Raw genomic sequence first — 56541 nt, forward strand, 5'->3', positions numbered from 1 at the left:
GTCGACGAGCTGCTCGCGTCCCGGGCCGATGTCGAGGTGATTCACGTCGGGGGGGCGGTCGACCGGCAGAACCGTTCCAGTGTGGGTGTTCTGGCCACCGCGATCCTCGAGCGGATCGCCCTCGACGTGGCCTTCATCTCCAGCAGCTCGTGGGACCTGGGGCGCGGCGTCACCACGCCCTACCCGGACAAGGTCGCCGTCAAGCAGGCCGCCATGTCCAGCGCGACCGAATCGGTACTTGTGGCAGGGAGTTCCAAGTACGGGCGGTTCGGTATGTACCGGGTCTGTGAGCTGCCGCAGCTGTCGCTGGTGGTCACGGACTCCGGTCTGGACCCGGCCGATGCCCAGGCCGTTCGCGAGGCGGGGGTGAACCTGGTGCAGGCCTGAAGGTTCGGGGCACCGGACGGCGCCCCGGACCTTCAGGGATGATCAGGCGAGGTACAGCACCCCCTGGCCCTCATGCCCCAGGTAGGCCTGCCAGCCGGAGGAGATGGCTCCCTGGTCGGCGAAGTAGGTGCCGGTGTTGGTGCGCACGGTGAGTTCGCCGCTGGTCTTGAGCACGAACATGTCGTCCAGGCCGTCGCCGTCCCAGTCGGCGAAGTACAGCCGGCCCTGACCGGCGTCACCGAGGTAGTTCTCCCAGCCCGAGGACTTGATGCCCTGGTCGGAGAAGTGCTCCCCGGTGTTGGTGCGGATGTCGAGGTCGCCGTTCTGCTTGAGCACGAACATGTCGTCGCGCCCGTCACCGTTCCAGTCGGCGAACGAGATCCGGCCCTGGCCCTCGTGACCGAGGTAGGCCTCCCAGCCGGAGGAGACGGCTCCCTGGTCGGCGAAGTAGGTGCCGGTGTTGGTGCGCACGGTGAGTTCGCCGCTGGTCTTCAGGACGAACATGTCGTCGAGGCCGTCGCCGTTCCAGTCGGCGAAGTAGAGCCGGCCCTGGCCCTCGTGGCCCAGGTAGGACTGCCAGCCGGAGGACTTGATGCCCTGGTCGGAGAAGTGCTCCCCGGTGTTGGTGCGGATGTCCAGGTCACCGGTCGGTTTGAGGACGAACATGTCCTTGCGGCCGTCGCCGTCCCAGTCGGCGAACGAGATCCGGCCCATGTCCTCGTGCCCCAGGTAGTTCTCCCAGCCGGAGGAGTAGGTGCCCTGGTCGGCGAAGTAGGAACCGTTGTTGACCCGGGCGTTCAGGTCGCCGTTGGTCTTGAGCACCATCAGGTCGGTCTTCGCGTCGCCGGAGAAGCTGGCCCGCTGCGGTCCGCAGCCGTTCTTACTCTCCAGGTTGCGCCACTCCTTGCCGACGCCCGGGCCGTAGGTCTTACCGTTCCAGGTGATCGCGACCCGCTCGGCGTTCTCGGTGCCCCAGGTGAAGACGCCGTCGTCGTTGGCGTCGTAGCCCTGCTCGAAGTGCAGGTGCGGCACACCGTTCGAGGTCGGGCCGGTGTGCCCGATCCGCCCGATCGTCTCGCCCTGTTTCACCGTGTCGCCGATCGAGACGGACCGCGACTGCATGTGGATATAGGTGGTGAAGTTTCTTCCACCGTGGTCAATCTGGACCATGTTGCCAGCATTGTCGTGGAACTTGGACTGCACCACCGTGCCGTCGGCCGGGGCGACGATCCGGGAGCCCTCGGTGTCGTCCTGAGGCTCGGCGACGATGTCGACCGCGGGGGCATGGGTGTCGTCGTAGGTGTTGACCCGCCACTTGGTGCCGCAGGGGAATGGCATCTGGTAGTCGGGTGTCGCCGCCTGGGCCGGTACGGAGGTGGCGACCAGGGCGCCGGCGGCGATCAGGCCCGCGGTCAGCGTGGTGACGCCGGTGCGGATCCGGGAACGTCTCGTGGACAAAGGATTTCCTTTCAAAGGGGGAGAAGACGATCAGGACAGGTAGAGGACGCCTTGGCCCTCGTGGCCCAGATAGGCCTGCCAGCCGGAGGAAATGGTGCCCTGGTCGGCGAAATACGTTCCGGTGTTGGTGCGCACGGTCAGTTCACCGCTGGTCTTCAGCACGAACATGTCGTCCAGGCCGTCCCCGTCCCAGTCGGCGAAGTAGAGCCGGCCCTGCCCGGCGTCGCCCAGGTAGGACTGCCAGCCGGAGGATTTGATGCCCTGGTCGGAGAAGTGCTCGCCGGTGTTGGTGCGGATGTCGAGATCGCCGGTGGGTTTGAGGACGAACATGTCGTCGAGTCCGTCTCCGTTCCAGTCGGCGAACGAGATCCGGCCCATGCCCTCGTGGCCCAGGTAGTTCTCCCAGCCGGAGGATTTGATGCCCTGGTCGGAGAAGTGAGTGCCGGTGTTGGTGCGGATGTCCAGGTCGCCGGTGGGTTTGAGGACGAACATGTCGTCGAGTCCGTCTCCGTTCCAGTCGGCGAACGAGATCCGGCCCATGCCCTCGTGGCCCAGGTAGTTCTCCCAGCCCGACGAGATGGTGCCCTGGTCGGCGAAGTAGGTGCCGTTGTTGGTGCGGACGGTGAGTTCGCCGTTGGTCTTCAGCACGAACATGTCCTTGCGGCCGTCGCCGTTCCAGTCGGCGAAGTAGAGCCGCCCCTGGCCCTCGTGGCCCAGGTAGGCCTGCCAGCCGGAGGAATAGGTGCCCTGGTCGGCGAAGTAGGAGCCGTTGTTGACCCGGGCGTTCAGCTCTCCGTTGGTCTTGAGTACCAGCAGGTCGGTCTTCGCGTCGCCGGAGAACGAGGCCGCGGGCCGGTCCTGGGCGGCGTCCCAGACCGCGTCGACGATGCGCCCGGCGTCGGCCGCCTGGGCCTGATAGCGGTCCGGGTAGGCCGAAACCTGCACCGCCTGGCAGACTTCCCCGACCGGGGCGCTCTGCCAGGAGTTGTTCGGGTACTTGTCCTCCATCTTGTTCAGGAACGCGGTGGTCGCCCAGGTGGCGTTCGTGCGGTTCGCCACGCTGCCCCACGACGCCCGCTGCTGGAACAGGCCCAGGCTGTCGTGGTCGGTCTCCTCGGTGTAGTTGTGCAGCGTCGACTCGACGATCGCCGTGGTCACGGCGATCACTCCGGCCTGTCGGGAAAGACCTCGATCACGAACGGTTTTCACGATCATTCGGGCGCAGGACGCCTGGTAGGCGGTGATTCCGCCGGACAGGCCGCCGGTCAGCCGGCCGTCCAGCGAGTTCGCCGCCGTGGTGTCGGCAGACTTCGTCCCGTCCGGGTCGCAGGCGGTGGTGGAGATCGCGGCGATGCCCGCAGGGGTGTCGACCGGTCCCACCACGGGGACGTCGGCAGCCAGCGCGGAGCCGGCCGGGCCGGCCACGAGAAGGCAGGCAGCCAGGGCGAAAGTCATGGTGCGGTGAGCGGGCAAACGGGTGCCCACGGTTCTCGACAAAGTGGTCTCCAGGACTGGATGAACGGGAAAAAGGATGTGGTGCAACCAGTCACAGCCGCCCCCACGGCTTCGAGTGACTCGGTGCGAACCCCCGCCGAAGTTCTATCCCGGCATGGCTCAAAAAACAACCATTGCGGTGGTTGTCCTTTTTCGGCACTATGTGAAGCGAGGTCGAGCCGGGGGGCGACGACCCAATCAGCCTTTGGGGGGCTCGTTCACTTGCTAGAAGTCTGTGCAGATCCGGTTGCGTCCGGCCGACTTCGCGGCGTAGAGCTGTGCGTCGGCGCGGGCGAGCAGGGAGGAGGGGGTGTCCTCGAGAACGGCCGTGGCCATTCCTCCGCTCAGCGTGATGATGCGGCCCGGGGTGATCGGTGTCCACCCGTAGTTCTCGACGGACGCCCGCAGCGACTCGGTGATCCGCAGGGCCTCGTCGCGGTGGTCGGTACTGAGGATGAGCAGGAGTTCCTCACCACCCAGCCGGGCCGCGAAGGAACCCGTGACCGCAACCGGGGCGACCGCGTCCTCCAGCAGCCGGGCCACCGTGCGCAGCACCTCGTCACCGACCTCGTGCGAGAACGTGTCGTTGACGGACTTGAAGTGATCGAGGTCGAGCAGGGCCACGCTGAGCACGCCGGACGTGACCATCTGGTTGCGCAGCAGCCCGCTCAGGCGTTCCTCGACGTAGAGCCGGTTGCGCAGGCCGGTGAGCGGGTCGCGGCGGGCCTCCTCGCGGTAGCGCGCCGCCTCCTCGCGGGCCGTGACCGTCTCGAAAATGGTCTGGCGGGCGCGGGCCTGGGCCTCCCGCTGCTGGGAAAGCAGTTCCTGGTCGGCCTCGTAGAACTCCTTGTGAGTCTCGAACGCCGCCCGATAGTCGCCCAGCGCGGCCTGCACCTCGGCCTCCTCCTTGAGGATACGGGCCTTGGTACGGCCGTAGGCCTCCGAGCTGACCAGGTCACGGGCCCGGCCCAGGGTCTTCGCGGCGAGCTCGGCCTCGCCCAGACCTCGCTGGGCCACAGCCAGGGTGAGCAGGTACTCGGGCAGCGCGTCGCCGGCCTTCACCTCCAGCTGCTCGGCCGCGTCGACGGCCTGCTGCGCCGTCTCGGCGGCCGGGCCCGGTTCGTCGCGCAGCAGGTGGATGCGCGCCACCGTGTCCAGGGCGTCGGCGTTCAGCGGGCGCCCGTAGTGCCGGCCCAGAGACATCAGAAGCCGGGCCTGTTCCAGAGCGGTGTCTCCGTCCCCGGACTCCAGCGTGCTGTAGGCCCGGTTGTTCACCACCAGCATGTGCATGCGCCCGTCGCCGGTGGCCAGTTCCTCGGCCCGGGCGTACCAGATCATCGAGTCCTCGTGGTCGCCGAGCTCGTCCAGCAGGTCGGCGACCTTGATGAGCACCCGGGTGCGCAACCGGCGCGAGACCCCGTCGGTGAACGCGCCGACCGCGTCCATCACGTGCTCCAGCGCCGTCGGCCGGTCGCCGAGGTCGGTGTAGATGCGGGCCGTCAGCCAGCACGCCCGCACGGTGTGCTCCGCGCCCAGCGGTGCGTGCGCGTCGCGGGTCTGGTTGACGATCGCCGCGGCGGCGGCCGGCTCCCCGTCCCGCTGGTAGGCCTCGGCCTGCCAGAGCAGCGCGCTCACGGTGGCGTCGTGATCACCGAGTTCCTCGGCCCGTTCCTGGAGGCCGCGGGCCCGGTCCAGGGCGCGGGCCGGGTCCAGCCCGACGGCGTCGTCCAGGGCCGCGAGCTCCTCGGCCAGCCGGGCGCGTTCCTCACCGAGGCTGAGCCCGGCAGCAGGGGGTACGGGCCGGCCGTCACGGGGCTGGTTCACCTCGATCACACCCCGCGCCTTTCTGACGGTCCGTTCATCGGGACATCGGTCCCTGGAATGCCGTTCTTGACCGGTCCGGTCCGTTCTCGACCCCACCGGCGGCGGCGGGCCCGAGGGTTGTCACCCGGCCGGGAGCAGCGCACGAGGGATTGTCCAGACTGTCCCGCACCTTCGGGCAGCATCGGCACGGCACCGGGCCATTATGGCCACTGCCACCCCGAATGCACGGTGCGTGAGGTTTTCCGCGTGTCCGCCGGTCACCCCGGACCGGACCGGTTCAGGCCGGATTCAGGTCTCGGTGGTCGCGATGTGGCCGCGCTGCTGCTGCCAGGTGCCGGCGGCCACCCCGGCGATCATCGCCACCGCCAGGCCCAGAGCGGTCAGGGTCGGGCTCAGCGGCAGCAGGCTGATCCCGATCACGACGGGGAGCGTCGCGACCGGCCACGGCCAGGCCGCGCTCCAGCGCCCGGCCGAGCCGGCCATCACCAGGGCGACACCGGCGACGAACAGCCCCACCCCCACGCAGAGCGCCGCCCGGCCGCCGGGGGAGAGGTCCCCGACCGGGTGCAGCACGTACTCCTCCACACCGACACCGACACTGGCCAGGCCGAGGAACAGCGGCAGATGGCCGTAGACGTACCGGTCGTGGGTGGCGGAGGCCCGGTTGTCGTTCTTCTGCAGGATGCGGTGCTTGCTCGCCGCCCCGCCCAGGTCGAAGTAGGTCCACCACAGGGCCGCGGTGATCACGAAACCGATTGCGGCGGTGGTGAACGAGGCCAGGCGCCAGTCGGTGTCGTGCAGGCCGACCACCACGGAGGCGATGGACTCACCGAGCACGAGCATGGCGAACAGGCCGAACCGGTCGGGCAGGTGCTGCTCGTGCAGCGGGATGCGGTTGCCGAAACGGGTCGCCAGCAGCGGGGCGGTGGCCTCGATCAGCAGGCCGGCGGCCCACAGGGCGTAGCGGGCGGGGCCGGGGACGGCCAGCGACACCGACCACAGCACGGCGCTGACGGCGGTCGCTCCGAGGTAGAGGTCCAGGGTGCGGCGGGCGTCCGGGACGTGGTGGTGGGCCCGGGCGTAGAGCGCCATCAGCAGGACCTGCGAGCCGAGATAGCCCGCCGCGAAGTAGACCGAGCCCGAGGTGGTGGCGCTCGAGGAGGCTGCGGCCATCACCGCGACCGCGAACGTCTGGCCCAGTTTCGCCAGCCGGTAGGGCACGTCGTTGGTGTCGAAGCGGTTGGAGTAGAGCGTGGTCGTGACCCACGACCACCAGACCACGGTGAACAGCCCGGCGAAGACCCCGGCCCCGTGCCAGCTCAGGTCGTGCGCGAAGGCACTGGTGAGCTCGGCGACGACCAGCACGTAGGCGAGGTCGAAGAACAGCTCCAGGCGGGACGCGGACCGGTCCTCACCGGTGCGCAGCCGGGGCGGCTGGATCAGCGCATCGGCCTGACGGGCACCACCTTGCCCGTCATTGTCCTGCTGGTCTGGGTCCTGCTGATTGCTCTGTTCCTGGTTGTGCTCCGGCTCCGCCGGCATGTCCGACCTTCCCTGGTGCGCCGTCGTCCCCGCCCCCGGACGGGGCCCTGGGAACCTGGCCCATCCTCGGGCCGCGCCACCGGGGCCGCCTTTCGACACGAATCAGGCGGTCGCGCCGCGGGCACCTCGCCGGACCATCAGCGCGGCCGGCTCCCGGGCCCGCCGGGCCTCGCGGCGTGCCGGGGCGGGTGAGCCGGGCGTACAGGTGCACCGGCACGCCGGGGCGGTCGGGACGGCGCGCCGGCGGGGTCGAGCTGCCGGAGGTGAAGACGCGCACGAACACGAAGACCACGAACCCCAGGAACAGCGCCGCCACCAGGGGCAGCAGTACCGTCATCACGATCAGTGGGGTGGACATGTGCTCTCGAGGCGCCGGGTTCCGCGGATGTTGCTCCCGGCGCCCGGATTCACCCGGGCAGGTGCCAGACCTGGTTCAGGTTGCTGCCGCTGCAGTCCCACATGATCAGTGGGTCACCGGCCGCCGGCTCGTTGGTCGTCGTGGTCAGGCAGCGCCCCGACCACGGGTTGCGCACCTCGTCGCCGACCGCCTCGAAGATCTGGGCCCGGGTGCCGTTGCACTCCCACAGCTGCACCGTGAGACCGTTCTGCACCTCGTTGGCGCCCAGGTCGAGACACCGGTTGCCGGTCTTCAGCCCGCGCTCGGCGGTGTAGTCCCACTGCTGCAGCTCGGACCCGTCGCACGGCTGGATCGTGGGCAGGTCACCGTTGGCCAGGCTGCCGGGCGCGGCCAGGCAGTTGCCGTTGGGCCCGGTCAGCGTCCGCACCGGCTGGTCGGTCTCGGCCGGGGCTTCGGAGGCCGGTGTTTCGGAGGTGGCGGGCGTGACGTCGGCCGGGCCGGCCGAGCTGGCCGGGCTGCCCGAGGCCTTGTCGTCCGCGTCGGCGCCGACCCCACTCACGAGCCAGGTCCCGATCAGCGCGACGCCCAGGACGACCGCCAGGAGCCCGGCGCCGACCAGCAGCGGACGGCGGCTGCGGGCGGACGGGGTGGCCGGGGCGGAGTAGGCCCGGGTGGCCCCGAGCGCCGGGGGCACCGTCGCCGGCGAGGTCCCCGGCGCGGGAGTCGCTCCCCTCCCCTTGAGTATCTGCTGGTAGAGCTGGTTCTCGATCAGTCCCGTCTCCGGCCGGCACCGCAGCACGATCTCCTCGGCCCCGGGACGCGCCGAGGGGTCGGGGTTGCTGCAGTCGCGGATCAGGGCGGCCAGGTCGTCGGGCACCCCGGTGACGTCGACCTCGCCGCTCATGCTGCGCCGGCTGACGGCGAAACCGCTGCCCACGCCGTACGGGGCCCGGCCCGTGGCCGCCTTCGCGATCGTCGCAGCCAGCGCGAAAACATCCGCCGCCGGGCCGATCTCGTGGCCGAGCAGGGCCTCGGGAGCGGTGTACCCGGGGGTGCCGACCGTCATCCCGGTCTGGGTGAGCCCTTCCTGGTCCTCACCCCGGGCGATCCCGAAGTCGATCAGCCGCGGACCGGTCACCGAGAGAATGATGTTCTGCGGCTTCAGGTCGCGGTGGCAGATGCCGTGCGCGTGGATGTCGACCAGAGCCTCGGCGAGCGCCGCGAACAGGCCCCGGGTGACGTCGGCGTCGAGTTGGCCCTGGTCGCGGATGGCCGCGGCCAGCGTCGGGCCGGGCACGTACTCCGTGGCCATCCAGTAGGGCGTGGTGGTCACGTTGTGGTCGATCAGCGCGGCGACGAAGGCGTTACGCACCGTCCGGAGGATCTCCACCTCCCGCCGGAACCGGTTCAGGACGTCCGGGTTCTCCTCGAACTGAGTGTTGATCACCTTCACCGCCACCGGCCGGCCACCCGGTGTGCTCCCGAGGTAGACGCGCCCCATGCCTCCCTGGCCCAGCCGCCCGGTGATGCGGTACCGGCCGATCGACGACGGATCGGAGGCTTCCAACGGCTGCACGAACGGGCCCCTGACGGTAGTGGATGACGAGCGGATGGCGGCGTAAAAGCCCGCACATCATGCCATGCCCGGTGAAAACGTCCGGTCCGTCGCTGTTCGACTACGATGAGTGTGTGCCCGGCCCCCTGCACTTCGACGCCCACGCCGCGCTCTACGACCGCGGTCGGCCGCCCTACCCCGACCAATTGTGGACGTGTCTGGGCTCCCACGGCTGGCTCTCGCCCGGCGGGCGGGTGGTCGAGCTGGGAGCGGGGAGCGGTCTGGCCACCCGCCGGTTGCTCGCCGCCGGCGCGCGGGTCACGGCTGTCGAACCCGGCCCCGCGCTCGCGGGACTGCTGCGCGAGCGGTGCCCTGATGCGTCCATCATTCTGGGCACTGCCGAGGAGACGGGACTGGACGAGAGCGCTTTCGATCTGGCCGTCATCGCCACCGCGGTGCACTGGCTCGATCTCGGGCTGGTTCTGCCGAAACTGCACGCCGCACTGACTCCCGGCGGGCATCTGGCGGTGTGGCGCAACGCCTTCGGTGATCCCTCGGTGTCGCTGACGCCGTTCCGCGAGCGGGTCGCCCAGGTCGTGGACCGCCGGCCGCCGGGCCCGCCGCGCTCCGGTCCGGGGGAGCTGGCGACCGCGGCCTGGGCCGATGCTCTGGAGGCGGGTGGGTACTTCGAGCGGGTCCTGGTCGAGGAGTTCGCCTGGGCGATCACGCTCGACCGCTCCCAGGTGCGCGACCTGTTCACGACCTTCAGCGACTGGAGTGCGGCCGAGGCGGACGAGGTGGCCCGGTCCGTGGACGATCTCGGCGGGCGGGTGGTGGAGCACTACCGCACGCCACTGGTCGTGCTCCGGCGGACGGGGCACGTCCCGTCCGCCGGGAATACGTTTTAGGCCAGGGCCTTTCGCAGGATCGGGGTCGGCCGGTCGGCGATCAGCCGGTGGCCCAGGTCGTATCCCGCTGTTCGGCCGGGGTTTCGTGGCCGAGTGGGTGGGTCGTGCCGGGGGCGAACGGTGGACGATGTCTCGTCCACCGTTCGCAGCGGTCGGAGCGGTGGTCGGAGCAGTGGTCAGAGCTGGGAAGCGGCTGCCCGGTCGAGCAGCCACAGCGTGCGCTCGGTGCCCCGCACCGCACCGGCGGGCAGGTCCGCACCGCGCAGGGCCTGGGACACGGCCTCGGCCTTGCCCTCGCCACCGGCGAGCAGCCAGACCTGACGGGCCGCACCGATGGCACCCAGCGTCAGTGAGATCCGCTCCGGCGGGGGCTTCGGCGACTCGCGCACGGCGATCGCCGTGCCCTCCGTCACCGCGTAGCCGGGGTGACCCGGGAACAGTGAGGCCACGTGGCCGTCCGGGCCGACGCCGAGCATGAGCACGTCGAAGGCCGGCACGGTGCCGTCGGAGGAGGCCGTGGCCAGCTCCGAGGTGTAGGCGGCGGCCGCTGCGTCCAGGTCGAGACCACCATCGCTGGCGGCCATCACGTGCACCCGCTTCGGCTCCAGCGGCAGCGCGTCCAGCAGGTACCCGCGGGCCTGCACCTCGTTGCGCTCGGCGTCGCCGGCGGGCAGGAACCGCTCGTCGCCCCACCAGAGGTCGACACGGCTCCAGTCCACGGTGTCGCGGGCCGGTGAGCTCGCGACGGCCTTGAGCAGCGCGCCGCCGTTCGAGCCGCCGGTGAGCACGACGTGCGCCACACCCCGGGCGTTCTGGGCGTCGCTGATCGCGGTGATCAGCCGGGCCGCCGTGGCGATGGCCAGCTGCTCGCCGTCGGCGAAGACGAAACGCTCGCTCATACGGTGGCCCCTTGCGTGAGACGGGGCATGCCCTTGGTCAGGACGTCGCTGAACAGCTCGTCCTCTTCGAGCCGGCGCAGTTCCTCGATCAGGCAGTCCACGTCGGTACGGCGGTGCAGCGCCACCCGGCGCACGGGCTGGCCGGGCTGGGTCATGGTGGCAACCGTGCCGTCCTCCCGCACGATCGAGATGTCACCGGACGCGCGGGTCAGCGTGACGCCGACCATGCCGGTGCCGGCGTCGGTGTGCTCGATCGTGACCGGGCACTCCAGCGCGTAGGCCAGCCAGGCGGCCATCAGCTCGACGCTCGGCTTGTCCTTCGCACCCCGCACGACCGCGGAGGTGACCTCCTCGTACGGCGGCTGGTCGAGCGCCGCCGCGAGCAGCGCCCGCCAGCGGGTGAGGCGGCTCCAGGACAGGTCGGTGGTGCCCGGGGCGGTGACCGAGGCCAGCTGGGTCAGGGCCGCGAGCGGGTCGGCCGCCCTGGAGGAGTCGACGATGCGGCGGGTGGCCATGGTGCCGATGCGCTCGTTCACCGGGTCGGCCGGGGGCTCACCGGCCCACCAGACCACGACCGGCGCGTCCGGCAGCAGCAGCGGGGTGACCAGGGCCGAGCCGTGGTTGGCGAGCTCACCGAACAGGCGCAGCACCACGACCTCGGCGGCCCCGGCGTCACCGCCGACCCGGATCTGCGCGTCTAGCCGGGAGTCGCCGTCGGTGGAACCGCGCACGATCACCAGGACCCGGGAGGGGTGCTCCCGGCTGGCGTCGTTCGCGGTGCCGATGGCGTCGTCGGAGCCGGACTCGTCGGTGACCAGGATCAGCGTGAGCACGCGACCCTGGGCGACCGCGCCGCTCTCGCTGCGGGCCTCGACCAGCCGCTTGCTGATCTCGTTGGTGGTGGTGTTCGGCAGGTCGACGATCACGGGACCCTCCAGCTGCGTCCGTCGCGGGAAAGCATGTCGTGGGCCGAGGCCGGGCCCCACTGACCGGGGTAGTAGGCCTCGGGCTGCTTGCCGGCGCTCTCCCAGTGCTTGGTGAAGGGGTCGAGGATCTTCCAGGAGAGCTCGACCTCCTCGTGCCGGGGGAACAGCGGCGGGTCGCCGAGCAGGACGTCGAGGATGAGCCGCTCGTAGGCCTCGGGGGAGGACTCGGTGAACGACTCGCCGTAGCTCATGTCCATGCTGACGTCGCGCACCTCCATCGCCGTACCGGGCACCTTGGACCCGAAACGGATGGTGACGCCCTCGTCGGGCTGCACGCGGATCACGATGGCATTCTGGCCCAGCTCACCGGTCGCGGTGTTGTCGAACGGCAGGAACGGGGCCCGCTTGAACACCACGGCGATCTCGGTGACGCGGCGGCCCAGGCGCTTGCCGGCCCGCAGGTAGAACGGCACCCCGGCCCAGCGGCGGGTGTCGATGTCCAGGCGCAGCGCGGCGAAGGTCTCGGTGATCGAGTCGGGCGCGATGCCGTCTTCCTCGAGGAAGCCGTTGACCGCCTCGTTGCCCTGGTAGCCCTTCGAGTACTGCCCGCGGGCGGCCGCCGAGTCCAGGTCGATGGGCACGCGCACCGCGGACAGCACCTTCTCCTTCTCCGCGCGCAGATCCTTGGCGTCGAAGGAGATGGGCTCCTCCATCGCGGTCAGCGCGAGCAGCTGGAGCAGGTGGTTCTGGATCACGTCACGGGCCGCGCCGATGCCGTCGTAGTAACCGGCCCGGCCGCCGATCCCGATGTCCTCCGCCATCGTGATCTGCACGTGGTCCACGTAGTGGGCGTTCCAGATCGGCTCCCACAGCTGGTTCGCGAAGCGCAGCGCCAGCAGGTTCTGGACCGTCTCCTTGCCCAGGTAGTGGTCGATGCGGAACACCGAGTCGGGCGGGAACACCGACTCCACGACCTCGTTCAGCTCGCGGGCGCTCTCGAGGTCGTGCCCGAAGGGCTTCTCGATCACCACACGGCGCCAGGAGTCGCCGTCCTGCCGGGACAGGCCGGAGCGGGCCAGCTGCTTGGTCACCACCGGGAAGGCGCCCGGCGGGATGGACAGGTAGAAACCGTAGTTGCCACCGATGCCGCGCGTCGTGTCCAGCTCGGCCAGGACCTCGGCGAGCCGGTCGAACGCGGCGTCGTCGTCGAAGTTGCCCTGCACGAAGCGCAGGCCTTCCGCCAGCTGTTCCCACACCTCGGCGCGGAACGGCGTGCGGGCGTAGCGGCTCACCGACGACCGGACCTGCTCGGCGAAGTCGGCGTCGGACCAGTCCCGGCGGCCGTAGCCGACCAGGGAGAAGCCCGGCGGCAGCAGACCGCGGTTGAACAGGTCGTAGATGGCCGGCATCAGCTTCTTGCGGGCCAGGTCGCCGGTGACCCCGAACATCACCAGGCCGCTGGGCCCCGCGATCCTGGGGAGCCTGCGGTCACGGTCGTCGCGCAGCGGATTCTCGCTGGCACTCACCCGGGTCGGGCTCACCGTTGTTCCTTTCAGAGCTGACAGATCGAAAATGGTGGACGCCGGTCACGTCGGCGTACGCACGTACTGGGGGCCAAGTCCAAGCAGGCGCCCGGCATTCCCGTCACCTACACGCGAAGGGTGGTTCTGCTGGTCCGGGGACCAGCAGAACCACCCTTCGCCGGGCACTGGTGACTACCTGCTGAGCACCTGGATCAGCTGGGCCAGCCCGGCCTTACGGTCGGTCAGGTGCAGGCGCAGCACCGGACGGTCGTGCTCGGCGAGCACGGTGGCGTCACCGGCGGCCTGGGCCGAGATGAGCTGACCGAAGGTGAACGGCCGGTCCGGGATCTCCAGGTCGTCCGCGGAGTCCGCGGTGATCTGGAGGTAGACCCCGACCGGGGCGCCACCCTTGTGGAACTGCCCGGTGGAGTGCAGGAACCGCGGTCCCCACCCGAAGGTGACGGGGCGGCTCGTGTGCTTCGCCAGGGCGTCGCGCACCTGCGCCAGCTCGCTCTCGGCGAGCCGGTCGAGGTAGGCCATGACGGCCAGGTAGCCGCGGCCCGGCAGCTGCGCGAGCAGTGCGTCCACGGCCGCCTCGACGGTGGTGGCACCCTGGAGAAGGCCGGGAGTGGCCCGGATCTCGATGCCACCGTCGACGGCCTCGGCCGCCTCCGGCTCGGGACGGGCGTCGAGCATGCCGCGCGCGGCGGCCTTGGCGCTCTCCACGTCGGGCTGGTCGAACGGGTTGATCCCGATCAGGCGCCCGGCCACCACGGTGGCGTACTCCCAGAGCAGCATCTGCGCTCCGAGAGGTCCGTTCACCGTGACGGCGGCAGCGGCGGAGGAGTCGGAGGGCGCCGTGGTGGCGTCCGAACCGACCGGTGCCAGCCGCACCACGACCGTGTCGTCACCGGGGGTGGTGACGTCGGCCGCCGTGGGGGAGGCGACGACCGGTAGCAGGCCGGTGCCTTCCTTGCCCGTGGACTCGGCGATCAGCTGCTCGACCCAGTCGCCGAAACCGCTGATGCCCGAGCCGTAGTCGGCGAAGACGGTCTTGTCGCGGAAGCCGCCCGAGGGAGCCGGCGAGCCACCGATGACGGCGCCCAGCACCAGACCCGGGTTGGCCTCGATGTCCTCGGCCAGCTGGTCGCTGACCCCGGCCGCCTCGTCGAGCAGCCGGCCGATGTCCGCCCCGGCCAGACCGGACGGCACCAGGCCGAACGCGGTCAGCGCCGAGTAACGGCCGCCGATGGTCGGGTCGGCCTGGAAGATCGCCCGGTAACCGGCCTCCTGGGATGCCTTCTCCAGCGGCGAGCCCGGGTCGGTGACCACGACGATGCGGCTCTTGGCGTCGATGCCGGCCTTGGTGAAGGCCTCTTCGAAGATCCGGCGCTGGCTGTCGGTCTCGAGCGTGCCCCCGGACTTGCTGGAGACCACGATCACCGTGCGCTCCAGCTCGACCAGGGCGGCGCGGACCTGACCGGGATCGGTCGAGTCGAGCACCACCAGGTCGACGCCCGCGGTCTGGGTGATGACCTCGGGAGCCAGCGACGAACCGCCCATGCCGCACAGCACGACCCGGTCGACACCCTCGGCGAGCAGCTCGGCCCGCAGGGTCTCGATCGGCTCGACCAGCGGCCGGGAGGTATCGGCCAGGCCGACCCAGCCCAGCCGGACGGAGGCCTCGGAGACCGCGGCCTCGCCCCACAGGGTGGGGTCCTTGGCCAGGATCCGGGAGGCCACCTTGTCGGCGACCAGGGTGGCGAGGTGCTTCTCGACCGCCTTCAGCGCGTCCGGTCCGGCCGGGGTGACGGTGACGTCAGCGGCCACGTCGTCGGCGGGCCAGACGTCCGACGGGCTGCCCTCGCTCACTCGGACACCCGGGCCTTGGCCCGCTCGAGCTCGTCGGTGACGGAACCGAGCAGCTCGCCCCAGCTCTTCTCGAACTTGTCCAGGCCCTCGACCTCGAGCAGGTTCACCACGTCGTTGTAGTCGACGCCGGCGTTCGCCAGGGCGTCCATCGTGGCGGTGGCGGCGGCGTAGGAGCCGGTCACCGTGTCACCGGTGATGACGCCGTGGTCGAAGGTCGCCTCGAGCGTGGCGCCCGGCATGGTGTTGACCGTGTCCTTGGCGACCAGCTCGGTCACGTACAGGGTGTCGGGCAGCTTGGGGTCCTTCACGCCGGTGGAGGCCCACAGCGGACGCTGCACGTTGGCACCGGCCGCGGCCAGCTCGCTCCAGCGGGCGGTCGCGACGGACTCCTCGAACGCCTGGTAGGCGAGCTGGGCGTTGGCCAGGCCGGCCTTGCTCTTCAGGGCCAGGGCCTCGTCCGTGCCGACCGCGGTCAGGCGCTTGTCGATCTCGGTGTCCACGCGGGACACGAAGAAGGAGGCGACGGAACGGATGGTGGAGAGGTCGATGCCCTTGGCCTTGGCCTGCTCCAGGCCGGCCAGGTAGGCGTCGATGACGGCGCGGTAGCGCTCGAGGCTGAAGATCAGCGTGACGTTGACGCTGATGCCCTCGCCGATCACGGCGGTGATCGCGGGCAGGCCCTCGACGCTCGCCGGGATCTTGATCATGGCGTTGGCGCGGTCGACGGTCGCCCAGAGCTTCTTGGCGCTGTCGATCGTGCCGTCGGTGTCACGGGCCAGACGCGGGTCGACCTCGATGGACACCCGGCCGTCCTGGCCCTTGCTGCTGTCGAACAGCGGCTTGAAGACGTCGCAGGCGCTGCGCACGTCGTCGGTCGTGATCTCGAAGACCGCGAGGTCGACGTCCGCGTTGTTCTTGGCCAGGGTGTCGACCTGGTCCTGGTAACGGTCACCCTTGGAGAGGGCGTTCGCGAAGATCGTGGGGTTGGTGGTGACCCCGACGACGCCGCGCTCGTCGATCAGCTTCTGCAGGTCGCCGCTCTCCAGCAGCTCACGGGAGAGGTCGTCGAGCCAGACCGAGACGCCGTGGGCGGCAAGGTCTTTCGTAGCGTTGGACAAGATGTGCCTCCTGTTGCGGTCGCCGTGCGGCGTCCGCACGGCTCATCGTCGAAACCGGCCCGGCCGCCTGGGACTGCGTCGGCACAGGCGGCGGGCCGGGTGGTACTGGTCGTGCTGGTCTTTCGAGGATCAGGCCTCGGTGCCGCGCAGGCTGTCCTTGGCGGCGTTCACCACGGCCTCGGAAGTGATGCCGTACTCCTGGTAGATCCGCTTGTAGTCGGCGGAGGCGCCGTAGGTCTCGACGGAGATGCTGCGGCCGGCGTCGCCGACGAAGTCGCGCCAGCCGAGGGCCAGACCGGCCTCGACCGAGACACGGGCCTTCACTGTGTGGGGCAGGACGCTCGCCTTGTAGTTGGCGTCCTGCTCGTTGAACCACTCGACGCACGGCATCGATACCACGCGGGTCGGGATTCCCTCGGCCTGCAGGGTCGCCCGGGCCTCGACGGCGAGCTGGAGCTCGGAACCGGTACCGATGAGGACGACCTTCGGGTCGCCGCCGTCGGCCTCGGCCAGGATGTACCCACCGCGCGCCACGCCCTCGGGGCCGTTGAAGCCGGGGGCGTCACGGTCGAAGGTGGGGAGGTTCTGGCGGGACAGGATCAGGCCGACCGGGCCGGAGTTGCGCTCCAGCAACGTACGCCACGCCCACGCCGTCTCGTTGGCGTCACCGGGACGCACGATCGAGAGGTTCGGGATCGCGCGCAGGGCGGCCAGGTGCTCGACCGGCTGGTGGGTCGGGCCGTCCTCGCCCAGACCGATGGAGTCGTGGGTCCAGACGTAGGTGACCGGGATGTTCATCAGCGACGTGAGCCGGACGGCGCCCCGCATGTAGTCGCTGAACTGCAGGAAGGTACCGCCGTAGGGGCGGGTGTTCCCGTGCAGGCGGATACCGGCCAGGATCGAGCCCATGGCGTGCTCGCGGATGCCGAAGTGCAGCGTGCGGCCGTACGGGTTACCGGTCCAGGTCTCCGTCGAACGGTGCGACGGGATGAAGGACGGCTCGCCCTTCATCGTGGTGTTGTTGGACTCGGCCAGGTCGGCCGAGCCGCCCCATAGCTCGGGCAGCACCGGGGCCAGGGCGTCGAGGACGGCGCCGGAGGCCTTGCGCGTCGAGACGTCCTTGCCGGCCGGGAAGGACGGCAGCGCGCTCTCCCAGCCATCGGGCAGACGCCCGGCGGCCAGACGCTCGTGCAGCGAGGCCTGCTCGGGGTTCGCGGCTTCCCACTTCTTGAAGCCCTCGAGCCACTGCGTCTTCAGGGCCGCACCACGGTCGACCGCGCCGCGGACATGCTTGAACACCTCGGGCTCGACGATGAAGTCCTGGTCGGTCGGGAAACCGAGCAGCTCCTTCGTGGCCTTGATCTCGTCCAGGCCGAGCGCGGAACCGTGCGAGCCGCCGGTGCCCTGCTTGGTCGGGGCCGGCCACGCGATGATCGTGCGCAGCAGGATGATCGACGGCTTCGAGGTCTCGGCCTTGGCCGCCTCGAGCGCGTCGTGGAGGGCCTGGGCGTCTTCGACGTACTCGCCGGTGACGGTCCAGTCCACCTTCTGCACGTGCCAGTGGTACGCCTCGTACCGCTTGGCGACGTCCTCGGTGAAGGCGATGTCGGTGTCGTCCTCGATGGAGATGTGGTTCTGGTCGTAGATCACGACCAGGTTGCCCAGCTCCTGGTGACCGGCGATCGACGAGGCCTCGGCGGTGACGCCTTCCTGCAGGTCACCGTCGGACGCGATCACGAAGATGTTGTGGTCGAACGGGCTGGTGCCCGGGGCGGCCTCGGGGTCGAACAGGCCACGCTCGCGACGGGCGGCCATCGCCATGCCCACGGCGGAGGCGAGGCCCTGGCCCAGCGGGCCGGTGGTGATCTCGACGCCGGCCGTGTGGCCGTACTCCGGGTGGCCCGGGGTCAGCGAGCCCCAGGTGCGCAGCGCCTTCAGGTCTTCCAGCTCGAGGCCGTAGCCGGCCAGGAAGAGCTGGACGTACTGCGTGATGCTGGAGTGCCCGGCGGAGAGCACGAACCGGTCCCGGCCGACCCAGTTCGGGTCCTGCGGGTCGTGCTTCATGACCTTCTGATAGAGCATGTAGGCCGCGGGGGCGAGGCTCATGGCCGTGCCGGGGTGCCCGTTGCCGACCTTCTGCACCGCGTCCGCGGCGAGCAGGCGCACGGTGTCCACCGCGCGCTTGTCCAGGTCGGTCCATTCGAACCTGTCGTTGGCGCTTGTTGCCGCGGTGTCTGTCACGACGATCCAGATCCTTCCCTTGCATGGTCTTCTCAAATCGAGCCTAGACCCGGCAGGTATACCCAGCCGTTCCAGACGCGGGTGAACTCTTGCAGGTGAGCTGGCACCGTTGGTGTCCGGACAGATTTTACGTCAGCCCGACGACAACGAGGTCACGAGGGGTGGGTGTGACATCCGCCCGCTGACCGTTTCGGAACGCAGGCGCCCGTCCTGAACTGCGCAGACACCGCGATCGCGGATCGCCCCGGCGCATCACTAGGGTTACCCGGACGTTCTGCCGAGCTTCTGAAAGGGTTACGGGGTGCCGCGTCGGAAGAGCCGAGGGCCCCGCGTAGAGTGACGACCGTCCGAATCTGAACATCGAGGGAATTGTGACTGCAGTCGAACCTCGCCCGGCACCGGCCTCGGGGCTGACGGCGCCGCCAACGCATGTCCCGACCGTGCCCGCGCTGAGGGCCGCCTTCCCGGAACTGACGGGTGAGAGCGAGCTCTTCCTCGTCCGCGCCAGACGCAGCCTCACGATGCGCCGCACGGTGCTCGCCTACGTCGCGCTGACCAAGCCCCGCATCATCGAACTGCTGCTCGTCACCACCGTGCCGGCGATGATGCTCGCCGAGCGGGGCGTGCCGTCGCTGTGGCTGGTCCTCGCCACCCTGTTCGGGGGGTCCCTGGCCGCGGGCAGTGCCAACGCGCTGAACATGTACATCGACCGCGACATCGACGCGGAGATGAAGCGCACCGGCAACCGCCCGCTGGTGACCGGTGAGGTGAGCCCCCGCGGCGCCCTCACCTTCGGGCTGGCCCTGGGCGCGATCTCCGTCGTGGTGCTGGCCGTGCTGGTCAACGTGCTCTCGGCGCTGCTCGGCCTGGCGGCCATCCTGCTGTACGTCGTGGGTTACACGATGATCCTGAAACGCCGCACCCCGCAGAACATCGTGTGGGGCGGCGTGGCGGGCTGCCTGCCCACGCTGATCGGCTGGTCGGCCGTCACGAACAGCCTCGACTGGGCCCCGTTCGTACTGTTCGGCATCGTCTTCCTGTGGACCCCGCCGCACTACTGGCCGCTGTCCATCAAGTACCGCGAGGACTACGCCAAGGCCGGCGTGCCGATGCTGCCCGTGGTCGCCGACCCGGTCGTGGTCGGCCGGCAGATCGTCATCTACTCGTGGGCCATGGTGCTCTGGTCGTTCCTGCTGATCCCGGCCGCCGACACCGGCTGGCTCTACACGATCGGCGCGGTCCTGTCCGGTGGGTACTTCCTGCTGGAGGCGCACCGGCTGTACGGCCGGGCCAAGCGGCAGGAGGCCGAGCTCAAGCCGATGCGGCTGTTCCACGGCTCGATCACCTACCTGACCGTGGTCTTCCTGGCGGTCGCGCTCGACCCGCTGCTGCACTTCTGAGCCATGTCTCACGGCGGGGCCGGATCACTTCTCGGTGTTCCGGCCCCGCCGCCTTTTGTCCCCGGCCTGGCATCCTGGCGCCTATGCGAATCGGACTTCAGGTGCCCAAATTCACCTGGGACGGTGGCCGCGCGGAGATCGGGAAGACGTTCGGGCGGATCGCCCGCGACGCCGATCAGGCGGGGCTGTCGAGTCTCTGGGTGATGGACCACTTCTTCCAGATCTTCGGCGCCCCGGAAGGGGAGATGCTCGAGGCCTACACCGCGCTGGGCTACGCGGCCGCCCTGACCGAGCGGATCACGCTCGGCACGCTGGTGACGGGCGTGACGTACCGGCACCCGGGCCTGCTGATCAAGACCGTCACCACGCTCGACGTGCTCTCCGGGGGCCGGGCCTGCCTCGGGATCGGCGCGGCCTGGAACGAGGAGGAACACCGGGGTCTCGGGGTGCCCTATCCCCCGACGGCCGAGCGGTTCGAGCGGCTGGAGGAGACGCTGCAGATCGCGCACCGGATGTGGGACGGCGACGAGAGCCCCTTCGAGGGCAAGTACTACCGGCTGGAACGGCCCCTGAACCACCCGCCGGCCGTGAACCGGCCGAAGATCCTCATCGGTGGTGGCGGCGAGAAGAAGACCCTGCGCCTGCTCGCCCGGTACGGCGACGCCGGCAACCTGTTCGACGGTCCGGACCCGGCCGTGATCCCGCACAAGCTCGCCGTGCTGCGGGGGCACTGCGAAGCGGTCGGCCGGGACTACGCGCAGATCCACAAGACCGTGCTGAGCAACCTGTTCCTCACCCGGGACGGCGCGGCCGAGGGCAGCCAGACCCCGGAGCAGGCTGTCGAGCGGCTGGCGAGACTGGGCGAGCTCGGGGTGGACGAGGTCATCGTCAACAGCCGGGTGGTGTCGAGGCCCGGGGTGTTCGACCTCTTCGCCGAGGTGGCGGACGGTCTGGCCGGGGTCGTGCCCGCGGGGCGCTGAGGTTCCTGCCGCTGCGTGCACACATCGCCGGTCGCCGCTGGGCCGTTCGGTTCAACTGCCCGCGGCCGTGGCAGATCCCGTGACGCTGTGTACTTGATTCGGGTCGGGCCCGGCCGACCTGGTGGGCATGAAGGAGACGACGGGCGTCCTGGCGGCCCGGCCCCTACCGCTCGTCCTCCCTCTTCTGGGGCTTCTCACGCTGGTCGTCATGGCCGGTCACCCGGATCTGCAGCCGTGGTTGCTGCTGACCGGGACGTGGGTCGCCGTGGGTACGACGCTCGGTGGAATCGCCTGGTACCGGCCCGCCGAGTGGATCGCCTGGGGCCTGGTCGCGGGAATGCTGGCGTTGTGGGGCGGTGCGGGTCTGGCCGACCTGTTCTTCGGAAGCGGTATGGCGTTCAGTGCGGTGCTGGTGTCGGCGGGACAGGTCTGTGCGGTGGGCGTCGTGGTCCGGCTGTTCTGGATCCGGCGCCGCGGTGAGGGTGCGGGTACGGCGGGAATTGAGGACGCGGGTACTGGCGGTGCGGTTGTCAGCGGTGTAGGTAACAGCGGTGTCGGTAACAGTGGTGCGGGTATTAGCGGTGCGGTGAACAGCGGTGCGGTGAACAGCGGTGCGGCGAACAGCGGTGCGAGTGCGGGTGTCATTGATGTTGCTGGCGGGAAGACACGGTGCATCTCCTTCCCAGGCGCCGTCGAGGAGTTCGGCAGGCGCGGTGACCGGTTGTCCCGGTACGCCGACCTGCTGCTCCTCGTCGGCGTCTTCGGCGTGGTGGTCGCCCAGACGGTGGCGACCGTGCAGGCCCTGCCCCACGGGGTCTCGGTCACGGCCGCGGTCGTCCCGGTCGTGGACGTGGTGCTCGGCGGTCTGCTGGTGCGGTTCCTGATCTCCCGGGACCGGGTGCCACGCAGCATCTTCCTGGGCGTGGCGGCCGCCTTCCTGACTCTCGTCAACGATCTGGTGGTCGTGGTCGGGACGGGTGAGCGGGCCCCGGCGCATGCGCTGTTCGGCCGGGTGGCGGCCGCGGTCGCCGTCGGGTTGTTCGTCTGGGCCCCGCTGGAACCCTCGATGCGGGCGGCCTTCTCGCCCGCGTCCCTACTTCGTCGTCGTTCCGAGTCGTCGCGCCTGATCGCGCTGATGCCGCTCGCGGTCGTTCCGGTGCTGCTCTACCTGGTGGACGGGGACGACGCCGGCCGGCTGCCCGGCCTGGTCTACGTGCTGACCGGGGTGCTGGTGGCCCTCGTGGCGCTGGTGCGGGGGGCCGCCGCGGTGCTCGACAACGAGCGCCTGATCGAGCGGGACTGGTACACCGGCCTTCTCAACCGCCGCGGGATGGTGCGGGCCTTCCTGGAGCTGAATCCGTCACCGCAGCGGCCCTGGCTGGTGGCCCTCCTCGACATCGACGACTTCAAGCAGGTCAACGACACGTTCGGGCACTACGCGGGTGACGACCTGCTGGTCCAGATCGCCCGCCGGCTGCGCGGTCAGCTCGGGCCCGGCGCGGTCATCGCCCGGCCCGGCGGTGACGAGTTCCTGCTCATGCTCCCGCCCGGCCACCTGCCCGTCGACGCGATCCGCGAGCGGGTGTTCACGGCCCCGTTCACGGTCGCCGGTCACGAGATGCCGGTGCGGGCCAGCTTCGGCGTCACCGAGGTCAGCGTTCCGGGGCGCGACGAGGCCGAGGTGCTGACCGAGGCGGACATCGCCCTCTACTCGGCCAAGGCCGCGGGCCGGAACACCGTGGTGGTGTACGACCCGAAGCAGCGCGAGCAGGTGCTCGGCCGTCAGGCCATGCTCACGGATCTGCGCCGCACGATGGACGGAGACACCACGGCCGGCGTCTTCGAGGTCTACTACCAGCCGCTGGTCGAACTCGGTACCGGCCTGATCACCGGCTGCGAGGCGCTGATGCGCTGGCGGCACGCCGAGCGCGGCCTGGTGCGCCCCGACGACTTCTTCGGTCTGGCCGAGACCTCCGGCCTGGCCGGTGAACTCGACCGCTGGGTGCTGCAGGAGGCGCTCGGCCAGGTCGCCGCCTGGGAGGCCGAGGGCATCGGCTCGATCTACGTCAGCGTGAACCTGGGGCGCACCAGCATGCTCGATCCCCGCCTGGCCGACGCCACGCTGGAGTCACTGGCGTGTGCCGGGGTGCGGGCCTCGCAGCTGCACCTGGAGATCACCGAGCACGACGAACTCCCGCCCGAGGCGGGTGCTCTGGCCCTGGCCCTGCTCACCGAGGCGGGGGTGCGCGTGAGCCTGGACGACTTCGGTATCGGCTACACCTCGCTGGCCTACCTTCACCGCTATCCGGTGCGCCAGCTCAAGCTCGACCGCTCGATCACCTGCAACCTGCAGACCGCGCAGACCTCACCCCTGCTCGAGGGGATCGTGGCCCTGGCCCGCTCGCTCAAGGTCGACGTGGTGGCCGAGGGCATCGAGACCGAGCCCCAGCGCGAGCGCCTGGCCGATCTGGGCATCGCCTACGGCCAGGGCTACCACCTGTGCCGCCCCCAGCCGGCGGCCCTGATGACAACCCTGCTGCGAGAAGCCGGCCCGGCAAAACTGCTCAGAACCCCCGCCCCCATCTTGTCGTGATCATGCAAAACCTCCCCGAAGTTCTAGAACTGTCGCTCTGAGAGTTCTAGAACTCCGGGGAGGTTTTGCATGATCACGGAAGGTTGGGGGGCACCCAGGGCTCAGTGCTCATCCCTACCGCTCAGAGCCACGTCGTTCCCAGCCAGGCTGTCACCACCGCCATCGCCAGCAGCACCAGATTCAGCCCGATCACGCCGGTCTCGCCGCGGGAGAGGTGGGTGACCGTGCCGCCGATCTGGATCAGGGCCAGGCCGATCGCGGCCGCCACCGCGAGGACCGGGGCGATGCCGGTGAGCGGCGGCAGGATCAGGCCGAGGGCACCGAGCACCTCGAGCACGCCGATCGTGCGCACCAGGGGCATGGGCACCGTGTCGACCCAGCCCATCATCGGCATCAGCTGTTCCTGGCTCTGGGTCACCTTCTTCCCTCCGGCGTAGAGGTAGAAGACGGCCAGCAGGCCCGCCAGGATCCAGTAGGCGATGTTCATGACAGCTCCTTGAGCATGACAGTTACCGATCGGAAGTGACAGCATCATGAGGGAGTCAGGGAAGCGTTACAAAAGGCACACGCGTGTGCCTGAGACCCTCGGGAGTGGTCATGTCGGAGTACGGACGCACCTGTCGGATCCGGGGTGACGGCGGGCGCACGCTGCGCGCGGTCCTGGATCGGATCGCCAACAAATGGACCCTTCTCGTGGTCGCGACCATCGACCACGGCCGGCTGCGGTTCACCGACCTGCACCAGCAGATTCCCGGTATCTCGCAGCGCATGCTCACCCTGACTCTGCGCAACCTGGAGCGTGACGGCCTGGTCTCGCGCACGGTGTACGCCGAGGTGCCGCCCCGGGTGGAGTACGAGCTCACCGCGACCGGGCGGAGCCTGATCACTCCCGCCCTGGCCCTGGCCGAATGGGCCGTCGACCACGTCCCGCACATCGAGAAGAGCCGCACCGCCTACGAAGACCGGTGACATGATGGGGGTGTGTCACGAACGCCCGCCTCCGACGTGGAGATCACCGCCGACACGGTGCGGCGGTTGCTGCGCGAGCAGCATACCGACATGGCGCACGAGCCAGTCACCGTGCTCGCGAACGGCTGGGACAACGTCATCGCCCGGGTCGGCGACGATCTCCTGGCCCGCCTTCCCCGTCGTGAGCAGGCCGCGAAACTGGTTCTCGCCGAACAGGCCTGGCTTCCCCAACTGGCCCCGCGCCTGCCGCTCGCGGTTCCCGTGCCGGTGCGCACCGGCGTCCCCACGTCCTTCTACCCCTACTCCTGGAGTCTCACCCCGTGGCTGCCGGGCCGCCCGGTGGTGTCGGGCGACGGCACGAGCGCCGAGATCGACCCGGGGGGAACGGCGCTCGCGCTGGGAGCGTTTCTCGGGGCCCTGCATCACCCCGCGCCGCCGCACGCGCCCACGCACCGGACCCGGGGCGTCCCTCTGCTCGATCGCCGGGAGCTCGACGACCACAACGCGTCCCTCCTGAGCGACACCGGGCATCTGATCGAAGCGCTGGAAGCCGGCCGGTCGGCGAAACCCTGGCCGCACGAGCCGGTCTGGCTGCACGGCGATCTACATCCGGCCAATGTCCTGGTACGGGAGGGGCGGATCGGAGCGGTCATCGACTTCGGAGACGTCACCGCGGGCGATCCGGCCACCGACCTGGCCGTGGCCTGGATGCTCGTCCCGGCGCCGGCCCGGGACGTGTTCTGGGACCAGTACGCGCGGGCTGTGCCCTTTCTCGACGAGACCCGGGTGATCCGGGCCCGGGCCTGGGCCGCCGCGTTCGCCCTGGTCTTCCTCGCGAACTCCGCGGACAACCCGCAGATGGCGGCGATCGGGCGGGCGACCTCCGGTGCGCTGAGGTCAGAATGAGGGACGACGTGGGCCTTTGGGGCCCCAGGCCCCCTGGGTGAGGGGGCGGTGTTACGGTCGCGACATGCGTCTTCCCACGGCAGCGGTCACGGCAGGTTCTCTGATCGGGGGCTGGCAGGTCGCCCGCCGCACCGGGGTCCGGCCCCTGGGTGGTGTGGTGCTCGCGGCCGGAGGGGCGCTGGCCGGCCGGGAATGGGCCCGCACGACCGGGCCGGTGACCACCGGTGCACTGGTGGCCACCTACGTCGGGGCCTTCGGCCTCAGCCACCCCCTGGCCAAGAAGATCGGAGCCTGGCCCTCGGTGCTCACGGTCTCGGCCCTCACCGCCGCGGCCTCGTACGTGGTGTCCGACCGCCGCCGGGCGCGCTGAAACGCTCACCCGGACATGACCGAGCCCCTCGTCGTCGACGGCACCGGGATGCTCTGCGTGCGCCTGCTGATCAAGCTGCGCGGTGTGGTGGCGCAGGCGGATCCGGGCACGGTCGTGCACGTGCTCACCACCGATCCGGCCGCGCCCATCGACCTGCCGTCGTGGTGTCATCTCACCGGTCATGAATACCTGGGGCAGGTCGGGGAACGGCCCGAACATGCGGTGCACGCGGTGAGGGTGACCGCCGGTGCGCGACGCACCCGCCCCGATCGTCCCTGGCATCTGGAACCGGAATCCGGGCCGTCCGATCGACGCGAATGACGGTGACATTCGACGGAACGGGGGCATCGCGAATGCCGGACCCGGATAAAACGTCCGTCTGCGTAGTCGCCTGGTCCGTCCGGGTGAATGGTGCCCTCGGCAATTAGTCGACGACCACCCCGAATTACTCCTTGCCAGAATCTCGCCCTATGCTCTGCTCATGGCGCAGAGAACAATTGTGGAATTCACCGACGACCTCAACGGAAAGCCCGCGGCCGAGACGGTCACGTTCTCGCTCGACGGCAAGACCTATGAGATCGACGTGACCGACAAGAACGCCGCGAAATTGCGCCAGGCTTTCGAGCCCTGGACCGAGAGCGCGCGTCGTCTCACCAAGTCCGGCCGCACCATCCGTAAGGTCGCCACCGACGTCGACACCGCTGCTGTGCGCGCCTGGGCCGCCAGTAACGGCATCGAGGTCTCCGCCCGTGGCCGTATCTCCTCGACCGTGCTCGAGCAGTACCGCGCCGCCGGGAACTGATCGAAACCCGATTGACCGCGGGCCGGTCGTTCCCCCTAGGTTGACCGGCATGCATCCCGCAGTGGAAAAACTCTTCTCCTGTGCCGGGCGCACGGCGCTGATCACGGGCTCCAGCTCTGGAATCGGGCTGAGCATGGCCGAGGCGATCGGCCGGGCCGGTGCACAGGTGATTCTCGTGGCGCGTCGTGAGGCGCAACTACGGGAGAACTCTGAACGACTGCGGGAAGACGGCGTGGAGGCCGGCTGGATCACGGCCGACCTCTCCGACCGTGACGACGTGGCGCGCGTGGCCGAGCAGGCGGTGACCCGGTTCGGTCCCGTCGACATTCTGGTGCATGCGGCCGGGCTGAACCTGCGGCCCCCGATGGACGAGCTCACCACGGCCGACTACGACCGCACGATGGCCGTCAACGTCGACGCCGCCTTTCTGCTCGGCCAGGCCCTCGGCCCGTCGATGGCCGAACGCGGCTGGGGCCGCATCATCAACATCGCCTCGCAGCAGTCCGTGCGGGCGTTCGGCAACAGCGGCGCCTACGGCATCTCCAAGGCCGCGGTCACCGGCCTCACCCGTTCCCAGTCCGAGGCCTGGTCGTCGCGGGGCGTGTGCTGCAACGCCGTCGGCCCCGGATTCGTGCGAACCCCGCTGACCGAGCCCACTTTCGCCATCCCCGGTCGGTCCGAGGCGCTCGCCGCCCGCACCCAGATGCTGCGTAACGGTGAACTTCCCGACTTCGCGGGCGTCGCGGTCTGGCTGGCCTCGAACGCCTCCGCCTACGTGACCGGGCAGACCGTCTTCGTGGACGGCGGCTTCTCGGTGGCCTGAACCGTCCCGACCCGAATTCCAGCACAGGACGCCGGTGGTGACCACCGGCGTCCTATGCTGTCTGCTGTCGCACAGGTTTTGCACAGCTCCCGAGTGATCCACCCGACACACCCGTCCGGCCGCTGGCGCTCGCGCCCGTCTTCTTACTATCTTTCAGGTAGTAGCTATCCGCCAGCAAGTAGGGAGGCCCGTCGTGGCCAAGGTCGTTGTTTTCGGAGTCACGGGATACGCCGGTAGCCGGATCGGGGCCGAGCTCGTGTCCCGCGGTCACGAGGTGGTCGGCGTCGCCCGGCACGCGAAGGGCGTGGACGGCCGGATCCAGGTGCTCACCGGCTCGATCCACGACGCCGCGTTCGTCGCGGACGCGGTGAAGGGTGCCCAGCAGATCGTCGTGGCGCTGCGGGCGGAGCCGGGCGAGGAGGGCGAGCCGAAGCTGATCGACGCGCTGCCGCTGCTCACCCAGCTCTCGATCGAGAACGGTGCCCGTCTGAGCTTCGTCGGTGGGGCCGGTTCGCTGAAGGTCGCCGAGGGTGGCCCGGCCCTGGTCGAGTCCGCGGATTTCCCGGACGCGTACAAGGGCGAGGCGCTCAGCCACCAGGCAATTCTCGGGGCGCTGCGGGAGAGCGACGCCGGCCTGGACTGGTTCTACGTCAGCCCGGCCCCGGCCTTCGGTTCCTGGAACCCGGGTGAGCGCACGGGCAGTTTCCGGGTCGGTGGCGACGTGCTGCTGCCCGGCGCCGAAACCGTTTCGGGCGACGACTACGCCATCGCCTATGTTGATGAGATCGAGGCGGGCGTGCACCGGCGCGAGCGCATCGGTGTGGCTTACTGAGCTTTCTTGTGTCGGAGAGGATGTCGTGAACCAGGATCGGCCGTTCGACCCGTACAGCCCGGACTGCCCCAGCCGGGGGCTCGTCGACCGGATCGGCGACCGCTGGACGATCCTGATCATCGGCGTCCTCTCCGCCGGCCCGGCGCGCTACCGCGACCTGGCCGACCAGGTCGGGGGAATCTCGCCGAAGATGCTGTCGCAGACGCTGAAGGCCCTGGAACGCGACGGGCTGATCGTGCGGCAGGCCTTCGCCGAGGTGCCGCCCCGGGTGGTCTACGAGCTCACCGCGGCCGGGCGCACGCTGGAGCCGCTGCTGCTCGGGCTGGAGGAGTGGGCCAAGCAGCACATGCCCGGGGTGCTGGAGTCCCGGGCCCACTACGACGGAGTGCGGAAGGCCGGCTGACGGCTGATCTTCTCCCGGCCGGCCACGTGAACCCGCTCACGTACGAGATGGGTGCGCTACGTGGTCGGCCGCATTCGTCCCGGCCGGGCATTACCGGGCTGACCTCGGGAGCTGTGCCCGGCGCGGAGGTGGATCGGTGGATCCGGCCCGCTCGACCCGCTGAGCTCAAACGGGCTCGAACGTGGCGCGGATCACGGCCTCCCGGTTGCCAAATCGCCCAATATCCGGAGGATGGGACCAGGAGGACCTGACGTTGTGTCGTCAGCCTTTACTGGAGGTTCATCGTGAATGCCCTGAGCCCAATGCTTTCCCGCGACGATCTCTTCGAGAGCGAGTTCGAGGACGAAGAAGTCGCCGAAGAGTCCGAACCGGTCGTCGCGGTCACCCGCGACGCGCAGACCGGGTACGTGTCCGTCGTGCTCAATGAACGCGCACGTCAGGCACTTTCCGCCGTGATGAAATGCATCGACGACGACTGCCTCTCCGAGAACTACGACTACTCCTGGGATGCCGAACGGGTGCTCGAAAGCCTGCGTGCGGCGCTGTAGTACGGCATTGATCAGTATCGGCCCGGGCTCCGCGAGACAACGCGGCCCCGGGCCTTTTTCATACTCTGCAAGCTCTTGCACACTTCCTGCACGAAGACGTCAGGCTGCTCCCACGCGCCGAAGTGCCCACCCCGCGCCGGTTCGCCCCAGTGCACGATCTGCGCGGACGTCCTCCCGGCCCAGCGCCTGGAGGGTCGTGGCACCTCGCGCGGGAACACCGTGGCCGCCGTCGGCACGTCGTTCCGCGGGTCGATGAACCAGGCGCCGACCTCGGCGATGCTCTCCGCGTAGAGCCGGGCCGAGGAGGCGCTGCGCGTGAACCAGTACAGGCTGAGGTTGTCGAAGATCTGCCGCCGGGTCAGGATCTCGCCGTCGGTCCAGGTCAGCAGCTTCTCGCCGATCCACGCCGGCAGCGCTGCGGGGGAGTCGGTGAGCGCGTAACCGATCGTCGGGGGCCGGGTCTGCGCAAGGGCCGAGTACACCGAGGCCCGCGCGGCCCGTTGCGCCAGTTCCGCCTGCGAGTGTGGTGCTGGGGCGGGGGGCGGCACCCCTGTCGATCCTGTTCGTGCCGACCTTCCCGCTGACCGTGCCGGACCCCGTGTGGCGGCGGCAGGTCCACGAGGGCGACGGGGCGCATCCGGACGCGGGTGGGTACCAGGTGCCGGCGGATCTGGTCGTCGCCCCGATCCTGCGGTGGATGAGCGGTGATGGCGTTTCGTCCCGGTAAGGGGCCGTCGGACCCGGTTACCGCTCGGAGCCGTTCGGGGCACGGCTGCTCCGAATGAAGTGATCGTTGTCCCGAACGGCCACACTCCGTCAACCTCGTGACCCGATGGACGACAGGGGCTGCGCACCAGAGACCGGCCGTGATCCATCAGGGATCTCCCGGCCCGACCCGTGAGGACTCATCATGCGCGCAGCAACCCGTCGGCGGGTCGCCGTTCCGGCTGCCGTCCTCTCGGGCGTGCTGGTCAGCGGGTTGCTCGTGTGGCACACCTCGTACGCGGCGTTCACCGCCTCGACCGACAACCTCGGCAACAGTTTCCAGTCCGGGTCGGTGTCGATCAGCGACAACGACGCCGGCTCGGCGCTGTTCACCGCGACCGCGCTCTCGCCCGGCGCCTCGGCGCAGAACTGCATCACCGTCACCTACGGCGGCACGCTGCCGGGAAGTGTCAAGCTCTCAGCGGCCTACACGGACACCACGACCGCGGGTGCGAACGACCTGGCGCAGTACCTCACCTTCAAGATCGAGGAGGTCGGGCTGACCGGGACCTGCGACGCGGCCAGCGGTATGACGGCGGTCGAGATCCTGCCCGCGGCGACCACCCTGGCGACCAAGGTGAGCGGGCTGGCGGCACCGGGGGTCGACATCAACTGGAACAGTGCGAGTACCGGGCAGCAGAAGCGCTACCGGTTCAGCTACGTCCTCCAGGACAACAACAACGCCCAGAACAAGACCGCGGGCGTCGGTTTCACCTGGACGGCATCGAGCCTCTGATGACCGTCCGACGTTTCGGGAGCGGCCTGCTCTCCATCGGCCAGCTCCTCTCGATCGTGGCGCTCGCGATCGCCGGGGGACTGCTCGTCTGGGCGGTCCTGCCGATGGCGCTGGGGATGTCCACGCACGCCGTGGTCTCGGGCTCGATGACTCCCCAGGTGGACGTGGGCGATGTGCTCGTCTCCCGTGAGGCCGATCCCGACTCCCTGGAACCGGGCATGGTGGTGCTGTTCCAGGATCCGTCGCGACCGGAACGCGTGGTCTCGCACCGGATCAAGGAGATTCACGACGACGGTTCCCTGACCACCAAGGGCGATGCGAACCCGAGCGTGGACCCGGTGCCGGTCCCGGCCGGCAACGTGCTGGGGGTGGCTGCCCTGCGCATCCCGTGGATCGGGTACCCGGCCGTGTGGTTCGGCAACGGCAACTACGGCCTGGTGCTGCTCACCCTGGTCGGCCTGACGGCGGCCACGTCCCTGGCGGCCTGGCCCGACCCGAAACCGGCGTACTCCCCGTCGGTCGTGGAGCCCTGGCCGTGGCTGGTGCACCTGCGGACGCCGGTCTGACCTCGTCCGGCCGGGTCTGGTCGCGTCTGATCAGGCCTGGTCGGAGGGAGCCGCGGCCGGGTCGCTGTCGGAGCGGGAAAGTCCTGAGCGAGGCTGCTCGAGCAGTTCGAGCAGCTTTGCCGGTGGTGTGTCCGGAACCTCGGCCCAGACTGTCTTCACACCGTTGTCGACGTACCAGCCGGCACTGGAGGTGAGCGAGAGCACGATGGCCAGACCCCGCCCGCCGATCTGGTCGGTGACCGGGGTGCCGACCGAGGGCTGGAGTTCTGGGGCCGCATCGTCGATACCGATCAGCCAGGCCTGGGCCGTCGAGTGGAGCCAGGCCCGGACGGGCTGGTGGGCGTGACGCAGGGCGTTACCCGCCAGCTCGGTGAACACCACTTCCAGTCGCCGCCCCGGTGCGGCCATCAAGGGATAGGTGTCGGGCATCACCAGAGGGGGTTCCCGCACGCACAAGGCGGTCATCGACAGACGCGTGGGGCCCAGGGCCGCATAGCCGGGGACTGGCCACGCCCCCTGGACAGTGCGCAGGACCTCGGGTGGGCGTTCCTGAGGCAGGAAGGAAATGACGAAGCTCCTAGCCGGTCGTCAAGGCGCCCTACTCGGCCGGGCCGGGCGCGGAAGAGAACCTGAAAGCAAGGTCAGCCTCGTACGGCCAGACTAGACGGCACTCGGGCAGGCCGCGCGGCGGCCTGCCCGAGCGGCGATCACCTGCCGGATGCGGGTTCAGGGGGTGGGAAGGCCATCGGGACCCGAACGGCCTTCGACCCACGCGAAAAGCGTGCCGGCCCCGGCGACCGACAGCATCTCCTCCACCAGGGGTGCGGGACCGCACAGGGTGATCGTGCCGCCCTGAGCGCGGACCGAGGCTGCCACCCGGACCAGGAAGGAGATGCCCACGGAGTCGATCATGGCCACGTGCCGCACATCGATCATGATCGGCATGTCCCGCTCGATCGCGTAACCGCCGGCCTCCTCGAGTTCCTGGGTCTGATCGATGTCGATGCTGCCGTGCAGCAGTACGACCACGTAGCCGTCCTGGTCGTAGACCGACACATCGCCCTGGGCTCGCGGCTGCCGCCGACTCTGAGGGGGGCCGTCCGGACCGACTGACTGCAGATGTCTGGGGCGTTGTCCCGCCATGCCGGCGTCTTTCTCGTCATTCATGAGTGCCCGCCCGTCCGGATGCGCCGATCATGAATTTCGGACATCCTGTCACTGTACGAGAGGGCCCCGGGCGTAGATCCCGGCCGGTCACTGATCCCTTTTCTGGAATCAGTGCATGATAATCATCCCGTGCAGAATTGTTGGCGTGGACCGGGATCGCAGCGTGGATGAGTTGACGGCGTCCAGGTCCGTGGTGGAGCGCGGGGGCTGGCTCAGCCTCGACCGGTACACCCAGCTGGTGCGTGACGTGCTGAACACCCCGGCCGCGATCGTCTCGATCCTGACCGAGCATGCTCAGACCCTCCCCGGCGCATCGGGCCTGCCGGAACCGTGGCAGAGCCAGCGCTGGACCCCGCTGGTGTACTCGGTGTGCCTGCTGGTGGTGGAGGGGGGAGTGCCTGTCGCCGTCCCCGACGCCCGGCTGGACGAGCGCACCAGCCACAGCCCGTCCATCGAAGAGCTGGACCTGGTTGCCTACCTGGGGGTGCCACTCAGCCGGGGTGGCCGGATCGTCGGGGCCCTGTGCGCTGTCGACAGTGAACCCCGCGCCTGGTCCGATCGGGACATCCACCTTCTGACCGGCCTGGGCGCCGCCTGCTCGGCCGAACTGGACCTGCGGGACTCGCAAGCGCAGGCCCGCTCTCGTCAGGAAGAGGCGGAGACGGCCCGGGCTGCCGCCGAGTCCGACGGCGACTCGGCGCGCGCCGCCCAGAAGTTGTCGGAGCTGCGCACCGCGGCCTCCGAGCGCGCCGATCGGCAGTCCCGCCTGCTGCTGTCGCTCTCCGAGGCGCTGACGGCCACGACGACCGTCGACAGCGTGATCCGGGTGGTTCAGGAAGCGGCGATCACCTACCTGGACGCCGAGAGCGCGGACTTCGATCTGGCCGGGAGCGAGGTGCTCCTGGACCGCGACGGCGACGGGGCGGGGCGTACGGTGCACGTTCCCCTGTCCGGTTCGCTGCCCGGTCGGCTGGCCCTGACCTGGGCCAGCAGAGTCGACGCGCGGAACGTGGCCGAGGCGGCCGAGCAGCCGGAGTCCGACGTCGTGGAGATCGTCACCGCGCTCTCCCATTACGCCTCCACCGCGCTGGACCGCGCCATCCTGCTCCAGGAACGCCGCAGCGCGGCGGCCACCCTTCAGCACGCCATGCTGACCACCCTGCCCACCCGGGCCGATCTCGAGCTCGCGGCCCGCTACGTACCGGCGGCCAGCTCCAACCAGGTCGGTGGTGACTGGTACGACGCGGTCGCGATGCCGACCGAGGACGACGAGGGCCCGGAGAACCTGGCCGTCGTCATCGGGGACGTGGCCGGTCACGACATCGACGCCGCCGCCACGATGGGTCAGGTGCGCAGTGTGCTGCGGGGCCTGCTGGTCGACAGTCCCCGGCCGCCGGCGGAGATGATCACTCGTCTGGACCGGGCGCTGACGCGGCTCGGCCTGGCCACCTGCTCCACGCTGGTGCTGGCCATGCTCCACCGCCATCCCGGGGAGCCGACGGCGGGGCGTCTGGCCTGGGCCAGCGCCGGTCATCCGCAGCCCGTCCTGATCCGGGCGGACGGCACGACCGAGCTCCTGGCCGGTGCGCCCGACCTGCTGCTCGGTATTCCCCTGGATCTGCCCCGGCAGACCCGCCGGGCCGAGCTGAACCGCGGTGACACACTCATCCTCTATACCGACGGCCTGATCCAGCGGCCCGGCCGGACCCTGGCCGAGGGGCAGCGGCGCCTGATGGCCAGCGCTGCCGAGCATCGGGGCCTGCCTCTGAAGGAAGCCCTCGACCGGGTGCTGCAGGACCTGATCAGCAAGGCTCCGGACGACGACTGCGCGGTGCTGGGGCTGCGACTGGTCTGACGTCCGGGGCGAGCTCACCCCACCGGGTGGGCCGCCAGTTTCGCGGCCAGGCCAGCGTTGCGGCGCAGGAACGGTGACCACTCACCGCAGTGCCCGGCCTGTGCCGGAGTAGCTTTCTGGTGCCAGTCGTAGATCCGCCCGGCCTTCACCCGGAGCCGGAACTGCATGCCGTCGCTCCAGCCGATGAGGTCGGCGTCGGCACCGCCGGGAACGGTCGCCCGCTGGGGTGAGGTGACCCAGGTCAGGGCCTCGAGCTCGTCCTGGATCCGGGCCGCCAGCTCGAAGAGCAGCTCACCCGCGGCGGCGTCGCGACGCACCTGGAGTTCCTTCAGCGCGCTCGGCACCGCCTCGCCGGAACGGGCGAGCACGGCCGTGACCGTCGCGAGCAGGGCCGGCCGGTCCAGCGCGGTCACGCCCCGGGTCGCGGCCAGATCACGCTGCGCCCCGATCAGCCGGGAACCGGTGTAGGCCAGGGGATAGCAGCGGGCCAGGGCGGAGATCGCGGTCCTCGCCCGGGTCGAGCCCAGGTACGGCCCGAAGTAGAGCCGACCGTCGTCGGGGTCGGGCCGGAACGTGAAGTCCAGACGGGGCGCCACCGGGGAATCGTCCAGCCGCAGCCAGACCGGTGACTCCAGGCCCCCGCGCACCCGGTTCCAGCGCGGCTTGCGGTGTTCCAGCAGATTGCGCTCGGCCCAGGCCGCCTCGTGCCCGGAATCGCAGACCAGGGCCTCGATCCGGGCCACCTGCGGCATCATCCGGCGCAGCCGGGGCCGGTCGCGCAGGTCGCCCCAGTACGAGCCGACGCGTCGGCGCAGGTGCACGGCCCGCCCGACGTACAGCACCTGGCCGGCGTCGTCGCGGAACCGGTAGACGCCGGGTTCGGCGGGTAGCAGGGCCACCGCGGCCGGGCGTGTGCTCACCCACCGAACTCTACGGCCGCGATCAGAAGCAGTGGGAGCCCCCGGCCCCGCTCCTGATGCGCTCCGGGCTCAGGGCCTCGTCTTCGGGCAATTCCGGGATGCGCCCGTCCGCATCGGCGGATCATCAGGCCGGGTGTCGAAGATCACTGAGGGGGCCGAAAACGACCACACAGCCATCGACCCGGACCACTGTCACGGACCTGATTGCGCAGGGCCGGCACGCCCTGTGGACCGAGGGAGACCTGCGGGAGGCCCGGCGCCGCTTCGAGGAGGCCTGGACCCGGGCGGACCGGGAGAACCTGCCCCGGGAGAGGGCGGAGTCCGCCCTCGGCCTGGGAGGCATCTGGGTGCACGAGTACCGCGAGGACGTGCTGCGGGCCCGGATTCTCGCCCGGCAGGAATGGTGCGCGCAGCAGCCGGGCACCCCGTGCGGCCTGGCCCTGGCTCTGCGGGCCCGGGTGGCCGCCGAACGGGACTACCTGGACGGTACCCATGACCGCGTCCTGGAGGCGCTCGACCAGGCCCGGCGGGCCGGGGATCCGCAGCTCCTGGCGACCGTGCTGAGCCTGGCCCACCACTGTCTGCTCGGTCCGCAGCACGGTGCCCTGCGCACCCGGCTGGCCGAGGAACTCCTGCTCACCGCGGGGCGCTCCGACCGCCCCGGCGACGCGCTGGCCGGGATGCTCTGGCTGACCGTCGACCAGTTCCTGGGCGGTGACCCGCACGCCGGGCGCTCGCTCGCCCGGCTCCGCGAGGCCCTGAAACAGCACGACCACCAGGCTTTCGGGTACGTCGCCGCGGCCATCGAGGTGATGCTGGCGATCCGCGACGGGCAACTGGACAGGGCCGAGGCAATGGCCGCCGAGTGCGCGGTGCTGGGTGAACGCTGCGGTGACGCCGACGCGAGCGGCTGGTACCGCGGGCAGCTGATCACGATCCGCTGGTTCCAGGGCCGGCTGGGGGAACTCCTGCCGGTACTGAGGGCCGAGGTCGACTCGTACGCTCTCGGCGTGCAGGACGATTCGCTGTTCTCGGCGCTCGCGGTCTCGGCCGTGGCCGCCGGTGACGACCTGGTCGCGGCCGGGGCCGTGGCCCGGCTGGGTGGTTCGGGGCTGAGCGGTTCGGGGCTGAGTGCCGTCCCGGCCTCGAGTGCCTGGCTGGTGACCGTGAACGGCGCGGCCGAGGCCGCGTTCCGGTTGCAGGACAGGGAACTGGCGTCGACGGTCTACCGTCTGCTGGCATCGCACCAGGACCTGCCGATCTGCGGCAGCCTGGCCATCACCTGCTTCGGGTCGGCCCACCAGTCGCTCGGGCTGGCCGCCCTGACGGTGGGTGACGTCCCGGCCGGGATCGACCACCTGCGCCGGGCGGTGCGGGGCAATCTGGCGCTGGGTCACTGGCCGGCCCACTGCCTTTCGCTGCACCGGCTGGGCCACGCGCTGCTGCGGTACGGCAACCCCCAGGAGCGCGCGGAGGCCCCGGGCCTGCTGGCGGCCGCCGCGCGGGAGGCGGACCGGTTCCGGATGGTCCTGCCCGCACAGCCGTCCCCGACGTCCACCCCGGCCCGAAATCCCCGGCCGGCCACGACGTCCACTGATATCGCGATGAGTGCGGACATTCGGATCCGCCTGCTGGGCCCGGCCGGGATCGTGGTGGACGGGGTGGCCCAGGTGATCCCGGGCCGGCGCCGCCGGACGGTGCTGAGTGTGCTGGCGCTGAACGCCGGCGAGCTCGTCGGGGCCGACCGCCTCGTCGACATCGTCTGGGGTGACAAGGTTCCCCGCACCGCGGCCAACACCCTGCAGAGTCACGTCTCCTACCTGCGCCGGGTGCTGGGCCCCGCGGCACGGATCATCAGCCAGGGGCAGGGGTACGTGCTCGACCTGCCCCGCACGGCGGTCGACGCCGGTCTGGCCGAGCACCTGATCCGGGCCCAGGGCGACGGCCCGCCGACGGCCGCCGGCGTGCGTCCCCTCACCGAGGCGCTCGCCCTCTGGCACGGAGAACCCCTGGGAGACGTGGAGAGTCACCCGTGGTTCGAGGTCCAGGCCCAGCATCTGGGGCAATTGCGGCTGCGGGCCACGAAGATGCTGGCCCGGGCCCATCTGCTGACCCGGCAGTCCGCCCGGGCCGTGGACCTGCTGACGCCGGCGGTGCGCGAGCACCCGCTGGACGAGCAGGTGTACGAGCTGCTGATGCTCGCGTACTACCGTCAGGGCCTGGCGGGCCGGGCCCTGACCGTCTTCGAGAACGTGCGCACGGTGCTGGCGTCGGAACTGGGCGCCGATCCCAGCGGCCCGCTGCGCGATCTGCACACGGCGATCCTGCGCCAGGACCCGGCGCTGTAACGGCTCCCGTTCCAGCGCCGTTTCAGCGTCGTTCCAGCGGTAGGGGGCAGATTGGAATCGTCAGATGACCGATCTGGCAACTTCCGAAGGGAATCTCTGAATGCGCTCTCTCGCAGGTCGTTTCCTCGCCGCCACCGTACTGGTGGCCGGCACCCTGATCCCGGCCGGGGTCGCGGCGAACGCCGCGTCTTCGTCCGACGCCCCAGTGAAGCCGCTGCTCAGCGGTGTTTTCAAGCCGATCAAGAACTCTGGCACCAACCTGTGTCTGGAGCCCGAGTACCAGTCCACGGCGGTGGGGGCCTACCTGGTCCAGATGCCGTGCGTGACCAGCGGTCCCGAAAGCCTGGCCCAGAGCTGGCAGACCGTTTTCGTGTCGAAGTACCACTACAAGTTCGTGAACCAGCTCAGCGGTCTGTGCATGAGCAACCGGGACACGGCCAACGGGGCTGCCATCTACCAGTGGGACTGCTACACGGTCAGCGACGAGGAGTACAACACCGGTGCGGCGTTGCCCGCGGTCGCCAAGATCGAGTCCCGCCTCCACTGGAAGGACAGCGGCGCCTGCCTCGACGTACCGGGCGGCGTGGCCACGGCCGGTGCTCGCATGCAGCTGTACAAGTGCAACGGCACACCGGCCCAGATCTGGGTCAACGGCTTCTGATTCGGCTCAGGGCCGGGAAGGGCTGAGAGGCCCGGGCCGCCACGGGGTGGTGGGCAGCCCCCGGTGGGTCGTGCGGAGCGTCAGCACCGAGCCCGCACGATCAGAGCGGGGGACGCCCGCCACCGTCCGGTCCGCGGTGGTCACCACCAGCAGGTCGAGGTCGGGGCCGGTGAACGCGCAGCTCGTGGTCAGGGGTGCGCCGGTGTCGAACTCCTCGAGCAGCACGCCCCGGGGGGAGAGGACGCGGACCTGTCCGGCTCCCCAGACGGCGACCCAGAGGTTGCCGGCGGCGTCGACGGTCAGGCCGTCGGCGCCGCCCATCGCGACCAGCAGGTGACGCCGGCCGGCGGCACCGGTGTCCGGGTCGTAGGTGCGTCTCCAGATCATCCCGGGCACGGTGTCGACCTGGTACATCGTGGCGCCGTCGGGGCTCCAGCCCAGGCCGTTGGACAGGCTCAGGTCGTCGTCGAGCACGGTGAGGCCGCCGTCGTGCTCCAGGCGCCACAGGCGCTCGGAGCCGCGACGGTCGTCCAGGGCCATGCTGCCGACCAGGAAACGCCCGGCCGGGTCGCACTTCCCGTCGTTGAGGCGGCTGTTCACCCCGTCCGGCACCAGGGTCACGGTGGCAACCACGTCCCCCGGCACGTCCACGTGTTCCAGCCCGCGTTGCCGGGCCAGCAGCAGGTCACCGGCCTCGCTGTGAATCACCGCGCCCAGCGTGGGTTCCCGCTTGAGCACCACCCTCGGCGAGTCCAGGCCCTCCCAGACCCGGCCACCCTCGATGTCCACCCAGCGAACGATCTCGCGCTCGGCGTCCCACATCGGGCCCTCACCGAGCACGCAGTGCGAACCGCCGACGATCTCGAACATGCCCGTGCGACTCCCTCGGCTCCTGGTCGGCACCGGCCACGCGTCACTGCGCACGCGCTGCACACGGTAGCCACCGGCACGCCGCCCGGCCAGACCCCGGCGCCGACCGGGCACCAACGGTCAGAAACCCACAGCCGTCAGGCCGGTCAGGGCGGTCAGGCCGGGTGCCGGACCGTGACGGTCTGGCGCTCGGTGAACTCCAGCAGCCCGGCCTGGCCGCTCTCGACCCCGACCCCGGACTGCTTGAGCCCGCCGAACGCGGCGGTCGGGGACAGGTGCATGACCTCGTTCACCCAGACCGTGCCGGCCTCGATCCGCTCGGCGACGGCCAGCGCGGCCTGCGGGTCGGCCGACCAGACCGAGGCACCGAGACCGTACTCACCGGCGTTCGCGCGAGCGATCGCGTCGTCCACGTCGTCGTACCTCAGCAGCGGCAGCACCGGGCCGAACTGCTCCTCCTGCACGATGCGCGCGGTCTCCGGCGGCTGCCCGACGATCGTCGGGCGGATGAAGTACCCGGCCTGGTCCGGATCGGGCAGGCCACCGGCGAGGATCTCGTAGCCCTGGTCGACGGTGTCCTGGAGCAGGTCCACGACGGTGTCGTACTGGCGCCGGTTCGACACCGGCCCGATCTGGGTCTTCTCGTCGCGCCCGTCCCCGACGACCACCTCGTCCGCGAGCTGCACGAGCCGCGCCGCGACCCGGTCGAAGACGTCGGTGTGCAGGTAGATCCGCTTGCTGGCCAGGCAGATCTGCCCGGTGTTGCTGAAGGCGGCCCAGAACAGCTGGTCGGCCACCGCCTCCGGGTCGGCGTCGGCCAGCACGACGGCGGGGTCGTTGCCCCCGAGCTCGAGGGTGACCCGGGTGAGCGACGCGCTCGCCCCCGCCATCACGGCCCGGCCGGTGCGGGTGGAACCGGTGAAACTGATCTTGTCGAAGCCGGGGTGGCCGCTCATCCAGGCCCCCAGCTCCCCGATGCCGGTGACGACGTTCACCACGCCGGCCGGAACCGCCTGCCGGATCAGTTCTCCCAGGCGCAGCGCGGACAGGGGAGCGAGGTCGGAGGGTTTGACGACCACGGTGTTGCCCGCCAGCAGGGCCGGGCCGAGCTTGAAGGAGAGCTGGCCCATCGGATAGTTCCACGGCGTGATCGCCGCGACCACCCCCAGCGGCACGTGCCGGGTCACCGAGCGCCGCTGCGCATCGTCCTGATTGACGGTCACCGGCAGGTCCAGGCCCGCGGTCTCGCGCAGCCAGAAGCTCAGGCCGCTCACCTCGGTCACCGCGACGGCCAGCGGCTTGCCCTGCTCCGCCGTCACCAGCCCGGCCAGCTCGTCGGTGTGCGCGTCGATGATGTCGGCGATCGCCCGCAGGTGGTCACGCCGCTCGTCCGGGCCGAGGGCGGCCCAGGCGGGCTGCGCCCGGCGGGCCGCAGCCACGGCGGTGTCGAGCTGTTCGCGGGTGGCGTCCGGGGCCTGGCCGGCCGGGAGACCGGTCGCCGGGTCGGTCACGGTGAAGGTGGCGAAAGTCGTTGCCGGAGAGCCGTCGATGGTCATCGTCAGGGGTGTCGTCGTGGTCATGTCCTCATCCTGAGGAGAGCCGGCTCGCGGGGGTAGGACGCCGCTGCCTAGGAGTGCGGCACCCTGCCTGCGCCGGTCCGTCCGCCGCACCCCTGGCTCCGGGAACGATTCGTGACGTATAAGAGTGTTTCGCCCGGCCCCGCCGGTTGCGTCCGGTCGAAGGAGTGGTCCCGCATGCGCGCGCTGGTACTCGAAGACTTTCACCGCCTGGTCGTGGCCGAGCGGCCCGACCCGGTCGCCGGGCCGCACGACGTGGTGCTGGATGTCGCCTTCACCGGCATCTGCGGGTCCGACCTGCACGGATACACCGGTGCCAGCGGCCGCCGGGAGCCCGGCCAGGTGATGGGTCACGAGAGCGTGGGACACATCCGGTCGGTGGGCAGTGAGGTCACCGGTCTGGACGTCGGTCAGGCGGTGACGTTCAACCCGGTGGTGGCGCCCCCGACCCCGGCCTGGGCCGGCCGCGAGCACCTGCATCCGGGTAAGTACGTGCTCGGCGTGCGGCCCGACGTCGACGCGGCCTTCGCCGAGCAGGTGCTGGTGCCCGCGCGCAACGTCGTGCCGCTGCCCGACGGCCTGCCCCTCGAGCACGGCGCGCTGATCGAGCCGGTCGCCGTGGCCGTGCACGCCCTGCGCCGCGCCGGGGCGGCGGGCGCCCGCAACACGCTGGTCGTGGGCGGCGGCCCGATCGGTCAGTCGGTGGTGCTGGCGCTGCGGCACGCCGGGGTCGATCCTGTTCTCGTGAGCGAGATCGACGCGGCCCGGCGGGAACTGGTCGAGCATCTGGGGGCGGTGGCGATCGACCCCCGGGACGCGGCCACCGGCCCGCTGGCCGAACGGGTGGAGGCCCGGTTCGGGCGGCTGGCCGACGTCACCATCGACGCCGTGGGGGTGGACGCGAGCCTCGCCGACGCCCTGATCGCCACCCGGGTGGGTGGCGTGGTCTGCCTCGTCGGCCGGGGCCGGCCCCGGGTGTCCATCGACGCGTTCGAGATCACCACCACGGAACGGTCCCTGGTGGGCAGCTTCACCTACTCGGCCGACGACTTCCGCGAAGCCGCGCGGCTCGTCGCCGGGGAGACCACCTCGTCCCGCGCTCTGATCAGTCGCATCGTGCCGCTGGACGAGGCCCCGGAGACGTTCGCGGCACTGGCGGCGGGCGACGGGACGCCGGGCAAGGTGCTGGTGGCGCTGTCGTGAGGGCCTTCGTCGTCACCGGTCCGGGGCAGGCCGCGGTGCAGGATGTGCCCCCGCCGCACGTCGCCGCCGGACAGGTGATCGTCGACGTCGAGCGGGCCGGGGTCTGTGGCACCGACGCCGAGTTCTTCTCCGGGCACATGTCCTACCTGGCCACCGGGCACGCCGCCTACCCGCTGCGCATCGGTCACGAATGGTGCGGCCGGGTCAGCGAGGTCGGCCCCGGCGTCGACCCCTCCTGGCTCGGGCGACGGGTCAGCGGCGACACCATGCTGGGCTGCGGCGCCTGCCGGCTGTGCGCCGGCGGCCGGCAGCACCTCTGCGCGGACCGGTACGAGATCGGCATCCGCGGCGGCTGGCCCGGCGCGCTCGCCGAGCAACTGCCCGTACCGGCATCGGCCCTGGTCGCTCTCCCCGAAACAGTGGACGAGGTGGCCGGCGCGCTGATCGAGCCGTCGGCGAACGCCCTGCGGGCGGTGCGGGGAGCTGCGATCCAGCCGGGCTCGCGGCTGCTGGTCGTCGGGCCGGGCACGATCGGGCTGCTGAGCGCGCTGATCGCCCGGGCCTGCGGAGCCGAGGTGAGCATCGCCGGGCCGACCCCCGAAAGCCTGCTCTTCGCGTCCACACTCGGGTTCGACCCGGTCTCGACCCGGGAGCACGTGGACCGGGCCAAGGGTTTCGACGCGGTGATCGACGCCGCCGGCGGCCCGGACGTTCCCGCGCTGGCCGCCGAGCTGGTCGATCCCGGCGGCCGCGTGGTGTTCATCGGGCTCGCGGCCGCGCCCAGCCGGGTGGACACCCGCACCCTGGTGCTGAAAGACGTCACCGCGGTCGGGGTTCTGTCCGGATCGGGGGCCCTGGCGGGCGTGGTCGACCTTTTCGCGCAGGGCGCGCTGGATCCGCGTCCGCTGGTCGCGGCGACCGTTCCGCTGGAGGGTGCGGCGGAGGTGCTGGCCGGGCGCCGACCGGGAAACGCCGGGCCGGGCCCGAAGATCCATGTTGACCCGCGGCTTTGATCAAGCCGCTGACAGCACCGCCACGATGAAGTCCGAGTCCGGGGCGAACGGGCGCAGGTCCCAGGTGCTCAGCAGGAGCTCGGCGACCAGGTCGGCCCGGTTCGCATCGCCGAAGAAATCGTCGAACTCGTAGCCGCGACCGGCTCCGAAACCGATGACGACGCGTCCGCCGGGCAGCAGGTGCCGGCGGAAACGCCGGAGGATCTCGCCCCGGGTGGAGGGGGCGCAGAACGTCATCACGTTGCCGGCGCAGACGATCACGTCGAAGGCGCTGCCGGGCAGGTCGAGCTCACCGAGGTCACCGACGAGCCAGGTCGGGCCCTGGTGGTCGTCCTCGGCCGCGGCGATGAGGGTCGGGTCGATGTCCATCCCGATCACCTCGTGCCCCCGCCCCGCCAGATACCCGCCGAGCCGGCCCGGACCGCAGCCGGCGTCGAGAATCTTCGATCCCCGCGGCACCATCGCGTCGATCATCCGGCCCTCACCGTCGAGGTCGGCACCCTGCTCCGCCATCGCCCGGAAACGGTCGATGTACCACTGGGAATGACTGGGGTCGTCTTCCACCCGGCGTAGCCAGAGGTTCTCCTGCATGCCCGTTCCACCTCTGTGTCACTCGATCCTGAAAGTCTGGGGGCATCTTAGGGGGGCCACTGGTCACAACGGACCCAGGACCTCCTCCGGCGACGAGTCCAGGGCCAGCCCGTCGAGCACGGTGAGGAACATGCGTTCCTCGTAGCGGAAGTGGCTCTCCATGATCGCGGCCACACCCTGGAGATGCCGCTGCAGTTCACCCGGCGTCGCGGCCCGGTCGACGGCTGGGCCTGCCCTTCGTCCGCCGGGTGGCTCTGGCCCAGCAGGGGGCGGGCCCGGAGCCGGGCACCCGCATCCGCCTGGCCCTGCCCTCGGCCTGAGCTCTGGTTGCCCGGCAAAGCTCCTCCGTGATGCACTGCGCACGACGTAGCGATCTTTCGAGGGAACGGCACCATGACGAACGACTCCAGCCCCGAGCAGCTCCACCCGCTCGACCGCCCGTCGTACAGTTCCCTCACCGGACCGCACCGGCGGTTCGCGATCGGCACCGACCGGGCCGTGCGGTACCCGGCCGACGTCTCCCCGATGACCGGGATGTCCGACCCCGCCGACCCGCAGGTCTGGGCCGACCTGGGCGACCTGGCCGGGCCCGGGCGGACCGTGCTCCTGCCCGGCCCCGCGAACACCGTCGACCACCTGCCCGCGGGCTGGGAGATCGTGATGAACCTGCCCGGCGTGCAGCTGGTGGCCACCGACGCACTCGTCACCGCACCCGACCCGGAGCTCCTGACGCTGGGCCCCGGCGACGTGGACGACATGCTCGATCTGGTGGCCCGCACCCAGCCGGGCCCGTTCGAGCGCCGCACCATCGAGCTCGGTACTTACCGGGGTGTGCGCGTCGACGGCAAGCTGGTGGCGATGGGTGGCGAGCGCTTCCGGCCGCCGGGCTTCACCGAGATCAGCGCGGTCTGCACCGATCCCGCCCAGCGGGGCCGGGGCCTGGCCGGCCGGGTGATCCGGGCCGTCGCCCACGGCATCCGCGAGCGCGGGGAGGTGCCGATGCTGCACACGGCCGCCACCAACACCACCGCCGTCCGCCTCTACGAGCACCTCGGTTTCGCGATCCGCTGGTACCCGACCTTCTTCGTCCTCCGCGCCCCCGCCGCGTAAAGTCTACTAATCTTGTCGACTTTATGGTTGCGGCTTGTTACCGTGGTTCACAGGTCAAGAGCATCAGCGTCAAGCCCCGGCTCGCTGATCAGCAACCCTCCTGTCGCGGCGGGGTGCTCCGGGTGAAGACCGGGCCGTCGCGATCCTGCGGCGGCAAGCGTGGCTCGTCCCGGACCGGAACGGTGGGGGCGGCCAGGACTCGGAGGTCACCATGCGGCAGGCGGAACAGATCCGGACCGGCTCCACGACCCGTACCCGGACGAGAACCCGAACCAGCCGGGCCATCTGCGGAAGGCTCGGCGACCCGACGACATTCGCCCCGGACGGTCCGCCCGGGGTCTTCGTGGCCGCGCCCGGCCGCTTCCATCTCTTCGCCGACCGCACGAGCGCCGCGGCCCACCGCAGCACCCTGGTGATCGCGCTCGCCGGGCTGGGTGACGTGATCACGGTCTCGACGGTCGACGATGCCGCGGGGGCGCTGGGATCGGCGGACGCGCTGGGATCGCCGGGATCGCGGGGGGAGAGGCGTCTCGCGCCGGTGCCCCTGCACCGCAACCGGCTTCCCGGTCTGGAAGAGGCCTACCGGGCCACCGATGCGCAGTTCACCGGCCCGGCCACCGTGCCGGCGCTCTGGGACCGCGACACCTACCGGGTGGTGAGTAACGACTACCCCACCCTGGAGCGGGATCTCGCCACCGAGTTCGCCGGCTGGTCGGCCACCGGCGTCCAGCTCTACCCGCGCGAGCGGCGGGCCGAGATCGACGAACTGGACCGCTGGCTCGGCCCGGTCGTCGATCAGGGGCCCTCACGGCTGCGGATCGGCAGTGACCGCAACGGCGATCGGGCCCGGGCCCTGCTGAACGAGGCCTTCGCCCGCCTCGACCGCACCCTGTCGAACTCGCGTTACCTTCTGGGAGAACAACTCACGCTGGCCGACGTGCGGCTGTGGGTGACGCTCGTGCGTTTCGGGGCGGACGCGGGCCGTCCGGGGCGGATCTCGGCCGAGCTGCAGCGTTTCGCCAGTCTCTGGGCCTACGCACAGAATCTTTACGAGCGTGAGGAGTTCCGCGCCACGACCGACGCCGAAGCCCTGCGTCGTCCCTCGTTCGGGGTCTGACACAGAGCTTTTCGTAAGGCCCGACGCACGGAGGGTGACGGGCCTCAAGGGTTTCGACCCTGGCGTTAACGATGGTTCAGGTGCGGTTCAGGGTCTGGGCGTCACCATGCCAGCGTGGTCCCCAGAAACTGCTCGACGCGCCGTGTGGATGTCCGGTCGTGAGCCAGAGGAAAGCCCAGCGGGATCTGGAGCGACAGCTCGACGGAGCGCGACCGGTGCGTCACTCCCGCGGTCGCCGGTACGGAGGCTGGGGCAAGTACGTGCTCGGCACCGTGGTGCTGCTGGTCGCGAGCACCGCCGGCGGCGGGGCGTACTTCTACCAGCACCTGAACGGCAACATTGCGTCGTCGGCCCTGTTCAGCGGCACGACCGGCAGCGCGGGCGTGCAGAAGGCCGACGACCAGGGCCGGTTCCCGATCAATGTGCTGGTGATCGGGACCGACTCGCGGCAGGGGGAGAACTGCAAGCTCGGAGGGGCCTGCGGTGACACCGGTTCCAACGCCGACGTCGAGCTCCTGGTGCACGTCTCGGCCGACCGCACCAACATCACCGCGATGAGCATTCCGCGCGACACGATGACGGACATGCCCGGCTGCGAGGACTCGACCACCGGCCGGAGCGTCGCGGCCCGGTTCGGGCAGATCAACAGTGCCCTGGCCTACGGCCCGGGCTGCTCGGTGGCCGCGATCCACCAGCTCACCGGCATCACGATCGACCACTTCGCGATGGTCGACTTCTCCGGCGTGATCAAGATGTCCGACGCCACCGGCGGCGTGCAGGTCTGCGTCAGCGGCGACGTCTACGACACCTACTCGCACCTGAAACTGTCCAAGGGCAAGCACACGCTCAAGGGCGAGGCCGCGCTGCAGTTCGTGCGCACGCGCCACGGTTTCGGCGACGGCAGCGACCTGGGCCGCACCTACGGCCAGCACGCGTTCCTGTCCGCGTCCATCCGTTCCCTGAAGGACAAGGGCACGCTGCTGAACCCGACCAAGCTGTACGGGGTGGCGAACGCGGCGACCAGCGCCCTCACCGTCGACGAGGGCCTGGACAGCATCCCGAAGCTGATCGACCTGGCCACCGAGTTCAACAAGGTCGGCACCGACCGCATCACCTTCACCACGATGCAGACGGCCGCCGACCCGGACAACGCCAACCGGGTGGTGCCCGCGGCGGCGGCCCAGAAGCTGTTCGCCACGATCGCCGAGGACCAGTCGCTCTCCAAGGCGAAGACGGCGACCTCCACGCCGACGGCCGCCGCCACGACGGCTGCGGTCGAGCAGGTGGCCGGCACGAGTTTCACCGTCGAGGTGAGCAACCGCGGCGGCCAGGACGGCCGCGCCTCCGCGCTGACCAAGGTGCTCCAGCAACAGGGCTATGACCAGGCCGTCACCGACTCCTCGTCCGGTGACCTCCAGAGCCGTACGGCCGTGCTCTACCCCAAGGGCAAGGTCGACCAGGCCCAGCAGCTCGCCGCCGACCTGGACGTGCCCTCGTCCCTGCTGCGGAAGAGCACCGACGTCGACGAGGTCACCCTGGTCATCGGCCAGGACTGGAGCACCGGCGACACCTACCCCAAGAGCACGACCAAGCAGCGCAAGGAAGCCCTCACCGACTCCCACGCCTCTACCGCCAAGAAGGCCGAGTGCGTGCCGGTGAGCACCTACAACACGGTGAAGTACAACGGCGTCTCGATGACCCCGGGCCAGGCCTACGCGGCGGCGACCAGTAAGAAGGACTCGGACGAATAGACGTCGGCCGGCTAACCGCTGGTCGGCAGGCGCATCTCCAGCCGGGCGCCGCCCAGCGCGGAGGTGTCCAGCCGGGCCGAGCCGCCCGCGTCGCGGGCGGCCTCGGCGATGATCGCCAGACCCAGGCCGGCGCCGCCGCGGTCCCGGTCGCGGGAGTCGTCGCGCCGCTCGAAGCGGCGGAAGACGCGCTCGCGGTCCTCGACCGGCACCCCGGGGCCGTCGTCGTCCACCCGCAGAACCGCGTGGCCGCCGTCGTCGTGCAGGCCGAGGGCGACGGTGGTGCGGGCGTGACGGCGGGCGTTCTCCACGGCATTGCGCACGGCGCGGGTCATCAGGGCGATGTCGGCGACGACGCGGGCCGGGCCCACGCCGGTGGCGTCGACCCGTACACCGAGCGCACGCAGCCGGGCGCCCTCGGCCAGCACCAGGTCGTCCAGGTCGATCTCCTGCCGGTTCACCGAGCGCCGCTCGTCCACCCGGGCCAGCAGCAGCAGGTCGCTGACCAGTTCCTCGAGCCGGGCGGCCTCGGTGTCCACCACCTCGGCCAGGCCGGTGAGTGTGGTGGCGTCCGGGTGCAGCAGGGCCACCTGGGCGTGCTGGCGGATGGCGGCGACGGGGGAGCGCAGCTCGTGCGAGGCGTCCGACACGAACCGCTGCTGCACGTGCCGGGCCGTCTCCAGGCGGGCGAGCATGTGGTTCATCGTCTCGGCCATCCGCGCCACCTCGTCCCGTCCGGGCGGGGCCACGATGCGTCCGGACGGGTCGTCGCCGATCTTCTCCACGTCGGAACGGATCTGCTCGACCGGGCGCAGTGATCGCCCGACCACCGTCCAGGTGAGCGCCGCGACGAACAGGCTCACGGCCGGTACCCCCGCCCCCAGGAGCCAGCTCGCCGACCGGGTGGCGTCGTCCGCACCCTCCAGCGAGCGCGCCACCACGATGTACTGCACGACGCCGTCCTGCAGGCGCACCCGGCTGGAGCGCACGGCCCAGCGCTCGCCCATCAGTCGCACGACCTGGGGCCGGCTGCTCACCGGCAGGGGCGGGACCTGCGCGAAGTCGTCGTCCGCGACCGCGACCACGTGCCCGCCGCGTTGCAGCTGGATGATCACCTCGTCGGCCTCGAAGGGTGGCAGCACGCCGTCCGCCTCGGTCTCGCGGGCCAGCTGCACCGCCTGCTGCCGCGCGGTGGTGGACTGGGCCCGGCTCACCTGGGAGCGCAGCAGCAGCACGAACCCGGCGGCGCCGACGGCCAGCACCAGCAGCACGATGATCGTGGTGGCGGTGGTGATGCGGACACGCAGGGAGGTCGAGACGTACCGCCGGTGCTCAGGCATCCTCGATCAGCCGGTACCCGGCGCCGCGCACGGTCACGACGGTCTCCACCCCGAACGGCCGGTCGATCTTGGCCCGCAGGTGGGCCACGTAGACCTCGACGATGTTCGGGTCGCCCTCGAAGTCGTCGTCCCACACCCCGTTGAGGATGTCCTGCTTGGACATCACCGTGCCCGCGCGCCGGGCCAGGAAGGCCAGCACCGCGAACTCCCGGCTGGTCAGGGTGATGGGTGTGCGCCCGCGCCGCACCTCGCGGGAGGCCGGGTCGACCACCAGGGTGCCGACGGTCAGCAGGGTCGGGCGCTCGGGCCGTCCCCGTCGCACCAGGGCGCGCAGCCGGGCCACCAGCACCGGGAACTCGACCGGTTTGACCACGTAGTCGTCGGCGCCGGTGTCGAGCCCCTCGACCTGGTCCCAGGCGCCGTCCTTGGCCGTGAGCATCATGATCGGGGTCCAGTTGTGCTCGTCGCGCAGGGTGCGGCAGACCTGGTACCCGTTGAGCCCGGGCATCATCACGTCCAGCACCATCGCGTCGTACTGCACCTCGCGGGCCCGCCAGAGCCCGTCGATCCCGTTCTCGGCGACGTCCACCGAGAAACCCTCCGCGACCAGTCCCCGGCGGATGCCCTCGGCGAACCGGGCCTCGTCGTCAACCACCAGGACTCGCACCTGAGCAGTCTGCATCCTGGCGGTTGAATCCCTGCTGAAGGGGTGGGGTGAGTCACCGGGCCGGGGATCCCGGCCCGGTGACCGGGTGCCGTCCTGCTCAGTGCCGGAAGGTGAAACTGTCCAGGTCGACGAAGTCGCTCGGCTGCCCGGACGAGAACGTCAGGTAGACGTCGTGCGTGCCGGTCACGCCCGACAGCGATCCCGGTACCTCCTTGTAGGTCTGCCAGCCGCCGGTATTGGCCACCGCGATGGTCGAGACCGGGCTTGCCGTGGCACTGTCCAGCCGCACCTCGACCAGGCCGCTGACGCCGGCGGCGGCCCCGGACGCGACCTTCGCCGCGAACGTGTGGGCCGCCGAGGAGCCGAAGTTCACGCCGTTGTACACGGCCCGGTCGCCGTTCGCGATGTATCCCAGCTTCTTGCCTCCGCCGTCGACGTCGGCGATCTGGGTACCGACCTGGCTGTCGTAGCTCTCGGCCTGGATGGTGGCGTAGGCGTCGCGGTTCCCACCGGCCGGGGGAGGAGTGGTGCCGCCCCCGCTCCTGCTCGAGACCGTCACGTAGTCGACGGTCATCGGGACCCCGGAGGCGGTGGACGCGGTCGGGTTGCCCGGCCAGCTGCCGCCGACGGCCACGTTGAGGATCAGGAAGAAGCCGTGGTGCGTGGCGTTGTTCCACGTCGTGGCGTCCATCTGGCTCGCCGAGACGGAGTGGAACTGCTGCCCGTCGATGTACCAGCGCAGCTGCTCGGGCGAGGTGCTGCGGTCGAGTTCCACCGCGTAGGTGTGGAATCCGCCCTGCAGGGTGGGACTGAAGCCGGACTTGCTGCCGCCCAGCCCGTTGTACTCGTTGCACGGACCGCCGGGAGCGACCCCGCAGTGCAGGGTGCCGTACCCGGTGTTCACCCCGTTGACGTTCTCCATCACGTCGATCTCACCGACGCCCGGCCAGTTGGTGTAGTTGCCGCGGAAGGCGTCACCGAGCGACCAGAAGGCCGGCCAGATGCCCTGCGCGGCGGCCCCGGTCACGTTCGGGAGCTGGATCCGGCTCTCGAACCGCACCACTCCGCCCGCCGGGGCGGCGAAATCGGTGCGCTGGGTCTCGATCCGGGCGGAGGTCCAGTTGCCCGAGGCGTCGCGCAGCGGGGTGATCCGCAGGTTCCCGTTGCCGTCGAGGCTGACGTTCTGGGTGCGGTTGGTCATCTCCTCGATCTCGCCGGTGCCCCAGTTCCCGGCGCCGCCGGGGTAGCTGTGCCCGAGATCGAAGATCCAGTTACCGGAGGAGGGAAGGGTGTTCGCGGTGCCGTTGAAGTCGTCCGACCAGACGGTGGTGAATCCGGCCGGTGGGGCGGGCACGGCGGCGGTGGCCGGGGCGCTGCCCAGGAGAACGGCCACGCACGCGGTGGCCAGGAGGGCGGAGATACGTCGGAAAGACATGTCAGAGAATCCTCTTCGTCGAGGTTCGCCAAGGTTCCGAGGGGGAGAGGGCGCCCGGCCCAGTGTCAGGGTGAGGGCCGGGCGCCCCGATGTGGTGTCAGCCCAGGCCGCTGGAGACGGCCTTCGTCAGCTCGGCGCCGGTGGTGTCACCGGACAGTTCCCAGGCGAAGGCTCCGCCCAGGCTCTGCTGCTTGGCGTACGTCATCTTCCCGGCGATGGTGGCGGGCGTGTCGTAGCTCCACCAGTTGCTGCCGCACTTGGCGTACGCGGTGCCGGCCACGGTGCCGGTGGACGGGCACGAGGTCTTGAGCACCTTGTAGTCCTCGATGCCGGCCTCGTAGGTGCCCGGTGCCGGTCCGGTGGCCGAACCACCCGGTGCCGCCTGGGTGACCCCGGTCCAGCCCCGGCCGTAGTAGCCGATGCCCAGAAGCAGCTTGCTGCTGGGGATCCCGAGGCTCTTCAGCTTCGCGATCGCCGTGGCCGAGTCGAAGCCGGTGATCGGGGCCCCGCTGTAACCGGTCAGCGGTGAGTGCGGGGCGGTCGGGCCGTCGGCGTCGAACGCGCCGTAGAAGTCGTACGTCATCGGCAGGTACCAGTCCACGTACTGGGCTGCCCCGGCGTAGTCGGCCTTCTCGATCTTGCCGCCGGAGGTGCCGTCGGCGGTGATAGCGGAGGTGACCAGGTCGCTGCCGAACGAGGTGCGCAAGGCTGCCATCAGCTTGCGGTAGGCGTCGAAACCGCTGGTGTCGGTGGTCAGGCCGGTGGCGTTCGGGTACTCCCAGTCGATGTCGATCCCGTCGAAGACATCGGCCCAGCGGGGGTCTTCGACCAGGGCCCGGCAGGACTGGGCGAAGGCGGTGGGGTTGGCCGCCGCCGCACCGAAGCCGCCCGACCAGGTCCAGCCGCCGAACGACCAGATCACCTTGAGGTTGGGGTACTTCTTCTTCAGCTGGCGCAGCTGGTTGAAGTTGCCCGCCACCGCCTGGTCCCAGGTGTCGGCCGTACCGCTCACGGAATCCGCCGCGGTGAAGGTCTTCTGGTAGTCGGCGTAGGCGTCGCCGATGGCGCACTTGCCCCCGGTGACGTTGCCGAAGGCGTAGTTGATGTGCGTCAGCTTCGCCGCGGCACCGCTGGTGTCCAGCGCCTTGACCTGGAAGTTGCGCTGGTAGGTGCTCCACTCGGTGTAGTACCCGACGACCTTCTTACCGCTGGTGGTCGGAGGAGTGGTGGGTGGAGTCGTCGGGGGAGTGGTGGGTGGAGTCGTGGGTGGCGTGGTGGGAGGTGTGGTCGGGTTGGTTCCGCCACAGGCTCCTCCGTCCACCCAGACGTCCTGTGAATTCGCCCCCGGAACGTCGCCGTACGTCCACCATTTCGCGGTCCAGGTATGACCGTTGTAGGTGACGACGGCGCCGCCGGTGTAGGCGACGTCCTTGGCCCAGGTGGCTCCGGAGCAGGTGGCCGCGGCCGCCGACACCGGTGTGGCGGCCTGGGCTCCCATGGGTGACATCGTCGCGACCAGCGCGACTGCTGCGGCGGCGGACAGGCCGACGGCAAGCAAGCGAGCACGCTTCATGGCGTTCCCCTTCAGGGCGGGAGTCATGATTAGTGAAGAGTCTTTACGTATTGCTGTCCCAAAAAGATACCCACACAGGAGACGTAAAGGGAAGTATTCAAAATCCCGTACACCGCATTGACGGGAGATTGAAAACCTGGGATGACATGGGCGTCCTTACGTTTCGGGCTGGTTAATTTGCGCCCGGTGGTAAAGATTTTGACCCTGATGGGATCAGGAGCGGCCCAGTCCGGCGAGGCCGGCGTGAATGAAGGTCGTGAGGGTCTCGATCGCCTCGTCGTCGCTCGTGTGCGGCGTGGGCACGGTGGCGAACGACCACATCAGCCGGCTGATGATCGTCGCGGCCACGATCGGGTCGCCCGGCAGGTCCAGGCCGGACAGGTGCTCGGCGATGTGCCGCAGGTCGGGCTCCAGCATCTCGTCCTGGCGCCGGGCGAACGATTCGTCCACGGTGGAGGCCTGCTGCAGGGCGACCATCACGGTGCGGTGCTGCCGCTGGAAGTCCCAGAAGGTGGCGACGCTGTCGATCGAGTTCGGCCTGGGGTGGAGACCCTGACCCAGGACGAGCGTGGCGTACATCTCACGCTCGACAGCGGTGAGGGCCTCACGACCCGGTCCGTGGTGGGTGCCGATGGTGCACGTAGCACCGTACGTCGCGCTCTCGGTGTCGGTTTCGAGGGTGAGACACACGAGGCCGAACGGTTGTTCATCGCCGACGCGAAGCTCGGCGGCCTGGACCGGGACAGCTGGCTGAACACCGGGATCCAGGCTGCGTACAACCTCGGCTGGAAGCCGGCAGGCGTCTGGGAAGGGAACGACACGGTGCTGGACACTTGTGAGGCGGAACGGCTTCCGGTCGCCGCGGCGGTGCTCGGCATCAGCACCCAGCTGTTCGGGCGGTGCGCCGGCCGGACGACGCCAGGCGCCGCGACGACCCGGTGCTCAAGCAGCTCTCCCGGCTACCTCAAACCGACCGGTCCGGGGTGGAAGTCGCTTGATCAGGCGAATTCCGGGATCGGGCCGGTCGGGGGCGGGGCTGATACCGAGGCCGATACCGAGGTTGATACGGAGGCCTGGCGGCGCTCCAGCAGCGTGGTGACCACGGCGTGGGTGCCGATCGCCGCCCAGAGCAGGTTGGAGACGGCGCTGGGCCAGGCTCCGTACATCGAACTGGCGATGCCGCCGGCCGTGCCGCCGATCGCGTTGAGGAGTGAGTAGCGCAGGGACGTCGCCGTCCAGCGCCCCCGGCTCAGGAGGACATAGGCGCCGAAAGTGCCCATGGTGCCCAGCCAGCCGAGCATTGCCGCCATCGGAGCAGCCTTCTTTCGATCGTGAGGGAGGGAGCCGGATCGCCGTCTCCCGCGCATGATGATGAGACTCCGGATGCCTTCAGCACAATTGCACTTCGCTGCATCCGGCGTTTAGCGTTACTGAACATGAGGATCGACCCCCGGAGGCTCCGGTTCCTGCTGGCGATCGCGCGGGAGGGAGGGGTGCTGGCGGCGGCCGACGAGTTGGGTGTCACGCCGTCTGCCGTTTCCCAGCAGTTGGCCCGTCTGGAGGCCGAAACTGGTTGCGCCCTGGTCACTCGGACGGCTCATGGCATCCTGCTCACCGAGGCCGGTCAGGCCCTGGTGGAGACGGCCGAGGAGATCGAGCGGGCGCTGAACCTGGTGCGCGCCAAACTGCTCGAGGACGAGGTCGACCCGGTCGGCACGGTGCGGGTCGGGATCTTCCAGACCTTCCTGCGGGTCGTCTTCGCGCCCAGCCTGCCGGAGTGGAAGCAGCGCCACCCCCGCCTGCGGTTCGAGGTGCGCGAAGACGATCAGGAAGAGCTGCTGCGGATGCTCCGATCGGGTGATCTGGACCTGGTGGTGCTGGAACTGGACTCCCAGCAGGCTTCGCCCCGGCTGCCGAAGAACATGACCGAGACACCCCTGCTCGACGAGCCCTGGCGTCTGGTCGTACCTGCCGGGGCGACCCAGGTCGACGTGGTCGACCTGGCCAGGCAGTCCCTGCCCTGGCTCGGCCCCGACGCCTCGGCCGCCGGTTCCCAGGCCACCCACCGGGTCCGGCGCGCCCTGGGGATCTCGGGTCCGACCGTGCACCGCTACCAAGACATCCAGACCGCGCTCGCCCTGGTCGCGGCGGGGGAGGGCGTGGCTCTGGTGCCGTCGCTGGCCCTGATCGGCCAGTCGCACCCGGGGGTCAGCCCGCTCGAGATGCCGGGGCTCGGCACCCGCCGCATCGTGCTGCGCCGCTACGAGGGCCGCAACGTCCCCGAGGCCCAGGACGTGGCGGTCACGCTGATCCGCGAGGCCGCCGCGGCGGTGAGTCTGGAGGAATCGGTCAGCTGACCGTGCCGTTCCGCCCCGGTAACGCCATGATCAGTGCATGCCGTTCGACCGGGTCGTCCTGATCTTCAACCCCCACAGCACCGGTGATGCGAAGGGTAAGGCCCACCAATTGAGGGACGAGGTGCTCGCCGGCCGTCCCGATGCGCGGGTCGAGTTGCTGCCCACCGAGTATGCCGGGCACGCACGCACCCTCGCCCAGGAGGCGGCCGGTGACGGGCGTCCTCTGATCGTCTCTGTGAGTGGTGACGGCGGGTACAACGAAGTGGTGAACGGGATCATGGATGCCGGTGACACCCACGCCGTGGCCACCGTGGTGGCCGCCGGCAACGCGAACGACCACCACCGCGTGACCGCGCCGCGTCCTCTGCCCGAGGCCCTCGCGCAGGACGAGGTGCGGCCGATGGACCTGCTGCACCTGAGCGTCAACGGCGAGAAGCTCACCCGGTACGCGCACTCCTACATCGGGTTCGGCCTCACCCCGGTGGTCGCGGTCGAGCTGGAGAAGGGCACCAAGGGGTCGCTGAGCGAGATCGTCACCGTGGTGCGCTCGTTCAGCAGTTTCCGGCCGCTGCGCGTCGAGCTGGCCGACGGCGGGCGCATCGCCATCGACAGCCTGGTGTTCTCGAACATCCCGCAGATGGCCAAGGTGCTCAAGCTCAGCGACAACGGCGACCCGGAGGACGGCCTCTTCGAGGTCACCCTGACACCCCACGAACCCCGCTGGCGGGCGGTCACCAAGGTCGTGCACGCCGCCACCACCGGCCTCGGGCAGCAGCCGAGCGTCACCGACTACCGGTTCACCGCACTGAAGGCGGCGCCACTGCAGATCGACGGCGAGGTCCTGGAGATCGAGGGGGGCGACCGCGTGCGGATCGAGATCGCGCCGGGAGCCCTGGCCACACTGCGCTGACCGGCTCGGTGACCCCTTTCCCCGGGGACGGTTCGCAGGATCCCGAACGGGGAAAGGCCTCGTCACGCCGCATCAACTGACGAAGAAGTCCTCCAGCAGCTGGGTGAACGCCCTCGGCCGGTCCAGATGCACGACATGGGTGGCGTCTGTCGACCGGTAGGTGCCGTTGGTCAGCAGTGACGCTGCCCGTTGTCCGTCCTGCGTCGTCATGGCTCCGTTCAGGGTGCCGTCGGCCAGGACGGAGGGCTCGGCCTGCAGCAACAGCACCGGGCGGGTGATCGCGCGCAGTGCCTGGGCGTGGTCGAACCCGGCGTTCCAGGTGCCGTCGTGGAAGGCCGCGCCGAAGCGGGGGTCGAACTGCCCCATACCCCGCACGAAGAGCCGCGTGGTGTCGTCGGGCAGGAAGCGGATCTCCAGCGGTGCCCCGGGATTCGCGCTGCGGTACGACTTCACGGCGGCGGTCAGCACCGTCGCCGAGCCCCTGAAGGCGTGCTTGTCGAAGAACTTGCGGTTGCTGTCGATCCAGTAGAGCAGGAAGTCGTCCACGTGCTGGGCCACGGCGTCGGCGCAGGTCGCGAACGACCGGTCGGCGATCGTGCCGGCGATCCGGCCGGCCTCGGAGGAGAACAACGGCGGGTCTTCCAGCAGCGCCGCCCGTACCAGGTCGGGGCGGTTCGCCGCGAGCCAGGTGGTCAGCAGCCCACCCGAGGAGTTGCCGGTGACGAACGCCGGCCCGGTCGTCGCCGTCATGAAGGCGGCCAGGTCGGTCCCGATCCGCTGGGCCGTCATCGCGTACCCCTCCGGCCCGGTGGTCGCGCCGTGCCCCGGGTAGTCGATGTCGAAGACGTGGAACGACCTGGCCAGCGCGGGCAGCACCCGGCTGTAGCTGAACCAGTCCATGTGCTGGGCGTGCAGCAGCACCAGGGCGGGGCCGTTGTCGGGCCCCTCCGCGTAGCTCAGGTTCACGCCGTTGATCAGGGCCGTCTTCTGGGTGAAGCCGGCGTCGGCCACTTTCTGCTGCCAGGGGTCGACGTAGCTGTCGAGCTGGTGGTTCACCACCACCAGGCCGCCCACCGACGTCAGGGCCAGGGCGCCGGCCGCGGCACCCAGCCATTTTCGCCGGGAAAGGTGATGCGGGGGTGCGGTGTCAGAGGTGTTCATGGATCCGTCCGGGCTGAGGCAGGGTGACGGTCATCATTCGAGGGCCGTGTGCTGCCGTCCGGATGACCGTTCGCTGACGGTTGGCTGACGGTCGTTCGCGTCGGCTCGCGTCGGCTCAGG

General features: G+C 70.3%; 53 protein-coding genes, 2 pseudogenes and 1 riboswitch (2 of these 56 running past the window's edge). Of the genes and pseudogenes, 28 read left to right on the top strand and 27 right to left on the bottom strand.

Going from position 1 to position 56541, the window contains the following annotated elements; translation table 11 throughout:
* Positions 1-387: the end of a DeoR/GlpR family DNA-binding transcription regulator gene (locus tag LR393_RS04350; RefSeq protein ID WP_231481735.1), read on the top strand. 417 nt of this gene lie to the left of the window's left edge; 387 of the gene's 804 nt are visible here — the last part of the coding sequence; the start codon falls outside the window, past its left edge; its stop codon occupies positions 385-387.
* A 42-nt stretch (positions 388-429) separates the two neighbouring features.
* Here the strand turns inward: LR393_RS04350 and LR393_RS04355 are convergent, their stop codons facing one another.
* The 5 genes from LR393_RS04355 to LR393_RS04375 all read right to left on the bottom strand — a co-directional run bounded on the left by LR393_RS04355 (position 430) and on the right by LR393_RS04375 (position 8639).
* Positions 430-1845, bottom strand: a complete 1416-nt coding sequence (locus LR393_RS04355) for a VCBS repeat domain-containing M23 family metallopeptidase (protein WP_231481737.1) — start codon at positions 1843-1845, stop codon at positions 430-432.
* A 30-nt stretch (positions 1846-1875) separates the two neighbouring features.
* Positions 1876-3342, bottom strand: coding sequence for an FG-GAP repeat domain-containing protein (locus LR393_RS04360; RefSeq protein ID WP_231481739.1), 1467 nt, complete (start codon positions 3340-3342; stop codon positions 1876-1878).
* A gap of 222 nt (positions 3343-3564) precedes the next feature.
* Entirely contained in the window at positions 3565-5172 is a 1608-nt protein-coding gene (locus tag LR393_RS36170; RefSeq protein ID WP_231481740.1) for a GGDEF domain-containing protein, read from the bottom strand.
* 279 nt (positions 5173-5451) lie between these two features.
* Entirely contained in the window at positions 5452-6705 is a 1254-nt protein-coding gene (locus tag LR393_RS04370) for a low temperature requirement protein A (protein ID WP_231481742.1), read from the bottom strand.
* 407 nt (positions 6706-7112) lie between these two features.
* Positions 7113-8639 carry a serine/threonine protein kinase gene (locus LR393_RS04375; protein WP_231481748.1) on the bottom strand — a complete coding sequence of 509 codons (1527 nt, stop codon included), beginning with the start codon at positions 8637-8639 and terminating at the stop codon, positions 7113-7115.
* A 113-nt stretch (positions 8640-8752) separates the two neighbouring features.
* Between LR393_RS04375 and LR393_RS04380 the strand changes: the two genes are divergently transcribed.
* Positions 8753-9526, top strand: a complete 774-nt coding sequence (locus tag LR393_RS04380; RefSeq protein ID WP_231481750.1) for a class I SAM-dependent methyltransferase — start codon at positions 8753-8755, stop codon at positions 9524-9526.
* A gap of 176 nt (positions 9527-9702) precedes the next feature.
* On the opposite strand, the gene pgl is transcribed toward LR393_RS04380, so the two are convergent.
* The 6 genes from pgl to tkt form a co-directional block, all read right to left on the bottom strand.
* The gene (gene pgl, locus LR393_RS04385; RefSeq protein ID WP_231481757.1) at positions 9703-10425 is read right to left on the bottom strand and encodes a 6-phosphogluconolactonase; all 723 of its coding nucleotides are present in this window, start codon (positions 10423-10425) and stop codon (positions 9703-9705) included.
* Positions 10422-11351 (bottom strand): glucose-6-phosphate dehydrogenase assembly protein OpcA, encoded by a 930-nt coding sequence (locus LR393_RS04390; RefSeq protein WP_231481759.1) that lies wholly within the window; start codon positions 11349-11351, stop codon positions 10422-10424. Before LR393_RS04390 ends, pgl begins: the two co-directional genes overlap by 4 nt.
* On the bottom strand, positions 11348-12892 hold the full coding sequence (zwf, locus tag LR393_RS04395; RefSeq protein ID WP_331282902.1) for a glucose-6-phosphate dehydrogenase: 1545 nt from the start codon (positions 12890-12892) through the stop codon (positions 11348-11350). Before zwf ends, LR393_RS04390 begins: the two co-directional genes overlap by 4 nt.
* Before the next feature lie 174 nt (positions 12893-13066).
* Positions 13067-14704 carry a glucose-6-phosphate isomerase gene (locus tag LR393_RS04400; protein ID WP_345718919.1) on the bottom strand — a complete coding sequence of 546 codons (1638 nt, stop codon included), beginning with the start codon at positions 14702-14704 and terminating at the stop codon, positions 13067-13069.
* 38 nt (positions 14705-14742) lie between these two features.
* Complete coding sequence (gene tal, locus LR393_RS04405; RefSeq protein WP_231481764.1) at positions 14743-15864, bottom strand: transaldolase; 1122 nt, start codon at positions 15862-15864, stop codon at positions 14743-14745.
* A 129-nt stretch (positions 15865-15993) separates the two neighbouring features.
* Positions 15994-18105 carry a transketolase gene (tkt, locus tag LR393_RS04410; protein ID WP_231481766.1) on the bottom strand — a complete coding sequence of 704 codons (2112 nt, stop codon included), beginning with the start codon at positions 18103-18105 and terminating at the stop codon, positions 15994-15996.
* Between the two features lie 353 nt (positions 18106-18458).
* On the opposite strand from tkt, the gene LR393_RS04415 reads away from it, so the two are divergent.
* The 3 genes from LR393_RS04415 to LR393_RS04425 all read left to right on the top strand — a co-directional run bounded on the left by LR393_RS04415 (position 18459) and on the right by LR393_RS04425 (position 23078).
* Entirely contained in the window at positions 18459-19505 is a 1047-nt protein-coding gene (locus tag LR393_RS04415) for a heme o synthase (RefSeq protein WP_407937288.1), read from the top strand.
* A gap of 83 nt (positions 19506-19588) precedes the next feature.
* On the top strand, positions 19589-20485 hold the full coding sequence (locus LR393_RS04420) for an LLM class F420-dependent oxidoreductase (protein WP_231481770.1): 897 nt from the start codon (positions 19589-19591) through the stop codon (positions 20483-20485).
* 127 nt (positions 20486-20612) lie between these two features.
* Positions 20613-23078: an EAL domain-containing protein gene (locus LR393_RS04425; protein ID WP_231481772.1), complete on the top strand. Its 2466-nt coding sequence runs from the start codon at positions 20613-20615 to the stop codon at positions 23076-23078.
* 121 nt (positions 23079-23199) lie between these two features.
* On the opposite strand, the gene LR393_RS04430 is transcribed toward LR393_RS04425, so the two are convergent.
* Complete coding sequence (locus LR393_RS04430; RefSeq protein WP_231481773.1) at positions 23200-23565, bottom strand: DoxX family protein; 366 nt, start codon at positions 23563-23565, stop codon at positions 23200-23202.
* Between the two features lie 110 nt (positions 23566-23675).
* Between LR393_RS04430 and LR393_RS04435 the strand changes: the two genes are divergently transcribed.
* The 9 genes from LR393_RS04435 (at position 23676) to LR393_RS04475 (ending at position 28731) form a co-directional block, all read left to right on the top strand.
* Positions 23676-24047: a winged helix-turn-helix transcriptional regulator gene (locus LR393_RS04435; RefSeq protein ID WP_231481777.1), complete on the top strand. Its 372-nt coding sequence runs from the start codon at positions 23676-23678 to the stop codon at positions 24045-24047.
* Between the two features lie 12 nt (positions 24048-24059).
* Positions 24060-24953, top strand: a complete 894-nt coding sequence (locus tag LR393_RS04440) for an aminoglycoside phosphotransferase family protein (RefSeq protein WP_231481778.1) — start codon at positions 24060-24062, stop codon at positions 24951-24953.
* Positions 24954-25017: 64 nt separating this feature from the next.
* Entirely contained in the window at positions 25018-25323 is a 306-nt protein-coding gene (locus LR393_RS04445; RefSeq protein WP_231481780.1) for a hypothetical protein, read from the top strand.
* 15 nt (positions 25324-25338) lie between these two features.
* Positions 25339-25644, top strand: coding sequence for a sulfurtransferase TusA family protein (locus tag LR393_RS04450; RefSeq protein WP_231481781.1), 306 nt, complete (start codon positions 25339-25341; stop codon positions 25642-25644).
* Positions 25645-25804: 160 nt separating this feature from the next.
* Complete coding sequence (locus tag LR393_RS04455) at positions 25805-26125, top strand: histone-like nucleoid-structuring protein Lsr2 (protein ID WP_231481783.1); 321 nt, start codon at positions 25805-25807, stop codon at positions 26123-26125.
* 49 nt (positions 26126-26174) lie between these two features.
* Positions 26175-26948, top strand: coding sequence for an SDR family NAD(P)-dependent oxidoreductase (locus LR393_RS04460; protein ID WP_231481791.1), 774 nt, complete (start codon positions 26175-26177; stop codon positions 26946-26948).
* Between the two features lie 193 nt (positions 26949-27141).
* Positions 27142-27780, top strand: a complete 639-nt coding sequence (locus LR393_RS04465; protein WP_231481796.1) for an NAD(P)-dependent oxidoreductase — start codon at positions 27142-27144, stop codon at positions 27778-27780.
* Between the two features lie 25 nt (positions 27781-27805).
* Positions 27806-28183: a winged helix-turn-helix transcriptional regulator gene (locus LR393_RS04470; protein WP_231481797.1), complete on the top strand. Its 378-nt coding sequence runs from the start codon at positions 27806-27808 to the stop codon at positions 28181-28183.
* A gap of 284 nt (positions 28184-28467) precedes the next feature.
* Entirely contained in the window at positions 28468-28731 is a 264-nt protein-coding gene (locus tag LR393_RS04475; protein ID WP_231481799.1) for a hypothetical protein, read from the top strand.
* 11 nt (positions 28732-28742) lie between these two features.
* Here the strand turns inward: LR393_RS04475 and LR393_RS04480 are convergent, their stop codons facing one another.
* On the bottom strand, positions 28743-29279 hold the full coding sequence (locus LR393_RS04480; RefSeq protein WP_231481801.1) for a hypothetical protein: 537 nt from the start codon (positions 29277-29279) through the stop codon (positions 28743-28745).
* Between the two features lie 17 nt (positions 29280-29296).
* Between LR393_RS04480 and LR393_RS04485 the strand changes: the two genes are divergently transcribed.
* The 3 genes from LR393_RS04485 to LR393_RS04495 all read left to right on the top strand — a co-directional run bounded on the left by LR393_RS04485 (position 29297) and on the right by LR393_RS04495 (position 30798).
* Positions 29297-29458: a hypothetical protein gene (locus LR393_RS04485; RefSeq protein WP_231481802.1), complete on the top strand. Its 162-nt coding sequence runs from the start codon at positions 29297-29299 to the stop codon at positions 29456-29458.
* A gap of 183 nt (positions 29459-29641) precedes the next feature.
* Positions 29642-30232 carry a hypothetical protein gene (locus LR393_RS04490; protein WP_231481803.1) on the top strand — a complete coding sequence of 197 codons (591 nt, stop codon included), beginning with the start codon at positions 29642-29644 and terminating at the stop codon, positions 30230-30232.
* Positions 30232-30798, top strand: a complete 567-nt coding sequence (locus LR393_RS04495) for a signal peptidase I (protein ID WP_231481805.1) — start codon at positions 30232-30234, stop codon at positions 30796-30798. The genes LR393_RS04490 and LR393_RS04495 overlap by 1 nt, the downstream gene beginning before the upstream one ends.
* Positions 30799-30828: 30 nt before the next feature.
* Here LR393_RS04495 and LR393_RS04500 read toward each other — a convergent pair whose 3' ends face one another.
* A complete protein-coding gene (locus LR393_RS04500) occupies positions 30829-31248 on the bottom strand; it encodes an ATP-binding protein (RefSeq protein WP_231481806.1) in 420 nt (139 codons plus the stop codon).
* A 276-nt stretch (positions 31249-31524) separates the two neighbouring features.
* Positions 31525-31854, bottom strand: coding sequence for an STAS domain-containing protein (locus LR393_RS04505; RefSeq protein WP_231481812.1), 330 nt, complete (start codon positions 31852-31854; stop codon positions 31525-31527).
* A 274-nt stretch (positions 31855-32128) separates the two neighbouring features.
* Here LR393_RS04505 and LR393_RS04510 point away from each other — a divergent pair, with 274 nt between their 5' ends.
* Positions 32129-33820, top strand: a complete 1692-nt coding sequence (locus tag LR393_RS04510) for a GAF domain-containing SpoIIE family protein phosphatase (RefSeq protein WP_231481814.1) — start codon at positions 32129-32131, stop codon at positions 33818-33820.
* A gap of 14 nt (positions 33821-33834) precedes the next feature.
* Here LR393_RS04510 and LR393_RS04515 read toward each other — a convergent pair whose 3' ends face one another.
* Complete coding sequence (locus tag LR393_RS04515; RefSeq protein ID WP_231481816.1) at positions 33835-34740, bottom strand: GIY-YIG nuclease family protein; 906 nt, start codon at positions 34738-34740, stop codon at positions 33835-33837.
* A gap of 98 nt (positions 34741-34838) precedes the next feature.
* On the opposite strand from LR393_RS04515, the gene LR393_RS04520 reads away from it, so the two are divergent.
* Both LR393_RS04520 and LR393_RS04525 read left to right on the top strand, forming a co-directional pair.
* Positions 34839-37088, top strand: coding sequence for a BTAD domain-containing putative transcriptional regulator (locus tag LR393_RS04520; RefSeq protein ID WP_231481822.1), 2250 nt, complete (start codon positions 34839-34841; stop codon positions 37086-37088).
* Between the two features lie 100 nt (positions 37089-37188).
* The gene (locus tag LR393_RS04525; RefSeq protein WP_231481823.1) at positions 37189-37749 is read left to right on the top strand and encodes an RICIN domain-containing protein; all 561 of its coding nucleotides are present in this window, start codon (positions 37189-37191) and stop codon (positions 37747-37749) included.
* 6 nt (positions 37750-37755) lie between these two features.
* Here LR393_RS04525 and LR393_RS04530 read toward each other — a convergent pair whose 3' ends face one another.
* Both LR393_RS04530 and LR393_RS04535 read right to left on the bottom strand, forming a co-directional pair.
* Positions 37756-38619: an SMP-30/gluconolactonase/LRE family protein gene (locus LR393_RS04530; RefSeq protein WP_231481825.1), complete on the bottom strand. Its 864-nt coding sequence runs from the start codon at positions 38617-38619 to the stop codon at positions 37756-37758.
* Between the two features lie 155 nt (positions 38620-38774).
* Entirely contained in the window at positions 38775-40199 is a 1425-nt protein-coding gene (locus LR393_RS04535; RefSeq protein WP_231481827.1) for an aldehyde dehydrogenase family protein, read from the bottom strand.
* A 174-nt stretch (positions 40200-40373) separates the two neighbouring features.
* On the opposite strand from LR393_RS04535, the gene LR393_RS04540 reads away from it, so the two are divergent.
* Positions 40374-41399, top strand: coding sequence for a zinc-dependent alcohol dehydrogenase (locus tag LR393_RS04540; protein WP_231481835.1), 1026 nt, complete (start codon positions 40374-40376; stop codon positions 41397-41399).
* A complete protein-coding gene (locus tag LR393_RS36175) occupies positions 41396-42412 on the top strand; it encodes a zinc-dependent alcohol dehydrogenase (RefSeq protein WP_231481843.1) in 1017 nt (338 codons plus the stop codon). The genes LR393_RS04540 and LR393_RS36175 overlap by 4 nt, the downstream gene beginning before the upstream one ends.
* Here the strand turns inward: LR393_RS36175 and LR393_RS04550 are convergent, their stop codons facing one another.
* Both LR393_RS04550 and LR393_RS36915 read right to left on the bottom strand, forming a co-directional pair.
* A complete protein-coding gene (locus tag LR393_RS04550; RefSeq protein ID WP_231481845.1) occupies positions 42413-43003 on the bottom strand; it encodes a class I SAM-dependent methyltransferase in 591 nt (196 codons plus the stop codon). It lies immediately after the preceding gene.
* 63 nt (positions 43004-43066) lie between these two features.
* Positions 43067-43228 (bottom strand): annotated as a pseudogene (locus LR393_RS36915) (hemerythrin domain-containing protein); the annotation flags it as partial.
* A gap of 168 nt (positions 43229-43396) precedes the next feature.
* On the opposite strand from LR393_RS36915, the gene LR393_RS04555 reads away from it, so the two are divergent.
* The 3 genes from LR393_RS04555 (at position 43397) to LR393_RS04565 (ending at position 46981) form a co-directional block, all read left to right on the top strand.
* Positions 43397-44113: a GNAT family N-acetyltransferase gene (locus tag LR393_RS04555; RefSeq protein ID WP_231481852.1), complete on the top strand. Its 717-nt coding sequence runs from the start codon at positions 43397-43399 to the stop codon at positions 44111-44113.
* Positions 44114-44165: 52 nt separating this feature from the next.
* Positions 44166-44279, top strand: a riboswitch (SAM riboswitch).
* Positions 44280-44324: 45 nt separating this feature from the next.
* Positions 44325-45230 carry a glutathione S-transferase C-terminal domain-containing protein gene (locus tag LR393_RS04560; RefSeq protein ID WP_231481861.1) on the top strand — a complete coding sequence of 302 codons (906 nt, stop codon included), beginning with the start codon at positions 44325-44327 and terminating at the stop codon, positions 45228-45230.
* 158 nt (positions 45231-45388) lie between these two features.
* A complete protein-coding gene (locus LR393_RS04565; RefSeq protein ID WP_231481862.1) occupies positions 45389-46981 on the top strand; it encodes an LCP family protein in 1593 nt (530 codons plus the stop codon).
* A gap of 11 nt (positions 46982-46992) precedes the next feature.
* On the opposite strand, the gene LR393_RS04570 is transcribed toward LR393_RS04565, so the two are convergent.
* The 4 genes from LR393_RS04570 to LR393_RS04585 all read right to left on the bottom strand — a co-directional run bounded on the left by LR393_RS04570 (position 46993) and on the right by LR393_RS04585 (position 51993).
* Complete coding sequence (locus LR393_RS04570) at positions 46993-48318, bottom strand: HAMP domain-containing sensor histidine kinase (RefSeq protein ID WP_231481863.1); 1326 nt, start codon at positions 48316-48318, stop codon at positions 46993-46995.
* Positions 48311-48985 (bottom strand): response regulator transcription factor, encoded by a 675-nt coding sequence (locus tag LR393_RS04575; protein ID WP_231481865.1) that lies wholly within the window; start codon positions 48983-48985, stop codon positions 48311-48313. The genes LR393_RS04570 and LR393_RS04575 overlap by 8 nt, the downstream gene beginning before the upstream one ends.
* 97 nt (positions 48986-49082) lie before the next feature.
* Entirely contained in the window at positions 49083-50420 is a 1338-nt protein-coding gene (locus tag LR393_RS04580; protein ID WP_231481867.1) for a carbohydrate-binding protein, read from the bottom strand.
* Between the two features lie 97 nt (positions 50421-50517).
* The gene (locus LR393_RS04585) at positions 50518-51993 is read right to left on the bottom strand and encodes a glycosyl hydrolase family 18 protein (RefSeq protein WP_231481869.1); all 1476 of its coding nucleotides are present in this window, start codon (positions 51991-51993) and stop codon (positions 50518-50520) included.
* A 207-nt stretch (positions 51994-52200) separates the two neighbouring features.
* Here LR393_RS04585 and LR393_RS36920 point away from each other — a divergent pair.
* Positions 52201-52854: pseudogene (locus LR393_RS36920) on the top strand (FAD-dependent monooxygenase); the annotation flags it as partial.
* A gap of 137 nt (positions 52855-52991) precedes the next feature.
* On the opposite strand, the gene LR393_RS04595 reads toward LR393_RS36920, so the two are convergent.
* On the bottom strand, positions 52992-53303 hold the full coding sequence (locus tag LR393_RS04595; protein ID WP_231481872.1) for a CBU_0592 family membrane protein: 312 nt from the start codon (positions 53301-53303) through the stop codon (positions 52992-52994).
* 126 nt (positions 53304-53429) lie between these two features.
* On the opposite strand from LR393_RS04595, the gene LR393_RS04600 reads away from it, so the two are divergent.
* Positions 53430-54350, top strand: coding sequence for a LysR family transcriptional regulator (locus LR393_RS04600; RefSeq protein ID WP_231481879.1), 921 nt, complete (start codon positions 53430-53432; stop codon positions 54348-54350).
* Positions 54351-54387: 37 nt separating this feature from the next.
* Positions 54388-55260, top strand: a complete 873-nt coding sequence (locus LR393_RS04605) for a diacylglycerol/lipid kinase family protein (RefSeq protein WP_231481881.1) — start codon at positions 54388-54390, stop codon at positions 55258-55260.
* A gap of 72 nt (positions 55261-55332) precedes the next feature.
* On the opposite strand, the gene LR393_RS04610 is transcribed toward LR393_RS04605, so the two are convergent.
* Positions 55333-56421, bottom strand: coding sequence for an alpha/beta fold hydrolase (locus tag LR393_RS04610; RefSeq protein WP_231481887.1), 1089 nt, complete (start codon positions 56419-56421; stop codon positions 55333-55335).
* 115 nt (positions 56422-56536) lie between these two features.
* On the bottom strand, positions 56537-56541 hold the 3' end of the coding sequence (locus LR393_RS04615) for a TetR/AcrR family transcriptional regulator (RefSeq protein ID WP_231481888.1). Its footprint extends 595 nt past the window's final position; 5 of the gene's 600 nt are visible here — the last part of the coding sequence; the start codon falls outside the window, past its right edge; it ends in the stop codon at positions 56537-56539.

Source organism: Kineosporia mesophila (assembly GCF_021129235.1).
GTDB classification, from domain to species: Bacteria; Actinomycetota; Actinomycetes; order Actinomycetales; family Kineosporiaceae; genus Kineosporia; species Kineosporia mesophila.

Bases quoted from the DNA above. Each gene is read 5' to 3' on its own strand.
- LR393_RS04370 (WP_231481742.1), bottom strand. From the start codon at position 6,705: ATGCCGGCGGAGCCGGAGCACAACCAGGAACAGAGCAATCAGCAGGAC.
- pgl (WP_231481757.1), bottom strand. From the start codon at position 10,425: ATGAGCGAGCGTTTCGTCTTCGCCGACGGCGAGCAGCTGGCCATCGCC.
- LR393_RS04420 (WP_231481770.1), top strand. From the start codon at position 19,589: ATGCGAATCGGACTTCAGGTGCCCAAATTCACCTGGGACGGTGGCCGC.
- LR393_RS04425 (WP_231481772.1), top strand. From the start codon at position 20,613: ATGAAGGAGACGACGGGCGTCCTGGCGGCCCGGCCCCTACCGCTCGTC.
- LR393_RS04430 (WP_231481773.1), bottom strand. From the start codon at position 23,565: ATGAACATCGCCTACTGGATCCTGGCGGGCCTGCTGGCCGTCTTCTAC.
- LR393_RS04435 (WP_231481777.1), top strand. From the start codon at position 23,676: ATGTCGGAGTACGGACGCACCTGTCGGATCCGGGGTGACGGCGGGCGC.
- LR393_RS04445 (WP_231481780.1), top strand. From the start codon at position 25,018: ATGCGTCTTCCCACGGCAGCGGTCACGGCAGGTTCTCTGATCGGGGGC.
- LR393_RS04450 (WP_231481781.1), top strand. From the start codon at position 25,339: ATGACCGAGCCCCTCGTCGTCGACGGCACCGGGATGCTCTGCGTGCGC.
- LR393_RS04455 (WP_231481783.1), top strand. From the start codon at position 25,805: ATGGCGCAGAGAACAATTGTGGAATTCACCGACGACCTCAACGGAAAG.
- LR393_RS04460 (WP_231481791.1), top strand. From the start codon at position 26,175: ATGCATCCCGCAGTGGAAAAACTCTTCTCCTGTGCCGGGCGCACGGCG.
- LR393_RS04490 (WP_231481803.1), top strand. From the start codon at position 29,642: ATGCGCGCAGCAACCCGTCGGCGGGTCGCCGTTCCGGCTGCCGTCCTC.
- LR393_RS04495 (WP_231481805.1), top strand. From the start codon at position 30,232: ATGACCGTCCGACGTTTCGGGAGCGGCCTGCTCTCCATCGGCCAGCTC.
- LR393_RS04520 (WP_231481822.1), top strand. From the start codon at position 34,839: ATGCGCCCGTCCGCATCGGCGGATCATCAGGCCGGGTGTCGAAGATCA.
- LR393_RS04525 (WP_231481823.1), top strand. From the start codon at position 37,189: ATGCGCTCTCTCGCAGGTCGTTTCCTCGCCGCCACCGTACTGGTGGCC.
- LR393_RS04530 (WP_231481825.1), bottom strand. From the start codon at position 38,619: ATGTTCGAGATCGTCGGCGGTTCGCACTGCGTGCTCGGTGAGGGCCCG.
- LR393_RS04535 (WP_231481827.1), bottom strand. From the start codon at position 40,199: ATGACCACGACGACACCCCTGACGATGACCATCGACGGCTCTCCGGCA.
- LR393_RS04540 (WP_231481835.1), top strand. From the start codon at position 40,374: ATGCGCGCGCTGGTACTCGAAGACTTTCACCGCCTGGTCGTGGCCGAG.
- LR393_RS04550 (WP_231481845.1), bottom strand. From the start codon at position 43,003: ATGCAGGAGAACCTCTGGCTACGCCGGGTGGAAGACGACCCCAGTCAT.
- LR393_RS04555 (WP_231481852.1), top strand. From the start codon at position 43,397: ATGACGAACGACTCCAGCCCCGAGCAGCTCCACCCGCTCGACCGCCCG.
- LR393_RS04560 (WP_231481861.1), top strand. From the start codon at position 44,325: ATGCGGCAGGCGGAACAGATCCGGACCGGCTCCACGACCCGTACCCGG.
- LR393_RS04570 (WP_231481863.1), bottom strand. From the start codon at position 48,318: ATGCCTGAGCACCGGCGGTACGTCTCGACCTCCCTGCGTGTCCGCATC.
- LR393_RS04580 (WP_231481867.1), bottom strand. From the start codon at position 50,420: ATGTCTTTCCGACGTATCTCCGCCCTCCTGGCCACCGCGTGCGTGGCC.
- LR393_RS04585 (WP_231481869.1), bottom strand. From the start codon at position 51,993: ATGAAGCGTGCTCGCTTGCTTGCCGTCGGCCTGTCCGCCGCCGCAGCA.
- LR393_RS04595 (WP_231481872.1), bottom strand. From the start codon at position 53,303: ATGGCGGCAATGCTCGGCTGGCTGGGCACCATGGGCACTTTCGGCGCC.
- LR393_RS04600 (WP_231481879.1), top strand. From the start codon at position 53,430: ATGAGGATCGACCCCCGGAGGCTCCGGTTCCTGCTGGCGATCGCGCGG.
- LR393_RS04605 (WP_231481881.1), top strand. From the start codon at position 54,388: ATGCCGTTCGACCGGGTCGTCCTGATCTTCAACCCCCACAGCACCGGT.
- LR393_RS04610 (WP_231481887.1), bottom strand. From the start codon at position 56,421: ATGAACACCTCTGACACCGCACCCCCGCATCACCTTTCCCGGCGAAAA.